Origin of the sequence: Psychrobacillus sp. FSL W7-1493, assembly GCF_038004905.1 — a bacterium.
In the GTDB taxonomy this organism is placed as follows: Bacteria; Bacillota; Bacilli; order Bacillales_A; family Planococcaceae; genus Psychrobacillus.
In genome coordinates this window covers 1230858-1288528 of record NZ_JBBOSB010000001.1, presented here as the reverse complement: position 1 = coordinate 1288528, position 57671 = coordinate 1230858, and the positions used below count along the sequence as shown (strand labels likewise).

Below are 57671 nucleotides of genomic sequence, written 5' to 3'. Positions count from 1 at the left end.
TGCTCGAACATATGAGACATCATATCCACAATTCCATATACCGTTTGATCTAACGGAACTGTAAACGTGTTAACAGGGTCTAATATTGAAAACTTAGGAAAAACTAATGGACTGCCCCAACCGTATTTTTCTAACGTGTCTTCATTTGTAATAACAGAACCGGAATTCATTTCAGAGCCAGTTGCTGCTAAAGTCAAAACAGTACCAAAAGGAAGCGCTTCTTTCGGAAATGCTTTACGTGTAACTAAGTCCCATGGATCTCCCTCATATTTGGCAGCAGCTACTATTAGTTTAGTGCAGTCTATTACAGAACCGCCCCCTACTGCTAGTACCACTTCAATTCCCTCAGACTTACAAAGGTCGGCACCTCGTTTTGCGGTAGACAGTCTAGGATTAGGCTCAACTCCTGCTAATTCAAATACTTCCATGCCAGCTTCATTTAAATGGCTCATTACCTCATCATATAAGCCATTTTTTTTGATACTCCCACCACCGTATACTAATAGAACTTTTTTTCCAAATACAGAAAGCTCCGTAGGTAGTTTCGATAATTGTCCTTTACCAAAAATTAATTTGACTGGATTATAAAAAGAAAATGCATTCATATTCTTTATCCCCTTTCTTTACAATACTTATCATATAAAAAACCGCTTGCAAAATACAAGCGGTTCAACCTATTGATTATACCCAGCCACGGAAGCGTGAAGCTTCTGCAGTTCTACGTACACCAACCATATATGCAGCTAAACGCATATCTATATTACGAGTAGAAGCTACTTCGTAGATATTTTCAAATGCATCCACCATTTTTTTCACTAACTTATCGTTAACTTCGTCCTCTGTCCAGTAGTAACCTTGGTTATTTTGTACCCATTCAAAGTAAGATACAGTAACTCCACCAGCACTAGCTAATACGTCAGGAACTAGTAAGATTCCACGTTCATATAGAATTCTAGTAGCCTCTGAAGTAGTTGGGCCATTTGCTGCCTCTACTACTATATTTGCCTTAATATTATGAGCATTGTCAGAAGTAATTTGGTTTTCAATAGCAGCTGGTACTAAAATATCACAATCTAATTCTAATAACTCTTCATTAGAAATAGTGTTTTCAAACAAAGTTGTTACTGTTCCAAAGCTATCACGACGATCTAATAAATAATCTATATCTAAGCCATTAGGGTCATGTAATGCACCGTAAGCATCGGAAATACCAATTACTTTTGCACCTTGATCGCTCAAGAACTTAGCAAGGAAGCTTCCTGCGTTTCCGAAACCTTGAATAACCACTCTAGCACCCATCATATCAATGCCGCGTTTCTTAGCTGCTTCATTAATAATAATTGTAACACCTTGTGCTGTTGCACGGTCACGACCTTGAGAGCCACCAAGAACTAAAGGTTTCCCAGTAATAAATCCTGGAGAGTTAAATTGGTCCATGCGACTATATTCATCCATCATCCATGCCATAATTTGCGCATTTGTAAAAACGTCTGGAGCAGGTATATCTTTTGTTGGTCCAACAATTTGGCTAATTGCACGTACATAGCCACGGCTTAGACGTTCAATTTCTCCCATTGACATTTCACGTGGATCACAAGCTACTCCACCTTTACCTCCACCATATGGAAGATCAACGATTCCAGCTTTTAAAGTCATCCACATAGAAAGTGCTTTCATTTCTTCAGGTGTTACGCCTGGGTGAAAACGGACTCCACCCTTTGTTGGTCCAACCGCATCGTTATGCTGTGAACGGTAACCAGTAAATACTTTTACAGTATTGTCATCCATTCTTACTGGGATTCTTACCTCTAACATACGAAGTGGTTCTTTTAACAAATCATACATTGCCTCGTCGTAGCCTAATTTTTGCAAAGCCTCTTTAATGACAGCCTGCGTTGATGTGAACAGGTTTAGATTTTCAGCCATTTATTATTTCGCCTCTTTAATTCATAATGATTTCATCGGAAATAATTGTAACACAATTCATTTCCGATGTGGGATACAAATATTAAATAGTAAATACTTTTTTAATTTTCTCAATCGCCCAGTCAAGTTCTTCTTTTGAAATTACTAAAGGTGGGGCAAAACGGATTACAGTATCATGTGTTTCTTTACATAGTAAACCAAGCTCTTTTAGTTCTTCACAGTATGGTCTTGCAGCTTCTGTCAATTCCATTCCTATGAATAATCCACGACCACGAATCTCTTTAATAGAAGGGTGTTTAATCTGTCTTAAAGCATCCATAAAGTAATTACCTAGTTCTAGTGAACGATCAGCAAGCTTTTCATCTATTAAAACATCAAGTGCTGCAAGAGAAACTGCGCAAGCCATAGGATTCCCACCAAAAGTAGAGCCGTGTGAACCTGGATTAAACACTTCTAGAACATCACGGTTAGCTACGATACATGAGATTGGGAAAACTCCCCCACCTAATGCCTTACCTAAAATATACATATCAGGTTCCATGTCTTCCCATTCACATGCGAACATTTTACCTGTGCGGCATAATCCAGCTTGAATTTCATCTGCGATAAATAATACGTTATTTTCACGACATAATTCACGTGCAGCTTTCATAAATCCTTCTGGTGGAATAATAATTCCTGCCTCACCTTGAATCGGTTCTATTAGGAATGCAGCTGTGTTTGGAGTAATTGCTTGCTTAAGCGCTTCCAAATCACCATAAGGAATTAGTTTAATACCCGGAAGCATTGGGCCAAATCCTCTTTTGTATTCTGGATCTGAAGATAAAGAAACAGCACCCATCGTTCTACCATGGAAGTTACCGTTACAAGCAATAATCTCTGCTTGATCTTCAGCAACACCTTTAACATCATAAGCCCATCTACGAGCTGCTTTAAATGCTGTTTCCACAGCTTCAGCTCCAGTATTCATCGGTAAAACCATTTCTTTGTTCGTTAACTGACTTACTTTTTCATACCATGGCCCTAACTGGTCGTTATGGAATGCGCGAGAAGTTAAAGTTACACGATCTGCTTGGTCTTTTAACGCTTGAATGATTTTTGGATGACGGTGTCCTTGGTTAACTGCTGAATATGCAGAAAGCATATCCATATATTTTGTACCCTCTGGATCCTTTACCCAAACACCTTCTGCTTCAGAAACAACGATTGGAAGCGGATTATAGTTATTTGCACCATACTTTTCTGTTTGTTCAATTACTTTACTTGATACTGACATTTGTTTTCCCCCTTCTTGATTGAAAAGGCAGACATGATCAAACTGCCTGCCATTTCAATAATTAATACATATATTTTACAACATTTCAGAAGTTGTTTTAGCTTGCATATGAAGTTGAATATAATCAGGACCGCCAGCTTTAGAATCTGTACCAGACATATTGAATCCACCAAATGGTTGGTATCCAACGATGGCACCAGTACATCCACGGTTGAAGTATAAGTTACCTACATGGAAATCTTCGCGTGCTTTTTCTAAGTTCATACGGTTATTTGTAATAACAGCACCTGTTAAACCATATTCAGTATTGTTAGCAATTTCAATTGCTTCGTCGAAATCTTTTGCTTTAGAAACACCAAGAATTGGTCCGAAGATTTCTTCTTGCATAATACGAGAATCTGGAGCTAAATCAGCAAATACAGTAGGTTGGATGAAGTAACCTTTTGAATCATCGCCTTCTCCGCCTGTGATTAAACGGCCTTCTTCTTTACCAACTGGAATATAGCTCATAATTTTTTTGAATGCAGAAGCATCAATTACTGGACCTACATAATGCTCATCTTCATCTGGAATACCTACAGATAACTCATCTGTTAATTCTTTAACGCGTGCAAGAACTTGATCGTACACGTCTTCAACGATAACTGCACGTGAACCAGCTGAACATTTTTGGCCACTAAATCCAAAAGCAGATCTTACGATAGATTGAGCAGCTAATTCTAAATCAGCTTCTTTATCCACTACGATTGTGTCTTTACCGCCCATTTCAAGAATTGTACGTTTAATCCAAATTTGTTTTTCAGCTAATTTAGCTGATTTTTCTACGATTCCTAAACCAACGTCACGAGAGCCTGTGAAGCTGATTAAACGAGTGCGTGGATGCTCAACTAAGAAGTCACCAATTTCAGCACCTGAACCAGGGATGAAGTTAACAACACCAGCTGGCATTCCAGCTTCTTCTAATACTTCTACAAATTTATACGCAACAACAGGAGTTGTAGATGCAGGTTTTAGTAACACAGTGTTACCAGCAACCATAGCAGCTACAGTTGTCCCAGCCATGATAGCAAATGGGAAGTTCCAAGGAGAGATAACAACAGATACTCCTAATGGAATATAGTCGTAACGGTTGTATTCACCTGGACGACTTTGAACTGGCTGACCTTCTTTAAGGCGTAGCATTTGACGACCATAATATTCTAAAAAGTCAATTCCTTCAGCAACCTCTACGTCTGCTTCAACCCAAGTTTTCCCTGCTTCTCTTGATAATAAAGCGGAGAACTCAAATTTACGACGACGAATGATAGCAGCTGCTTTGAACAATACATCAGCGCGTACTTCTGGTTTAACTTTTTTCCATGTATTAAATGTTTCATCAGCGATTTTAAGCGCTTTTTCTGCAATTTCTTGAGAAGCTTTTGATACTTTACCAATTACTTCTTCTTTTTTAGCTGGATTATAAGATACGATTTTACTGTCAGTAATGATTCTTTCTCCACCAACGATTAATGGAAAGTCTTGACCTAAATAAGCATCAACAATTTTATAACCTTCTTTTATTGCTTTTTTATTTTCCTCTTTTGAAAAATCAGTAAATGCTTCGTGTTTATAAGGTATCATTATAAATCCTCCTCTTAAGTTATAACGCAAAAAAAATTTGCACTATCAATACTTCTTCCCTTATAATAATGCAAAAGATTGTTGCGTTTTTCAAGTAAAATTAACTAAAATGTTAAATTTTTTTTGGGGGTGATATTTTTGTCTAGTAATTTCAGTAAGCTGCTTCCATTTTATAAGTTCGCTACAGAGCAAGTGGCTGTAGGTATCCACGCAATAGATCTAATGGGAAAAACCATTATATACAATGAAAAAATGAAAGAAATAGAAGGCTTAAACTCGATGGACATTGAAGACCGTTCCATTTTAGAGTTATTTCAGTTCGAACAGCACGAGAGCACACTACTAAAAGTACTACATAGCGAAAAGCCCGTCCTAAGAGCGAAACAGACCTACTGGAGCAGGAACGGCCAAGAAATCACCACTATAAATGACACATATCCTGTTTTTGAAGAAGGTACCTTAATAGGAGCTATCGAATTCTCGAGAGACATTACTGCATTAGAAAAACTTTTGTTTCAGCCCCTAAAACGATATAACGAATCGATCACCCTCTCTTCGATAACCGCCGAGTCCGAACTGATGAAAAATGTAAAGGAACGTTCCATTAAAGCAGCAAATGTCCGTATGCCTATCTTATTAATAGGCGAAGCTGGAACAGGAAAAGATTTAATCGCGGAAGGAATTCATCATGAGCTATCCCCACCAAACGAGCAATTTATAACGCTCTACTGCTATAGTGCTGACGATCAAATTATTAGTAAATTTGAACTGGAGATTAAAAGCCTTCGTAACTGCACTATATTTTGTGAAAGAATAGACTTATTATCCATCGATTTACAAAATAAATTAATTGAAGTATTAAAAGAAAATGGGTCAAACCAAAATTTATTTATAGCTAGTATTGGTGAAGATCCAATCGATATGATTTCTAATAACCAACTGGCAAAAGAGCTTTACTATTACTTCACTTCCATAACTATTAATATTCCTCCGCTCCGTGACCGACCAGAGGATATAATGCCATTCGTACATGATTACTTCCAACGTCATTTAAGTCGCTATTCTTCGACATTAGAGGAGATTGATCCTCAAGTGGTAAAAGTATTTAAAAGTTATGATTGGCCAGGCAATTTAAAGGAATTAGAGCTTCTTTTGGATGAAATCACTTCTATGATAACTACAGAAAACACACTAAGCTTTAATATGCTTCCTTTGCATTTCAAGCTAAAAATACAAGGATTAAATGAAACGATGAAAAACGCCGAAGACTTCGTTGTTTCTGCAGAAAAAGATTTACTTCCGCTAGATGAATACCTAAGACAGGCTGAAACCTATTATTTACAAAAGGCATTAGAAAAATATAATAATAATATTACCAAAGCAGCTGAAGCGCTAGGAATGAGCAGGCAAAATTTGCAATACAGATTACGAAAGATAAAGAACGCTTAAATCAAAGAACGCCATTTAAAACACTAAAAAGGTGAAGAAGGGATTAGCCCTTCCTCACCTTTTTCTCTTACCGAATGGATTGTTGAATCCATCCTGCTAATTTTTCTTTCAGAGTATTAAAGCCTTCTTCGTCATGCTCATCTACTCGTGCTTGAAGTGATTTACGTGGTTTATCGTCCCGCTTTGGAGAAGTAGGCTTTTCTTGAAGCTCTCTAATGGAAAGACTGATTTTCCCCGCTTCCCCATCTACCTCTAAAATTTTAACCTCTACTTCTTGACCTACCGTCAAAAACTCTCCTACTTCTTTTACATAACCATATGTTATTTCTGATATGTGTACTAGACCCTGTGTTTGTTCATCTAGACTTACGAACGCACCGTATGGTTGAATACCTGTCACTTTACCAGTAACCACATCTCCTACCTTAAATGTTTTTGTCATATGCCGTCCTACTTTCTTATATACGATATTGTCATGTTAAATTATAACATATCAGAAAGTATATGACCAAAAAACACGGGAGCGCCATGGAAAGAACGTCTAGCAATTTGTCCAAGGAAATTTATATCCTCGGCATTCTCAAAGCACTTTTTAGCTGTTCTGATACACGATCTGAAGAGCCTTGTATTAAATGCACTCCTATTCAACAAACTGCTCCAAATCCCCGTTACCTTCTAAGTGAAGAGCATCCTCAATATCTCCATGATCTAATGCGTCCCAGGTTTCTGATTGTGTCCAACCGCTGCTTTCAAATTCATTCACTATTGGCTTTAATAAAAACTGTATGATATTAGAGCTACTAGATTCATTAACGACATCACTCCAAATATCTTGATATTCTTTTTTAACAACGCCCTTATCAAACACAGTGCTATCGGTAGTCCCCTTTATCACTGCATAAAATAATTCGGTGTAGTACATTTTCAACAAATCCTTATGCATATATAAATCTGAACTGCTTACTAGGAATTCGTCTAAGTACATCAATATTGCTACTGAATCATTCAAACTATAAATTAATTCGCCTGCATATGTAAAAGGCGCTTTTTCTAAAGTATGAATATATTTAAAAAATGTTGAAGCTAAAATATTTTTCAATTCATCGACCTGTTCTTCGGTCAACTTATATTGAATGGTCATATCTGATGCTGGGTATAGATTTTCCTTATTTAATGCTGCTAGCTGCTCTTCAGAAATATCACCCTTTTCATCAAAGTACTCACTCAATTCTTTGATCCTACTAGAATAAGTATTAAAAAACTCAGCTGTATCCTCTTCTGATAACTCTTGACCATTATCTATTACTTCCTGGATCATTTCTGATGGAAGATAAAGAGAATGAATTAGTTCGTTATATCTCATATTTAGTGAGTCTTCAGTCGAAATGGAGAGGATGTTTTCATACATTGAAGAATTGCTCTCTCCTGTATAATATTTATAAAGTGTATCTGCTCCTTGAACGAATGAAATTTTTGAAAATTCTTCCTCCGTCAGATGTAACATTTCTCTACGTTTTTCTCGTTCTTGTTCGTAATTGTTTTTTAGTCTTTCAATAAATTCTATAGAGGCATCCGCTAAAGGAACGTTACCCTCTCCATCAATATTCGCTAACTGATTGGCATTAGAAGGCGGTTTTTCTTCCTGAAAGCTTGCTCCTATTATTCCAAAGACAAGTACTGCTGCAGCACTAACTAACCATACCGCAACTCGTTGCCAATTCATTTTCTTTTGTTTGACCTGAGTTAGTTCATTTGATTTGTCTCTATCTATTTTTTTTAATATGTCATCGGAATCGATAGTTGAAGGTAGTCGATCATAGGATGATTTTAAAAGAGCTAATCGGTCTTCTAGTTTTTTATCGTCCATGGTTTTCACCTCCACTAATTTGTAAGGCATTCTTCAAATGTCCCTTCGCCCTTAATAATCGAATTTTAATGGTGGACATCGGTACATTAAGTACCTCTGACATTTGTTCGTAAGACATGTCATGGAAATAGAAAAGGATAATAGGGTGTCGATATTTTTCATTTAATAACTGTATTGCCTCATGAAGCTCTCGATCTTCTTCAAACACCAAGACCTTTTCTTCGGCAGATTTCATTATGTAACTTTCTTGTGAATTACCCTGAAGCTTCACTTCTTTTTGAGCTTCCCTTGTTTCCTTGCGATAATAGTCTCTCGTTGCATTTAATGTAATTTTATATAACCAAGTTGTAAATCGTTCTTTTTTGAATTGGTGTAGGAAACGGTAAAGCTTTACAAACACTTCCTGTGTGACATCAGGTATGTCTTGCACTCGCACGCCGCATTGAAAAGCAAATTTTTCTACGGTTCGGTGATGTAAGCGAATGAGCTCCCCATATGCTAGTTGATCGCCCTGCTGTGCACGTTCGATCAATTCGTTCTCAACCATTGCTCCCCCTCACTCTCTCTTTTGCTATAGGTGTAACGTAAGATTACCTCTAATTGTTACACTTATCTTTTAATTTTTAAATACCTTGTATATAGTAACGAGTTTCAGTTTAATATAAGTTACCATTTATTTTTTGGAGGTAAAATAGTATACTATCACTTTAAATCGTTAAAGTACTAAAGGAGGAATACATATGAAAACTCGAGATCGTTTCGGGTCAAAAATCGGCTTCATATTGGCTGCGGCCGGAAGTGCTATTGGTTTAGGTGCGATATGGAAATTTCCATACATGGCAGGAACGAACGGCGGAGGCGTCTTTGTTTTGCTTTTTATCCTGTGTACTCTTCTAATAGGGTTACCGATTTTACTAGCTGAATTTATCATTGGGAGAAAGGGACAGGCGGACGCAGTAACGGGTTTTAAAAAACTGGCTCCTAACAAGCCATGGTTTTTAATCGGATGGTCTGGTTTCTTCTTCTCATTCATCATACTGTCATTTTATAGTGTAGTCGGTGGTTGGATTTTATCTTACTTATTCCGTTCTATTACACTTAGCCTAAACGGAAGTACAGATAACTTTTATGAGGACTTATTTAATACCGTCATTTCAAATCCATGGGAAGTACTAATTGGACAGGGAGCATTCATTTTGTTAACCGTTTGGATTGTCCAAGGTGGGATTAAGGGAGGAATTGAAAAAGCTAGTAAATGGATGATGCCCTTACTACTTATCTTTTTCGTAGTACTAGCCATACGCTCGGTGACTCTGGACGGAGCAATGGAAGGTATTAAGTTTTTACTCGTACCAGACTGGTCTTATTTTACTTGGGAAACTGCCCTGCTAGCATTGGGACAGGCATTCTTTTCATTAAGCGTCGGTGTTTCTGGAATGATTACTTACGCATCATACTTACCAAAGGAAACTAAATTAGGAAACTCGGCTTTAAGTGTTTCTATGCTGAATATTGGAATATCCATTATGGCAGGCTTAGTTATTTTCCCTGCAGTATTCGCCTTAGGTTTCTCACCAGATGCTGGCCCTGGCCTAGTATTCATCATACTTCCAGCAGTATTTGAACAAATTATTTTTGGACAGTTTTTCTTAATCATATTCTTTATACTATTACTTTTTGCTACTCTAACATCATCCATCAGCATGTTAGAAATCGTTGTTTCCATCGGCATCAAGTCAAAATACGATCGAAGAAAACGTTTTGCTTGGATCTTAGGTTTCTTAATTTTCCTTGTCGGAATTCCTAGTGCCCTTTCCTTTGGTGTGCTACAGGATATCAAAATCTTAGACTTATCTATATTTGATTTTGCTGACTTCTTTACTAGTAGTGTTGGTTTACCTTTAGGAGCACTTTTCATCTCCATTTTTGCTGGTTACCACTTTACCAAAGCAGATATTTCGAATGAGCTTGACTCAAAAGGCTTTTTATTAAATGCATGGAGAATCATTGTAAGATATGCAGCACCAATTGCCATTTTAATCGTATTTATTCAAGGCATTTTGAATGTACTCAAATAAGTTGATACTTTCTTGATTGTTTTTATATAAAAATACGAATTATGAAATTGAAAATAATGAGCTGTAATATAAACAAATCAAAAATTGTACTTTTTCTGACAATTGTTTGAAACTAGTTCTCAAAAAAAATATGCTATAATATGATGTAAGATGTGAAGAATTTTTAAAGAGGTGGATGGAATCATGAAAAAAGAATTACATGAGCAATTGCGACAACTAAGAGAAGAACGCAATATTTCTTTAGAAACACTTTCCTTAAAAACAAGAATCGGCGCTGGAAAACTGGAAGCGTACGAATCAGGTAGTGAAGTCCCATCAACACAAACTATATTAAAGCTATCGAATGCATTAGAAGTACCTGCCTCTAATTTGATGGATGGTCTTCAAGAAGTATAAAAATAGTAATAGAAAAAAGCTTTCGATTCAAGGAATCGAAAGCTTTTTCTTTTGTTGACCTATATTTGAAAGAGTGTAATAGCTCGTTAAATAATGCATTTCATTTCATATTTTATTGCAATTAGCTTATAAGAAATTTCGACACACTTTTCTAGTGGAATCCACTGTTCAAAGGAATGTTCATAGATTTCTTGTATTTTTCTAGCAAGCTCGGATGGGTGATCGATATCGTGAAGAGCAGTAACTACATCAGCAATCTCAGTTTCGTATGCATCGATACCAAATTGGAAAGGATCCCATTCCTGTAGTATCCAAACTGCTTTTCTATTCATCTGTATTGTATCCATTATTTTTTCACCTTACTACTTTTATTAGTTAGGGTTATAATAACACAATAAGTTAAAATTGAAAGGGGAATTTACTTTGTCAGATTTTTCAACTATTTTCAATCGTCGTAACACTTTTTCCGCAAAATGGGATATGTTAAAACAGGTATATGCAATTGAGGATGACACAGATGTACTACCAATGTGGGTAGCAGACATGGATTTCGGCCTTGCGCCAGTTATACAGGAAGCTATACATAAGCGTTTAGAACATCCAGTTTTTGGTTATTCTATCGCACCAGAAGCAGTAAAAGATGCATTATCTACCTGGGTATCTACTAAACACCAACTAGAAATACAGAATGAATGGATTCTTCTTCGTCATGGTGTAATACCTGCAATGGCGGAGGCAGTTGATGCTTTTTCCCAAAAAGGAGATAAAATACTCGTCCATACACCAATCTATCCACCCTTTAAAGGAATACCAAATAATTTAGAGCGAGAAGTCGTTACCTGTCGCCTTAAAGAGAACGGTAATTCTTTCGAAATAGATTGGACAGCCTTTGAAGAATGCTTAAAGCAAGATATCAAGATATTTATTCTTTGTAATCCTCATAATCCTGGCGGGAAGGTTTGGGGTAGAGAGGATTTAACTAAAATGGCAGCCTTGTGCAAGCAGCATGATGTATTGATCCTTTCAGATGAAATACATTCAGACCTTGTTTTTAAGCCGAATAAGCATGTACCTCTTCTCGTGGCAGCTGAAGAAACAGATAACATTATTACTTTCTTTGCTCCTACTAAAACGTTCAATCTTGCTGGTATTCAAGGTGCAGCAACGATTGTACCAAATGAAAAATTACGAAAAGTTTTAGAGAATGGTGCAACTAGACGTGGTGAGATGGGATTGAACGTGTTCTCACTTACAGCTATGCAGGCGGCATACGAACACGGAGAACAATGGCTTGAAGGTCTTTTAGAAGTTGTAGAAGGCAACATGAAATACGTAGTGGAACATTTATCCGCAATTGAAGGTGTTAAGGTTTCTATGCCTGAGGGCACATATTTAATGTGGATTGATTATCGAGGAACTGGCTTGAACGAAAAAGATATGATGGACCTTTTATTAACGAAAGGGAAACTCGCTTTAGAGCCTGGCACGAAGTATGGAGAAGGCGGAGATGGCTTCCTTCGTATGAACGTGGCGTGTCCAAGAGCAACAGTCGAGGACGGAGTGGCAAGATTCAAACTAGCATTATCCTAATATATAAGATTTTTAAGCTTCCTATCCAGGGACAATCCTTGGGAAGCTGTAGTACAGGCTGGTCATGACTAACTTCATGATCAGCTTTTTTTATTGCCAATAAGCTTCGATCTAAAAACTTGAAATAAAGTTATGTGATGCCTATTTATTACCAGTGCATCAAAAGTAAAATATGTCTTAAAAAACGAAAGAAAGGGTAAAGAGAATAATGAGCGAAATAACAGGAGGTAATTTTTTAATGAAGAATAATGTTATTGGAGTATATGAAAATGAACAGCAAGTGAAAGAAGTTATTGAAGGCTTAAAAGAAAAAGGCTATACAGATGAGGAAATTTCAGTTATTGCTAAAAATACAAACGGAGTTTCCGAAGTAACACAGGAAGTAAAACCTTCTACTAAGGATGGAGCTATTGCTGGAGCTGTAACAGGAGGAGCAATTGGCTTAGCCGGAGTGCTAGTAGGACTATCGACTGTATTAATACCGGGATTTGGCGCTGTGTTGGCTGCCGGACCTATAATAACAACAATTGGAGGAGCAGTAGTTGGAGCTAACTCTTCTGCAGGTGGGTTAAAGCATGCACTTATGGAACTGGGAGTAACAGATGATGAAGCTGAACGCTATTCTACAGACGTAGAAGACGGTAAAATCTTAATCTTTTTACATCCGAATAAATGAAAATAATTACACCAATCTTTCCCCTTGGAAGGATGAAAGCGATAAATTCATATGAGCCCCTATATTAGTTTCTTAAACAGCCATAGGGGCTTATTTACGTATTGCGTTTTTGTTTAATCTGCTTAGAAAAGTGGAGATGTGTTACTAAATAATTAATAAATGTCCAGCCCTAGTTTGTCTAATAGGAGCTTGGATGAGTGAGCTGTAGGGGATTGTCGTAATCTATGGGTGGATTGTCGTAAATTTTCGTGGGATTGTTGTAAACTACTGTCCCATTGTCGTATATCTCTTTAAGCCTGTTCGTCCTTGTGTAATTTAAAATAGCGAGTAAGCAAACGATTACCCGTCCACTTACCCGCTAATTTAAGACGTTACTCAGAAGGTACGTTTTTCTCCGCTTCTTCTTTTCTTGCCTGTAATACACGATCTTCTATTTCCTTCGCTTTTGCTGCATCTTTAGCAGATTTCTTTTTAAACCATCGGAATAATAACACACAAAGAATAAATACCATGATAAACTCTAAAACTACTGGTATATACTCTGTTTTATCCTCAGGAAAATATAAATATAAAAAGCCTAATGAAAGAAAGTTTAACAAAGCAAACACTTCCCTACTTTATTTTTGAATAACCTCTATGGACTGAATAAGGATATCCTCTACAGGCTTATCATTTTGACCAGTTTCCACTTTAGCTATTTCATTTACTACATCCATGCCCTCAATAACTTGCCCGAAGACTGTATGCTTTTGATCCAAATTTGGTGTCCCACCTTTTTCCTCGTAAGCCTTAGCTACTTCCTCAGGCCATCCACCTTTAATAAGCTGTTCAGCTGTTACACCTTCTTGTGGTGGAGCTTGTACGATAAAAAATTGGCTGCCATTTGTATTTGGTCCCGCGTTAGCCATTGATAGTGCTCCATTGAAGTTAAAAAGATTCATCGTGAATTCATCCTCAAATGCTTCACCATAAATACTTTCTCCACCTGCTCCAGTTCCAGTAGGGTCTCCTCCCTGAATCATAAAGTCTTCAATGACCCGATGGAAGATAACTCCTTCGTAGTAGCCTTCTTCTGCTTTAGTTATAAAGTTTTCCACTGTTTTCGGTGCTTCTTCTGGAAACAATTTAATTTTAATTGCTCCTAAGGAAGTATTCATTTGGACTAAAGCTTCATTTTCAGCAACTTCTGTTGAAAGTTGCGGATATGTGATTAATTCGTCCTCTTGTTGGGTATCAGTAGTAACAGCAGATTCTTCTTTTGTAGTCTCTTTTTTATTGTCTTTTTCAGTTTCAGTTGAATTACTTCCACATGCTGATATAAACAGTACAGTAAATAAACATAAAATAATTATTTTTTTCAATATAATCACCCCAAAACAGTTTAACATAATGAAAGATACTTTTCAGTGACAAAGTTTTTAACATTCAACTTCCTTAGTCACTCGAAATGTTTTATAATTTAATGCAGTACGTGTCAAGAGAAAGAAGGGATTTCAATGAGCGTACAAAAACGGAATTTTATTATTATGTGGTTTTCCATTTTCCTAGTTTCTAGCACCATGACTATGATCATGCCTTTTCTTTCTTTATATATTAATACGATGGGCGACTTTACAGATGCCTACGTACAAAAATGGTCTGGTCTAGTATTTGGAGCTACGTTTGTTTCCGCGCTTATTATGTCTCCTATATGGGGGAGAATAGCTGATAAATATGGTTATAAGCCTATTTTAATCATCAATGGATTCGGAATTGCACTCAGTGTGCTTTTAATGGGATTCATAAATTCGGTAGAAGCATTCTTTGTTCTTCGATTGTTTATGGGTGTTGTAACAGGATTTATCCCAACCTCACTAGCTTTTATCAGCTCTCAGACAGCGAGGGATGTTGCAGGCAAGACCATGGGCACGTTACAAATGGGTAGCGTATCTGGTACATTATTTGGTCCTGTAATAGGCGGATTTATGGCTGATACGTTTGGTTTTCAATACACATTTATCATTACAGCTACAGCAGTATCTATAGCTGCACTCCTAGTTATTATAGGGATTAGAGAACAACGTCGGGTTAAAGCGAAGGATGAGCATGAATATTCTAGAAAGACGGTCGTGTCTGGTATTTTTCATCATCGTCTAATACTTAATGTCCTAATGATTACGTCTTTAATACAAATTGGGCTTTTTAGTATTCAACCTCTTCTCTCCCTATATGTTTCCCACTTAACTGACTCCAGTGAAGTCGCTCTCTTAGCAGGCATAACCTTTAGTGCTACAGGTGTAGGTAGTCTTCTTTTCGCGAGAACTTGGGGGAAGCTTGGAGATTCGATTGGCTATGAAAAGGTTCTATCCATGCTGCTACTCATTGCATTTGTATTCATCGTTCCACAGGCCTTTGTTACGGAGCTATGGCAACTGATGGCTCTTCGCTTCCTATTTGGAATTGCTTCTGGTGGTCTAATACCAGTGACCACTGCCTTGATCCGACGAGAAGCACCGATTGAAGTTCAAGGAGAGCTTATGGGCTACAACACAAGCTTCCGCTTCTTAGGTAATATAATTGGTCCGATGTTTGGTGGATTTATCAGTGGATTTATCGGTATATCCTCTGTTTTCTTCGTTACGGGTGCCCTATTCCTGATAGCTTTCTTCATACTCTATTTCGCCGGTAAGAAACCCGTCCAAGACTTTGAAGAAGTGCTTCATGAGGAAGAACTACACGCTAATACGTAATAATGTAAGGCTTTCGACGCTAAATGGTCGAAAGCCTTTTTGTTTTATATAGAAATCCCGATTATCATTCAAACGGCAAAGGTTGAGTTCCATCGACATCAGTAAATCCATATTTTTTTGCTAGCTCCGCAACCATTAGTGCTTCTCCAGAAAGCTTAGATACTGTGCTGTCTGTTGCTAAAGCCAAAACAGCACGACCTACATACGCTGTTGTTTCCGTAGCTCCATCCTTGGGTCCAAAACCTGAATCTATAACTCTTTCCGTCCTCATCCAACCTGGGCAAACAGCAACGGCTGAAATATGGAATTCTTCTAATTCCTTTGCCATTCCTCGTGTCATTCGATTAATAGCATTCATAGCTAAGTCGTAATATAAATTACTAGAGATTTTTTCTTTTATAAAAAATGTGAGATTTACAATTAATCCTTTTTGGTGCTTTGCCATTAAAGGCACAGCGTATCGAGTAGTTAGTAAATAGGCTTGTGGCCCAGCAACCATCATAGCATCCCAGTGTTCCAATGGACGTTCCCAAAAATGCGGTCCATCCCCTGATGGTAGCGAGCTTTCGGACCCGCCAAATACACTATTAACTAAAATATCAATCCGACCCTGTTCCCTTTCAATTCTCTCAAATAGCTTTCTTACGTCACTATTATGTGTATGGTCACATTGTATCGCGATACCTTTACCCCCTCTTAAAGTAACACCAGCGGCAGTTTCCTCAATGGTTTCCGGACGGTTATCGGTTGTACTCCCCTTTACACTACGCCCTGTCACGTATACTGTTGCACCTGCACTGCCTAGTTGATAAGTAATTCCCCGACCCGCACCACGGGATGCTCCTGTAACAACAGCAATTTTCCCTTGTAATGGTTTCATATTTTACCGGCTCCTCTAGCTGTACCTTTTAAATTTTTTTACGATTCTCCCTCATACAACTTTAACATAAATATCCATTTCAGAAAGAAGTCAATTTTCAAATGTAAGATGGATTACACAGTTTACAGTCAATCAACCTTTTCTTTTAAATAGCCTCCATTTTTACTTCACACCTCATATTATTTGGTCGATAGAATAAGCATGGAATATGCTATTCTTTAAATAGATTACAAGAACTGGAGTGTAAAATGATGCGACAAGGTATAGGATTTTTAGTCATCTTGTTATGTTTTCCCATACTGTGGATTTTATATTCCTTTATCCATACAGAGGTGCTATCTGCAGCCTCCTTTAATTCGGATTTAGAACGTTCCATTCAACTATCAAATCCTACCATAACCTCCCCTGTAGTGCTCTTAGATAACAAAGGAAAACTATTCTCAGAGGATTATATCGAATGGAGAGAGCCTCTTTCTTTAGAAGAGATTCCCTTATTTGCTCAGGAACTCTTTCTTCAAAGTGAAGATGAAGAATTTTATCAGCATATCGGCTTCAATTTCACCGCTATTTTTAGGGCTGTCTTTGCAAATGCATCTGCCCAGCAAATGGAACAAGGAGGAAGTACTATTACTCAACAGCTTGTCCGCCTCCGCTATTTGTCTACTGAGAAAACGTATGAAAGAAAGCTAACGGAGTTACTATATGCGCATGAAATGGAAAAACAAACGAGCAAAGAAGATATTTTCACAAATTATTTAAACGAAATTTATTTCAGCAATCAAGTATATGGAATAGGAGCAGCCTCCACATTCTATTTTGGACGCTCAATCGATCAATTGAGTGAGGCAGAACTAGCTTTTATAAGTGCAATACCAAATAATCCAACCATTTATAATCCACTCACCAATTTTGATGCGACAAAAAAACGCCAGGAGCTTCTAATTGATGTCCTCGTAAAAAACGGTAGACTTACTGTCGAACGAGCAAATGAAATAAAACAAGCACCAATTAAATTAGTGACGAAAACTAAAAAGCAATTATATCCTGCATATAGCACGTTTGTGTTACATGAAATAGAAAGCCTTATTGCTCATAAAGAAGGCTTTAAGGACAAAATAGCAAATGCACAAAATGAACAGCAAAGGCAATTTATTGAAAATGAGCTAAAGACTCGTGTTGATGAAGTTATTTCCAAAGGAGTAACCGTGCATACTGCACTAGATCCTCTGAAGCAAGAAGATGATGAGCGGTATATTAATAGTCTATTAAGTAAAAAGTCGAATTTACAAGCTGCTTCTGTAGTTATTAACAATGAAACGAGGGAGATTGTAAGTATTTATGGTGGGAAGGATTACAAGAAACTAGACTTCCATAGAGCCTATCAGGCAATTCGTCAGCCCGGCTCTGCCTTTAAGCCGCTGTTAGTATACGCACCATTGTTTGAAACAACTACGTATACTCCCAATAGCTCTATAAACGCTGGAAAACTATGCATAGGCTCCTATTGCCCACAAAATTATGGTGGTGCAGTGTATGGTTATGTAACCATTCAGGAGGCATTTCGTTTAAGCCACAATACCCCAGCTGTTAGATTATTAGATATAGTCGGCATTGAAAATGCTTTTGCGAGACTCTCTCCTTTTCAGTTTGAAAATATAGAGGAAAAAGATCATACGTATTCTGCTGCGCTAGGTGGCTTAACAAAAGGGGTCACCGTGTTAGAAATGGCAGATGCCTATACTAGCTTTATCAATGGGACTTATAAGCCTGCACATGCAATTCAGAAGGTCGTAGATAAAGAAGGAAATGTTTTATATGCTTGGGAGGAGGATTTCCAAGAAGTATGGTCTTATAAAACAGCCCAAACAATGAGGGGATTGCTTGACCAGGTAGTAACAAACGGAACTGGAAAAGGTATTTCGGTCAACTCCTCTTACGTCGGTGCTAAAACAGGAACCACAAATGAGTATTATGACTACTGGCTAGCTGGCCTAACCGATACTTATACTTCAGCAGTATGGATTGGTTATGATTTACCTAAAAATATGAAAAGCATAGAGTCCAACAAAATACACCACCGAATTTTTAATCGAATTATGGATAAAAAAAATTGAGAAGCCAATGTTGAGCTTCTCTTTTCTTTATACACTTTTTATGAAGTTCAATATTTTCAAGTATAATACAGCTACCTCTTCTGGCGTTTCTCGATGTGTATGTGAAAGCCATTGCTCTATAAGACCTAATATGGCCGAAGCTGCAAATGCAGACAAATAATCTGTGGGAATCGTTGGATCAATAGATGACATCTCGGTTGCTTGATAATTTTCCTCGAATTGCTCTACAAAGAATTTTTTTAGCCTTAAATGAAACCCAGAAGTATTGTTTTTGGACAGTAAAACGATAAATTGGTCCACATGCATTTCGATATATCGGAATACTTCCATGGAAAAGCCTGCAACTTGTAATTGTTTCACCATTTCCACTTTATACTCGGAATCTATAGATTCAATATGTAATCGGAGACCTTCCAAAAGCTCTTCTTCTACTTTTTCGAGCAAGTCGTATTTATCAAGATAATGTAAATAAAAAGTTCCTCTGTTTATACAAGCACTATCTGTTATATCTTTTATCGATATCTTTGTAAATTCTTTTTCCTTTAATATGGAAAGGAACGATTGTTGTATTTTTTTCTTTGTTTGCATATTCATTTTATCAAACACAGTATCCAAACCTTTGCCCCCTCACGATACAAATATTTAAGATATTACTATATGAATACTTCAATATTTCCTAGGCAATATTTGTCGATTATAAAAATGGCAGACTTGCAATAATCCCATTGTAAAGCTTAATAATTACATAAATAACTAACGCAAGAAACAAACTCCACACGATTATTTCAAACATAACTAGCCCCAACGTTCCAATGAGTGTCATCGAGTTGCTTAGCTTAAATACAACATATATAAAATAAATAAAAGCTGTAACTAAAAAGACAAGCATAAGAATTTGTATGGATTGAAATCCGACAGCTGAAATAATTGCTCCACATAGAAAAATGACATAGCCACCTCGGGCCTGCGCCATCGTTTTCCCCTCATAATCTTTTGAAAAGAATAGCATTCCGATCTCATGAATTGTCTCTGCAATTAATTTTAGGGCAGAAAAAAGCATGAAATAAATAAGGGCAAAGACAATTAGAACGAACAGCTTTATCTCAAAATCAGTAAGAAATTCTTTCATTCCATTGTACACACCAATAACCTTAAACAATTCAATTGCTTTAAACATAGTGTAGGTAGAAAAGGTTAAACTAAACAAAATGATTGTAATTAACGGAAGAAAGCCAAACACATAAGGGTTTTTCATTGTTGCTCCTCTAATCTATAGGAAATTCTGATACTTAGTATGATATCGGATGGTATCTCACTTTCGCAAGAGCCTACCAAAATATTCTCCATAATTTAGAATAAGCGAATAATAATTTTTCATAAAAAACTGCAATACCCTCCCGCCTTCTATTTTTAAGAAAACTACTCTCTATTTGCTGTTGCTTATATATAGGAAGGAAGTAATATGCCATGCAAACGCTTCATATTTGGAGTATAATTTTATTTATATACTTAAATATAATGTTGGAAGGAGGATTCCTATGTCCATGATTTTTGCAATATTCTTGCCTATTATTTTGGCTATTTTTATACCTTTATTGTATAAAAGAGCAAAAAGAATCCATACTGGCTGGTTTGTTCTAATCGCACCTTTACTTTTAGTAGTTTTATATGCAATGTATATTCCTTCAGTAATGGATGGAAAAACTTTTTCAGAAGAAATGCCTTGGATCCCATCACTCGATATTTCATTTGTCTCGTACATAGATGGCCTTAGCTTACTATTTTCTTTATTAATAACCGCGATAGGATCCCTCGTGGTTCTCTACTCTATCTTCTATTTAGATAAGGATAAAGAGAATCTAGGAAATTTTTACGTATACTTATTAATGTTTATGACGGCTATGCTTGGCGTTGTCCAATCTGACCACTTAATTGGGCTCTATTTTTTCTGGGAGCTAACTTCAATTTCATCATTCTTACTCATTGGCTACTGGTATACTCGCGATCGTTCTCGCTTCGGTGCATTGAAATCAATGATGATTACTGTATTTGGTGGATTGATGATGCTAGGTGGCTTCTTACTGCTAGGTATTATGGGAGAAACTTTCTCTATTAGGGAACTCATTTCACAAGCAGCTACTATGGCTGAGCATGATTTATTCGTCTGGGCATTAGTGTTAATATTACTTGGTGCATTTACAAAATCTGCGCAATTCCCTTTCTATATTTGGCTTCCAGACGCTATGGAAGCACCAACACCCGTCAGTGCATATCTACACTCGGCAACTATGGTAAAAGCAGGATTATATTTAGTTGCACGACTTACTCCTATTTTCGCACTTTCTGAGGTTTGGGTATGGTTAGTTACTGGTGTCGGTATCCTCACACTATTCTGGGGATCATTCTTTGCAGTTAAACAAACTGATTTAAAAGCAATTTTGGCTTTTTCTACAGTAAGTCAGCTTGGATTAATCATGTCGTTACTAGGAATTGGCTCTATTGCGTATCACGTTACAGGAGATTTAGTAACGACCTACACATTTGCTACATTTGCTGCCATCTTCCATCTACTAAATCATGCAACTTTTAAAGGAAGTCTCTTTATGATTGCTGGAATTGTAGATCATGAAACCGGCACACGTGATATTCGTAAGCTTGGAGGGCTAATGAGTCTAATGCCAATTAGCTTTACAATTGCCATGATTGGTAGTCTTTCTATGGCAGGCATTCCCCTTTTCAATGGATTTTTGAGTAAGGAAATGTTTTTAGATGCGACCCTGTCGCTCCAGCATTTCGGTCTATATTCAATGGATACTTGGTGGATATTGATTCCAGTTGTTGCTTGGATTGCGAGTGTCTTTACATTCGTTTATAGCTTGTACTTTGTCCTACACACGTTCCGCGGAAAACATACACCTGAGTTGCTGCCGAAAAAAGCGCATGAGGCTCCTATCGGTATGCTTATTTCCCCTGGAATATTAGCAACACTTGTAATCGTGATATTTTTCATCCCAAATTTCTTTGGAAATACATTTATTAAGCCTGCGGTAGCAGCTATTCAACCGAGCGCATATGCTCTACCATCTGACGTAGGATTCAAAATAAAAGCTTGGCATGGATTTGACTCGCCCGCGTTATATATGACGTTAGGAATATTCCTTGTCGGCTATCTTTTATACAGAACACTCCCTAAGTGGAGCGTTGCCTACTCGAAGATGCCAACCAAAGTTTCATTGAACGGCATTTATGATTGGTTAATGATGCTTTCAGAGAGTGGTGCCAATCAAGTGTCCTCTTTATACATGAAAGGTTCCATCCGCTCCTACTTAATTTACATTTTTGGAGCAATTATCATTTTACTTGCAAGTACTATGTGGATAAAGGATGCATTTGTCATTAGCTTTGATAACTTGGCACCTATTAAGTTTTTTGAAGTATTGTTATCTTTATTAATTATTATTGGAACACTTACAATATTAATTACTAAGTCTAGACTTACAGCGATTATTGCATTGGGAGCTGTCGGATATACTGTTGCATTGTTTTTCATCATATTCAAGGCACCTGACCTAGCTCTTACTCAGCTAGTAATAGAAACAGTTTCTGTGGCACTATTCCTTGGTGCATTCTATCACCTACCTAAATTAAACAAGCATGAAAAAGGTAAGGAAGATCGTAAATTCCGTTTAACTAATTTTCTAATAGCCCTTGGTGTTGGAATTATGGTTACCTTAATAGCTATTTCTGCACATTCTCAAAAACTCGTTCCTTCTATATCGGAGTACTACAAAGAAACCGTATATAGCGAGGCGGGAGGCGGGAATATAGTAAACGTAATTTTGGTAGATTATCGTGGTTTTGATACATTATTTGAAATTAGCGTACTTACTATTGCATCTCTAGGAATAATAGCAATGATTACACTGAGATTGGCAAAAAAGAAAGGAGAAAGAAAAGTTGAAAACAAATGATTTAATCATCCAAACAACAACAAAAGTAGTCTTTTTTATCATTTTTCTTTTCTCCATCCATATCTTTTTTGCAGGTCATTATACACCTGGTGGAGGCTTTGTCGGAGGTCTGTTAATGTCTAGCGCAATAGTCCTCCTTTTGCTGGCATTCGACTTAAAAACAGTCCAGGATATGCTTCCTTTAAACTATACCGTTGTCACTGCAGTTGGACTTGTTATAGCCCTGGCTACCGCTGCAGGTTCTATTTTCTTTAATGTTCCGTTCTTCACTCATGTATATGATTATTTCAACCTTCCTTTACTAGGGAAAACATCCATCCATACTGCTATGTTTTTTGACACAGGAGTATATTTAGTTGTTGTGGGTGTTACAATGACAATTATTCAAATGATAGGAGGAGATGAATAATGGAAATTATGATGTCCATTTTAATCGGCTTTCTATTTATGGCTGCAGTGTATTTAATCCTCTCACGAAGTTTAATTCGGATTATTATTGGTACAGGTTTACTGAGCCATGGAACCCATTTGCTTCTTTTAACAATGGGTGGCCTTGGAGGAAAGTCTGCTCCGGTCTTAGCTGATGGAGTAACCGACTATGCTGATCCACTTCCGCAAGCCTTAATATTAACGGCTATTGTAATAGCTTTCGGTGTTACAGCATTCTCACTAGTTTTAGCCTATAGAACGTATAAAGAAGTGGGAACAGACAATATGGAACTTATGAAAGGATCTGAAGACAATGATTAATCTATTATTATTCCCAGTCCTCATCCCTTTCTTGTTTGCGGCAATTCTTTTATTTTTCCCTAAAAGAATAAAAGCGCAGCGAATGGTCACTATTATTGGATTGCTGATGGCACTAGTATCGGCCTTTACATTACTCTTTAAAGTAAAGACAGATGGTGTACAAACCCTTACCCTAGGTAGCTGGGCTCCACCATTTGGGATTACAATGGTTTCAGATATGTTTTCAGCTCTTTTAGTAACCTCTTCTCTTATCATCACCTTATTTGTTGTATGGTATAGCTTTACTTACATGGATGAAGCTAGAGAAAAGTCGTTTTACTATCCAGCTATCTTATTTATGTTAACAGGTGTTAACGGAGCATTTACAACAGGTGATATTTTTAATCTTTTTGTATTTTTTGAAGTATTGTTAATGGCTTCATATGTACTAATTGTGTTGGGTGGAGAAAAAGTACAATTAAAAGAATCTATTAAATACATAATAGTTAATATTGTCTCTTCGTCCTTATTCGTTATTACAGTGGGATACTTATATTCCGTAGTCGGGACATTAAACATGGCTGATATTTCCGTTAAATTGGCCGAGATTGGCGAGGTAGGAATTGTAACACTAATCGCTGTATTATTCTTGATAGTATTCGGGATAAAGGGCGGTATTTTCCCTCTTTTCTTCTGGCTACCAGGCTCTTATGCAGCACCGCCAGTTCCTATACTTGCTTTGTTTGGCGCATTGCTTACTAAAGTCGGCGTATATGCTATCATGCGTACCTATACTTTGTTCTTTACAACCGACGTTGGATTCACTCATGAACTGCTCATGATACTCTCGATTATTACGATCATCGTTGGATGTATAGGTGCACTTGCTTACTTTGATTTAAAGCAAATTATTATTTATAATATCGTCATTGCAGTAGGAGTCATCTTATTCGGTGCTTCTATTATGAACGAAAACGGAATGATTGGTTCTGTATTTTATTTAATCCATGATATATTGATAAAAGGTGCTCTGTTCCTACTGATTGGAATCGTTATTAAAATTACAGGCACGTCCAATTTACGAAAAATGGGTGGATTGATGAAGAAATATCCACTTCTTGCTTGGAGTTATTTAATCGCAGCATTTGGTTTAGCTGGAATTCCTCCATTAAGCGGCTTTATTGGTAAGATGTTAATCGTTCAAGGTGGTTTCGAAGGGGAATTATTATGGCAAAGTATTTTTATCCTACTTTCCAGTCTCATCGTTTTACTTTCCGCGATACGTATTTTCATTTATGCATTCTGGGGTGAGCCAAAAGGCGAATCCTCTTACTTGGATGCCATATCCTATAAGCGTTTATTAGTTCCAACAATTGCACTAGTTGCTGTTACCGTTTTGTATGGCGTTGGAGCCGAATTCTTAGTGCCACTTATGACTGATGCATCCAATGTGTTATTAGATCCTTCCTTATATGTTGATGCTGTCTTTGAAGGGGTGAAATAATGGCTTTTCAAATTTTATTAAATGTATTTATAGCCCTTACGTGGATGTTTCTATCCATATCATTTAAACCTACTACTTTTATAGTAGGATATCTGCTCGGTTTGGTAATGCTTTTCATGCTTCGAAAATCCTTTAAGTCACGATTCTATATGGATCGTGTATTGGCTGTGATAAAATTAGCATTCTTATTTTTAAAGGAGCTAATACTTTCTAACTTCTCTGTTTTAAAAGTAATCGTGAAGCCAGAAATGCCTATCCGTCCAGCTATTTTCGCAATGGAAACTGTATTGACTGAAGACTGGGAGATAACCTTGCTTTCCAGTCTCATAACCTTAACACCTGGTACAGTAGTTATTGATGTTTCGGATGACAATAAAACATTATATATCCATTCTATCGATTTTACCGATATTGACGAAGCAGTAAACTCCATACGCGATACTTTTGAGAAAGCAATTTTGGAGGTGAGTAGATCATGATAACTTTTTTATGGGTAATCGTCGTGCTTATCAGCGCTGCTTTACTAGGCTTCATTTATCGTCTTGTAAAGGGGCCTACTACTCCAGACAGGGTTATTGCCTTAGATGCCATTGGGGTGGGCCTAATTTCATTAATAGGTCTAATTTCAATATTATTTGACACTCCATTCTTTTTAGAGGTCATCCTCTTATTGGCTGTACTTTCCTTCATTGGGACTGTAGCGTTTTCTAAGTTCACGGAGAAGGGAGAGATCATTCAACGTGACCGTAATAGCTAATATATTAATCCTAGGTACTATATCCTTTGGAACTATTTTCATCTTAGTGACTGCAATAGGCTTGTTTCGTTTACCAGACGTTTACACAAGAGCCCATGCTGCTTCCAAAAGTGCAACGCTCGGAGTGATGAGCATCTTAATAGGAGTGTTCCTTCACTTTTTGTTAATCGAAGGTACATTTAATTCTCGAATTTTACTTGGTATCTTATTTCTCTTCATTACTGGTCCAGTCGGAGGTCATATGATGGGAAGAGCCGCTTATTATTCTGGTGTAGAATGCTGTGACCTCACAGTACGAGATGATTTAGAAGAAGTTGTGGAAGAGAAAAGAAAGAATATGAAGGTAAAAACAGATACGAATTAGCTTCGAATTCATGCTTAACAAAAAAGTGCAAGCAAAGTTGGTTAACGCTTTGCCTGCACTTTTTATATTTTGTACAACTTAGCTCCATTGCTCATCTTTTATATTCGAGGTGAAATACCTTCCATAAAAAAAGCATTTGCAAAACGTGATCCTCCACGAATTGCAAAAGCTTTTTTATACTAGTTAATAGTACGGGGAGTATGGTGAACCGTAGTAAGGATAAGGCTGGTATGGATAAGGTTGATATGGATATGGATATGGTTGTCTTGCACCAAATCCAATGATGGAAGAACCTAAAAGCCCTCCCACAAAGCCTCCTAATAGCGGAGCTCCAAATCCACCAAATCCACCACCAAAACCTCCGTAACCTCCATATCCTCCTGGACCCCGAGGACCTCCTGGACCTCTTCCCCCATAACCACCGCGTTGATATCTAACCATAATGTCCCTCCTTTCAACACAGTGTATGCTATGTGGGATAAGTGTCCTGTGCGTTTATCCTACTCTTCGTCTGCCATTCTTTCAATAAGTGTTGCTAAAGTACGAACCATTACACCAGTACCGCCTTTTGGTCCAAAATCATATGCTGCTTTTGCATCGGATGTACCCGCGATATCTAAGTGAATCCATGGTGTATCTTCTACAAATTCTCCAACAAAACCACCACCGAAAATCATATGACCATCTCCTCCTGGGGAGTTGTTCAGGTCTGCAACGTCACTTTTACGAATGCGTTTCTTATCATTTTCAGTTAACGGAAGTCTCCATACAAATTCTCCTGTTTCCAAAGAGGATTCCATAAAGGTTTCAAAGAATTCTTCATTGTTTGTTAGTGCTCCTGTTTTGTCGAATCCTAATGCGGTGATTACTCCACCTGTTAAAGTAGCTACATCGACAATGTAATTAGCTCCTTGCTGTTTTGCATATGTTACCGCATCTGCAAGAACTAAACGTCCCTCTGCATCTGTATTAAGAATTTCAATCGTTTTACCGCTCATAGAAGTTATAACATCATCTGGCTTAAATGCATTACCAGAAATCATATTGTCCGTTGAAGCAATTACAGCTATAACGTTTTTATTTGGACGAAGCTCACCAATAATTTGCATAGCACCTAGAACTGCTGCTGCTCCACCCATATCGCCCTTCATACCAACGATACCAGTTTTTGTTTTAATAGAGTAACCTCCTGTATCGAAAGTAATCCCTTTCCCTACAAGTGCTACCACATCATCCCAGTTATCTGTGGCTTGATATTTCAAAGCGATTAAACGTGGTTCTTCAACTGATCCTTGGTTCACAGCCAATAAAGCTCCCATACCCAGCTCTTCTATTTCTTTCTTACCTAATATTTCTGTTTCAAAGCCATATGTCTCACCAAGCTCTCTTGCATACTCTCCTAGTTGTGTAGAAGTCAGCACGTTCCCTGGTGTATTTACTAAAATTCTAGCTTCATTAACCGCATCCGCATAAATACTTCCTACTTCAAAGTAAGTTGCAGCTTCTTCTAAATCAGTATCTGTTAAAAGCTCGATAGCTGGTAAATAATAATCCGGCACATTAGAGGTTGTTTTATAGCCTTCATAAACAAAAGCTCCCATACCAATACCCTCACCAGCTAAATAAGCTACATCAGCTTCTGTAGCGCTTTCAGAGGTAAATGATGGAACCCAGACTGCAAGGGATTCAGGCTTGCTAGAAAGTAGCTCTTTCCCTACTAAACCAAATGCTTCTCGAATATTTTCTTGTGTTAACTTTTTACGATCTCCAAGCCCTACAAATAATATTCTTTTTACAGTTTCTTGACCTGCTATTGGGACTTTAACTATTTTTTTCGAGTCTGATGATATGTCACCACTTTTTACCCAATCAAGAATGTGATTTCCATACATATTTAATAATGCATCCCATTTCTCTGTATTTTCAGGATGCTTAGGAATTCCTACCACTAGTGTTTCGGATTGTACTTCTTCGAATGTTACATTGTTAGTGCTAATAATCATCATTTTTCCCCCTACATAATTTGGATACATTCTTATTATATAGCAACGAGAATGATTTTTCGAATAGTGAGAATATGTTATACTAAAAGTAACAAAGTTTTACAAGGAAGGCGGTGTCTGCTGTGGCAATTCTCCAAAATACTCCACTATTAGCTGCTCTTTTCTCCATCTTCTTTGCCCAGTTCGTGAAAATACCAATACATTTTCTGGTCACTAAAAAGATAGATTGGAAATTATTCACTTCTACAGGTGGAATGCCAAGCTCTCACTCGGCTGCTGTAACGTCATTGTGTACAGCTATTGCTTTTGAAACGGGATTAGACTCTACCCTTTTCGCAGTTGCTACAGTGTTCGCAGTAATAGTGATGTTTGATGCAACAGGTGTTAGATTTCAAGCCGGTCAGCAAGCCATCATTATCAATCAGATGCGTGTAGATTTTCAAACTTTTGTTAATCAGACAAAGGATTGGGGACACAAGAAGAGCGAGGAAAAGCTAGAAGAACTAAAAACTTTACTTGGACATAAGCCTATTGAAGTTTTTATGGGGGCATTAACCGGTATTTTAATATCCATAGTTATTTATACGGTTATTTTATAAGGCTATAAAGCTAAAAGTTGAATAAATAAAAATGAGCTGGGATATTTTCTCCAGCTCATTTTTATTTGGTCTTCTTTTTTACTAAAATACCTCTTAGTGTTTTAATTACTTATTAGGGGTAAGTATAGGTGTATTTTTCTCCCAGTCTCCGCCGCCAATTTGTTCCCAGTAATCGCCCGTTTGTTTATCAAAAATCCTAAAATAGTCAGAGACTATCACTATATGCTCATAACGATTTTCGTTTTGTACCTTCTCATTTTCACTTTTAAAAACTTCACTATTATTAGTCCTTAAACCCTCTGAAATGAACCAAGCACTAATAACCATACACACGCCTAAAAAGATTATCGAAAATGGCTGTAAATACTTATTCATTCAAATTTCCCCCTTTGTTTTAACCCTATATATTACCATACATCAACATAGTTACTTACTATCAAAGTTATCCCATTTATCATTTAACTGAACTCATTTTTTTACTTATGAACCAAAATAATATAGTAAGAACAAGTAGGATGACAGGAGTTAAACCAACATATTTCCAAGCATTATTTGCCCCTAAAAAGTAATATGCTATCGGTATGAATGTAAACGTACTAATTAATAAGAATACCCAAGACTTTTTAACAAAACCAACCAATAAGGTTAAAATTGAAACAAACAATGAAAGTTGCCATAATAATAACATTTTCCCACTCCCATTTAACTTATTTGTTCTTCAGCAATATAATATTCATAAGAGGAAACACACAATTGATAAGAGAATAATGATCTTTGTAGCTTTCCATAGGAATAATAGAGTGGATATCGCTTAAGCTGAAACCTCTGCATACAACTAGAAAACTGTTTGTGTATATTTATAAAAATCTTTTTTAAGCAGAGTTAGGTAGAGTGGCTCTATAACAAAAAAAGACAGCCTTGATAGGCCATCTTTCTAAAACATCTGATATCCACTTTTACGTAGCATTTTAATTACAATTCCTGCTAGAATTGCACCGACAAAACCACTTGATAAAATAACGATATCTGCCATATGTAGTGACATTAGTTTTTCTCCTAGAGCAGAGAAGGAAGAACCCGGTTTTGTAAAGTAATCAAAAATCCCGACCTCATCAATAATAAATATCACTATAAGTGGATAAAGAATAGCTACAAACCAAGACATTCTAAGCAACATATTTAATAGGAAGGCGATTCCAAAAAACATTACTAGAAATATTAGAACTGAAAGAATCATCTGTGTAATTGTAAAATTCATAGTCATTAACCTCCGTTACATCTTTAAATAGTTTACCTTAACGGAGGCAGGTATTCAATCCAGTTATCTCTTTTCACATTTTTGTCAAAAAGCCTTATTATTATTTCTTGCCAGTGCCCTGACAACAGCCACATGTTTCGGATCCTCCAAGCCTTAATTGAAAGTACCCTTCCCCTTTACAATACGGACATGATTTTGAAGTTACTTCTTGTAATTTAGTCATTCTTAGCGCCTCCTCATTCATTTATTTATAATATTCAGATAATATATCATGTATTAATATATTTGTAAATGAACATCCTCTACTTTTTTATATAAATGTGTCTAAATAATGAAATTATTCTAATTATTTAATTTATTAGTAATTAAAACGTTTACCTTTTTGTTTGAAAAAAAACCGAACAATTGAAAATGAATATTAGGGTTTATATGCTTTTATTAATACAGTAAATTATTTTTGGCTTATTTAGCGGATGCTTTTTATGGAGGTGAGCGTTAATACGTAAACTATTATATATGAAATTAACACATAATATTAATACGGCATAAAAAGCTATGCTAGCCCCTTATGCCGTATTAGTTTCAGCTTTTATTTTATGAATAATTTATAACTCGTATAACCAAATATATCCCCTGGATCTACACCATCTATAGTTGGAAAACCAACCTCTAAGGAAGCTGCTGCTAGCTCATGTAACATAACGGATGCGGTCTCATCGACCAATAAGTCTGTAGGATGAATCCATTTCGCCTCGTAAAGCTCTGACAGCTGGACCTGGACAATTGGCTCATCTGTTGTTGGTTCGAGAAGAAAAATAGCCATATTATCACTTATTTTCCCTTGCAATACACCACTTCTAAACCCAATCATATTGATGACCCTACAAATTACCGCTGTCTCCTCTAATACCTCTCTGAGCACAGCCTCGTCAACTGTTTCATTGCCATTTACAAAGCCAGCGGGAAGCGACCATTTACCTTCCAACCCACCGTATCGCTTGTTAACAACCAACCATTCACCTTTACTATTTAAAACTAACCCCGCTACTCCTAGCCATACGCTACCTCTTTTATCTCTAGACATTAAACCAACTCCCTTAAGATAAGTGTAAGCGCCAATTTCCTTCAAGACAAGAAAATGGGGAGAATTAAAGGGAAAGTTCTTGTTACGGTTATTTTTTAATGGGTCTCAATTATCTTGTTTTTTACTTGTTCTATTAAAACTAAAAACCGCAGAAGAAAAAACAAATATAGCTGTGCATAACCACATAGTAATTCCATTCCACTGCCCCTCAAAAAGAACGATATTAGTTAAAATTATTAATTGCATCAAGCAAATTGAAATATATAAAACTAGTTTAGTTTGCATTGACTTCTCTCCCTTTACCTTTTTACAGTGCATTAAAAGTTAAGTTTAAACTTAGCATACCTTTTATTATCCACCAATATAATTATAATTGGATATGATTAAGCTGAAAGAGCTTCTCTAAGTTTTTTTGTATTTTCCTCCACAAAAAAATCTCCTACTGAATATTTCAGTAGGAGGTTTGGTTATATTAATATTATAGTTTGAATTTACCTTTTTTGATCATTAATGGAACTCCACCGATCATGTAAAGAGCACGGTTATCAATAACCTTTTTCATAATAGAAGCTTTTGTACCAGTTAGCTTTCTACCCATTACGTCACCAATTGCATCATGCTCACCTAGAGAACATACAGTTCCTTTAAGCTCAGGAACGAATTCAGAAGTATTTTCACCCTTCATAAGAGCTACAATATTTTTAGCCACTGTTACAGCTTGTTGCATAGCAATTTGAGCTGTTGGTGGGTATGGACGATTAACGGCTTCATTAATCATTAACGCACAGTCCCCAACTATGAATACATCTGGGAAACCAGGAGCACGCATATCTTTTTCTACTTTAACGCGAGCACGCATATTTTCGATACCAGAAGTTTCGATTAAACGGTTTCCACGTACACCTGCTGCCCAAACAACTGTTCCAGCTTTGATGAATTCAAATTCCTCTTCACCTTTTTTAATCTTAACGCCTTCAGGAGTTGCTTCTACTACTGGTGTTCCTATAGAGAATTCAATTCCTTTTGCTTCTAGTTGGCGAACAGCATATTCAACTAGCTCAGGATCGAATCCTGGTAAAACCATAGGTGCTGCTTCAACACAAACAACGCGTACTTTTTCTTTTGGCACATCGTATTCTTCACAAAGCTCAGGAATACGATTCCCTAACTCTCCTAAGAATTCGATACCAGAGAATCCAGCCCCACCTACAACGATTGTTAAACGAGCATCATCTCTTGTTTCTTCTGTAGACCATGTAGCAAATTGGTACTCGATATGGTCACGGATTTGACGAGCTGCATTTACGTTTGCGATAGATAAAGCATATTTATCTAATCCAGTAATTCCAAATGTTTCGCCTTCAAAGCCTAATCCAATTACAAGGTAATCATATGTGTATTCCCCAGCACTTGTTGCTACTTTTTTAGAGTTTACATCAATACCTTCAACTGTAGCTTTTACGAATTGAACTTTTCCTTTATTGATAACGTCTTTAATATCGTAACGTACTTGATCTGGACTTAACGTACCAGCCGAAGCCTCATGTAACCAAGTTGATTCGTAATGATAATCGTTTTTATTTATTAAAATTATATCTGCTTCATCTGTACCTACTAATTTTTGAAGGTTTACTACAGTAGATAATCCACCGTAACCTGCTCCTAATACTAGAACTGTTGGTCTTTTCACGAAGATCGCAACCACCTTTTTTTATTTTTTATAACAACCGAATGATTCATAATTCTCGTTCATTCGTTTTTAGCTTGTCATTTTTCCGACAAATTTCACACTATACCTATTTTAGACCTTTTAGAATAGGATTTCAACACTATTTAACAACATTCTAAAGGTAGGAATAAACAGATAATTGCTAGTATTTATTAAAAAGTTCAAATGCAAGTTTAACTAGCATGAAAACAAGGAAACTATTCAGTCCTTTTAGCTTTCTCCTTTTAAGAGCGTATATGCTTTTTTATTTATAAAAAAGAACATTTTCTAATGCAAGAAAATGTTCTTTCATTTATTTAACAGCTTTCAGGTGTGCCTTCTTTTTTAGCAGTTCTAAACGATGAACCACAGCCACAGGAAGCAATTGCATTCGGGTTATCGATCGTAAAGCCTCCACCCATCAACGATTCTTTATAATCGATGACCGTTCCAGTAAGTATAGATGCGTCTTCCTTGGAAACAATGATGTCTAGTCCATGCTGATGCAAAACTAAATCATCTTGGTTTTTCTCTTTTTCAAATCCCATACCATAGGAAAGTCCGCTACATCCACCACCGTTAACGGAAACACGTAGAAGTGAACCTTCCTCCTCATTGTGGACCATCATCTCTTTAACGCGGTAAGCTGCCGCTTCAGACAAATTAACTACTTCTGTCATCTAGATCACATTCCTTCCTTATGTATATATAATATCAATGTTTTCACTATCTATACAAGGAAAACTACTCGAAACTGACATCGCTTTCTACATATTTTTACAGTATAATAAAAGAAATAATAGGCTTCAAAGGGGAAAAAGTAATGGAAATACTTCCGTATTATCAAAAAGAGGTAGTATGCTTACATTGTAAGAATAAATTTAAGTCAACTAAGATTCGTTCGAAATTTATAAAGCTAGAAACCCATGATACAGACTTTCAACCAATCTACCAGAATAAAGAAATCAATCCATTACTTTATAATGTATTTGTATGTGAGCACTGTGGCTTTTCGTTTACAGATGATTTCACAAAATATTTTGCTCCAAGTGTAAAAGACGCGATCAAGGAGAACATAACTAAACAATGGACATCACGTTCGTACGGTGGTGAAAGAACGATTCAAGAAGGGATCACTGCTTATAAGTTAGGAATATTATGTGCATCTTTAAAGAAAGAAAAATTTGTATCCATAGCCGGCTTAGCATTGCGAGTAGCTTGGCTCTACCGTATATTAGGACAACAAGATGAGGAAAAAAGATTTCTAGAAATAGCGAGAGATCGCTATATCGATTCATATTCTAGGGAGGATTATAGCGGAACCCAAATGTCTGAGATACGAGTTCTCTACATGATTGCAGAGCTGTCTAGACGAGTTGGAGCAAGAGATTTAGCCACACGTTATTTTTCGATGATCCTAGAAAAACAAAGCTCATCTGTTGAACCTTCACTTATTGAGATGGCCAAAGAACGCTGGCAGGAAATGCGTACATAAAGAAAAAGAAGCCAGTTAGGCTTCTTTTTTCATATTTATTTGGATTAAAATACTTGTTCTACTTCTACGATACCAGGTACTTCCTCTAGTAAAGCGCGTTCTATACCAGCTTTTAAAGTGATCGTAGAACTTGGGCAGCTTCCGCATGCTCCTAAAAGTCGTAGTTTTACAATGCCGTCTTCAACGTCAACAAGCTCGCAGTCCCCACCATCTCGTAGTAAGAATGGGCGCAATTTATCTAAAACTTCTTGAACTTGTTCATTAATTGTATCAGTCATATAGATCGACTCCTTTCACTACAATCATTATAGAATAATTGCTGATTAAATGGAAGTGTTTACTTCCCGTAAAACATCTACGGTAAATAGTCTCCCCTAAGATTCATGAAATATTAGATTTCCTGTTTTGTTAGCTAAATTTCTGAATTTTTTTACACATATTTTTTCTTTGTGTTAATTGAGACTGTTGCATAATTACTACTGTTTTAAACCGTGACATTTATTTACTTTCTAAAAAAGGGCTTTGTTAAAGACAAGGGTGTAAACCATTAGTTGCCCCTTAGAAAATACGTTTATTTTGTTTATAATCACTTAAATATTTATTGAGCACAACACGAAGATAGGCATTTTTAGAATTAAAAGGCTGTCCCTAAAATGACTGAGCACTCTAATTGTTTTCGTACCACGCACTAATATTATTGCCTTTTACGGTAGCATTTCTTCTTGGGGAACGCCATTTGAAATAAAGTTTTGTTCGTTACTATTGATTCTTGGAATAATCTCGAACTTGCGTATGAAGTAGTGTAGTGCTTAAAACTAAAATCTTATAATTGAATACAGAGAAATGTCCCTGCTTTTAAAATAAAAGTAGGGATTTTTGGCGTTTTAATAGAATTGGGAATGAAAACCAGGCACTTATTGAGGTAAAGAACCTATTAGTTTAATATGAAAATAAGTCATTTAATAAGAATTTCCCTAATCAATCATATGGGATGCTCAACCTGTTATTACTTAGCTACTTTGTCTTTTTTAGAAGTGTGTATTTTTATGTAAGGGCAAGGAAAACAGAAAGAGAAGAGATATAATCACACAAAATTATCAACCAAGAATAAAGGAAATTGATTTTCGCCACCTTTTGACAGCTTTTCAGTAACCCCTTTATAATGTAATGTGTAGGGGATAAGGATTAAACAGATAAAGGGGACAAGTAATTTATGGCACAAGAAAAGCTCACTGTAGAAGTTTACGGTGCTGATATAGTATGCGCAAGCTGTGTGAATGCACCTTCTTCAAAGGACACGTACGAATGGTTAGAAGCCGCTATCAGCAGAAAATTTCCAGAACATCAAATAACATTTTCATATATTGATATAGAGCAGCCTCTAGAAGACGAAAAACAACAATCGATTGCCAATCAAATTGCCAATGATGAGTTTTTCTATCCACTAATAATGATTAACGAGGAAGTAATAGGTGAAGGTTATATTCAATTAAAGCCAGTATTCTCGGCTCTTGAAAAGTACGGATATATAGCAAACTAAATAATCGCAAAAAGCTTAGAAACATATTCTTTTACGTTCCTAAGCTTTTTATTTTAACCATTATGTCGTTTATACATCCATAGTAAGCCAGACTTCATTAATCTCGCAATGCGACCAGTAACTGAGATATCTGCCAAATAGGCAAATCCTTGTTTTTTCCCTAATGATCCCATGAAGCCTTTTAGTTTAATCTCTGGCATTTTCTCTGGAAGCGGTTGACCCTTCCAGCGTGCTTGTAGAACCTTAACTATTTGTTCTGCCTGTTCTTCTGCAAGCTGAGCACTTGGCGCAAAAGGTAAAGAAGCGCAATCTCCCACTACAAATACATTCTCATAGCTTGGCAAATCATGGTATTGAGTCAGAATAATGCGTCCTGTCTTATCCTTTTCACCTGGTAAAGCTCGTACTGGTGCTGCAGGCTGAATACCAGCAGTCCACACTACTACATCCACAGGGATTATTTCATCATGATTGTATAGTTTATTTGGCTCGACCTTCGTTATATTCGAGTTGCTAATAACGTCAACATCATTTGTATCAAACCATTTTTGTACAAAATTACTTAAGCGCTCTGGAAAGTCTCTTAACACACGAGGACTACGATCAAATAATTTAATCTTAAGGTCCGGTCTACTTTCGCGAAGTTCACTTGCAAGCTCGATCCCACTTAAGCCTGCTCCAACAATACCTACTATGGATCCAGCTGGAAGTCCACCGATCTTATTATAAGTGTCTCTTGAACGTCCTATTGTTTGAATACTATAAGTGTATTCCTCTGCACCCGGAACGTTATGATATTTATCCTCACAGCCTAACCCGATGACTAAATCATTGTAGGGAACAGTTTGTTCGCCTTGTAGAATCACTTGCTTGTTTTCTACATCGATTTTCTCAACTTCCCCATAAACAATATTTAGTTTGTTACTGTCTGGAAAAGCAACTCTTATATTTTGATCAGATGAAGTTCCTGCAGCTAAAGCATAGAATTCTGTTTTTAAGCTATGAAATGGCGTACGATCTATTAATGTTATTTCTACATCATCCGGTAAATTATTTGGCAATAGGCGTAATAATACGCGCATATTACCGTATCCACCACCTAATAAGACTAATTTTCGCATAAATATTCTCCCTTTTCTTTCAATGTCTCCTCAAATTATAAATGATTGTGACAGTTTTCACAATACAACTTCTCAATTGACCTTTTAAAAAAAATAGAGTAGCATGACGATGTAGTGAGGTGACAGCTATGAATCCAATGGTTGAATTTTGTATAAGCAACCTTGCAAATGGTTCACAAGAGGCTTTTGATATATTAGAACAAGATCCAGATTTAGACGTACTAGAATATGGCTGCCTCAGCTATTGTTCTCTATGCTCTGAAACGCTATTCGCCATCGTAAATGGGGATGTAGTAGAAGGTAATTCCTCTGAAGATTTAGTGTCTAATATATACAAATATATTGAAGAAAATCCTTTGTTTTAAGAGCAACCGCAAGAAAATCTGATTTTAAAATAATCTTTTAAACTAATAGAAAAAAAGGCACTCTTCTGTTCAAACGAACAGGAAGTGCCTTTTTTTCATTTTTTAATGCTATTTATTTTATCCAATCATGTAAGGTTTCTAAGAAATGAGTCGGTTTTTTCAGTAACATCTGTAGCTCTTCAGTACGATTGACTCCTGTATTGACGTGAGCTGTATCAATTCCCATATGGATCCCCGTAAGGATATCTGTTTGATAGTTGTCTCCGATCATAACCATCTCTGCTTTTTTAAAACCATATTTTTTTTGAATAAACTCCAGCATAAACGGCTGTGGCTTTCCAGTAAAAATTGGCTCAACACCAGTAGAATGTTCTACTAATTTTGTGAATGCACCATTGCCAGGAAGATACCCTCTCTCGCTTGGAAACGCATGGTCACTATTTGTAGAGATAAATGCCGCTCCTGCTCGCACTGATAAACAAGCCTGCGCAAGCTTCTCATAATTCACTTGATGGTCTATTCCCATTACGACAACTTCCGCTAGCTCATCAGTCGTCTCAATCCCAACAGAGGCAAGAGCATCGCTGAGTCCCTCTTCCCCGATCATGAAAACACTTTTTGCAGGATAATGCTCTACAATATAGTTAGCTGCAGCAATACTAGAAGAAATGATTTGCTCCTCAGATGTTTGAATTTCCATCTTTGCGAGCTTCTGCTGTAATTGCTTTTGAGTCATCGATGAATTATTTGTCACAAAGAAAGGCTCGATTCCTTTATTTTGCAAGTAATGAACAAAATCGACAGCTTCACGAATTGGTGTTTGTCCCTTATAAACAGTTCCATCTAAATCTAAAAAGTACCCTTTATAGGCGGACATCGGAGTCCTCCGGTAAAAATGCCGAAACTGGTCCAAGTTCGTTAATTAAATAATTTTCTACTCTTTCAGGGAACTGTTTTAAATAAGGAAGGTTTTCCACCAATACACTTTCTAATTGCTTATGGTCAACGGAAAAGAAATGTCTTACAAGCTCTTTTCTCATTTCAATCACAGCTTTTAAAGGGGCATCCATTTCAGGTGTAATAACTTTTTCATCGGTTAAAATATCAATTATATCGTCATAGCCACCTGGATCTCTCATGATGAAGCCATCAATCATAGAATTACCTACATCTATAACAGACTCAATCATATTTTGTCCAACTCGCTCCAGGGCTAACTTGGTAATTTCATTTTCATTCCAGTCTTTATTGCCATCAATTAACACTAACAATTCTCTCATATGCTTTAGTGTCATTGCGATACTTTTACGGTCCACAAAATACATGGTACAGCCTCCTAATTTCTTGTTTTCGTTGATATCTACTTCTATTCTATAGTACCATAATTGTTAGGTAAGGAAGGAGTGTCAAGGGTGGAGCGATTCTTTTTATATGACGATGTCGAAGATACAAAAACAAGGTTTGTTGGATTTACAGGCGAGTCTCAGCGTTACGACTTAGCGATCGTACAGAGCTCTCGATTTTTTGGAAAAGTTCTTGTAATGGATATACAATACAATCGGTCAGCCATCATAGGTTCAGATGACGTAGAAGAACCGGGCTACCTAGAGCATATTTTTAATAGATCCGAAGAGGAAGCATTAGAGCTTAGAGAATATTTAAGAGAATTACTGAGTTAATGATGTTTCTGACATGATCAGAAAAGTTCTCTGTACACGCTTGGGAGAAAGCATTTCTTAAATGGTTAAGTTATAATGCACATTTTCAAAAGTTTTACCTATAAACTTGAAACAGCCTTATTGAATTAATAAGGCTGTTTCTGTTTTTCTTCTAAATTACCGTTTTTAAAACAAGGATGCAAACACTTAAAAACTAAACTTTAACTGCAAAAAATGAAGCCAATAAGTTCCAAATGCTATGTGCTATGATTGGTATCCAAATATTATTGAAACGGATTCCTAATATCCCTAATCCTAATGAAAGCCATATAATTTTATAAGGGTCATCATGAATTAAAGCAAAAATGACAGAAGACACGATTAGCATTAAATATTTTATTTTATTATATGGTATTAATAAAAGTAATCCTCGGTATACAAATTCCTCTTCAATGGGAACTATAATTACAACACGAATTAAAAGTAAAATAAAATAGGGCAATTCTAGCGGGGATGAATAAAATGTTAAACCAGAAACATTTGTAAATAAGACCATCATTATATAAATTAATAGTATAGTTCCGAAAACCCAAATATAGGTTATACCTTTTTTTAGTGGTTCAAATTTAAATAAATAAGTATATTTCTTTCCAATTGTTAATAATAATATTGATAAAAAAAGTATCGTTAATAAGCTGTTTTCAATGTTTAAAACAACGAATTCAGGATAAATTCCTTTGAAAAAAGGAAGTTGAGGTATTTCTACATTGGATATATAAAAAGTTAATAAAAACACAAAGAAAAATAAGAATGTTTTCCTAGTAATACCTCTTTTATTCGGACTATTATTTTGTTTACTTACTAGAAGTTCTCTATTCATTTCATTTCTCTCCCAAAAGAAATTCTGATTTTCATACCATTTCAATTATATGTATGTTATTTCCCCTTCATTTTACTTATTTACTACATCTCGTACCGTTTATTCAAGTCCCCTGTATTCTGTTCTGTAATTAAATTTATCCTTATCAACCTGTAAATATTTTTCTTCAATCTTTAAAGTGTCATCCCCTACCCACATAATGTCTAATGATTTATCTACATAGTTATAATAAATCATTTCTTTCTTTTTCGTTTCATTGTTAATTATGTCTACTCTCACATTTTTATAATCTATAAATCCAGACATATGATATACCTGCGCTTTAAAATCGCCATTTGGAGAGTGTACGGTTTGACCAGGATGTCCTTGAGGTAAGAAATTAGGATTAACCATCCAACTACTCCAAAAAACAGCCGATATTATGCCTAAAAAATACTCATAGAAACAAATACTTTTTGAGGAAAGCCTTTTGATTTCTTGCGAATGTATTTAATTGAAATGAGTGCGATTAAAAGCACAATAGTAAAAAGGGTTGTACCCAGTCCTATAAAAACGAATAGGTTAAAAAGCGTATTGTTCAATATTGAGCACCAACCTCATTAATAATGAGTCGTATATTTCCACCTAAGCACGGTTACATATAGTTAATTCTAATCTTCTTTTGACTCAAAAGTATTTTAATAGCCATTACTATCTCTCTAATAACATTTTAACACACTAAATATTTCCAAACATAGACGTTTTAAAGGTTAATTGGCGGCACAACATATTGTGTTGGATCGTTAGCATTCTCATAAGAGCGGAAATCATTTTTTTCATTCAATTAGGTTATTGAAAGAGGTATAACCAAGAGAATAGAGAATTAATATTTATTACTGCTATATAGGGGGAAATAATTAAATGAGAGGGCTTTTGCTAGTAATCGCTTGCTTTATAGGTATACTTGTCGGTTGTACTGACCAGTCAGACTCAGATCAGACTCAAGAGATTAATGAGCTAAAAAAACAACTGGAACAACTTTCAATAGAAAAGGACAATCTAGAGGAGGAAAAAAATGCACTGGAGTTAGCGATGAATGAGGAAATGAATAGAGATCATGCAACGATTCTTACAAAAGACATTGATAAGTATCCATATGCGCTTTATAAAACGGCTACAATCGACATCGATGAAGATGGAGAAGATGAAATAATCGAATTGCATGTGGATGCAGGAAAAATGGAAAATGGAGATTATGCATGGGACGATGGGCAGAGGTGGTTATTAGTAGTAAAAGATGGTGAGAAAACCTATCCTCTTTTTGATGAATATGTTCAATTGGGCTATATAGATTTTAGTACAATAATTTTTGAAAAAAAACCATTAATCGTCATGATTAAAGCGCAGCACTCGGATAGAACAGTACAGCGTTTTATATTTGATAAAGACGAACAATTATATTTTAAAGAAACCTTTTATAAGAAAGAAAATAGTAATAATCATTATAATCAGACGGCATCCTATGCTTTTTTTCAGGAAGCATTTCAATTGATAGACATGGCTTTTACTACTAAATCAGCCTTTATTCAAGAAGAAAACGAGAATAATCTTCTAGATGATGAAAAAAGACGGCTGGCCATTGGTCCGATGCTAGCCGATATTAGTAATGCTCAGAGATTATTGGAGATGACCACTAATCTGAATCCAGAGCTAAGTGTCTCTTTAGCAGACATAATCGACTTACTTTACCAAATTAACAACGATCCACCAACAGCTGATCAGATGAATCTATTAAAATCAATACAAGTTATATTCAAGGAAATAGATACCACTAATGTAATCTTAAAAGAAGAGAATCAAATACATCCAGACATTGTAGAAAAAGTTGACAAAGTTGATCTTATTCTTAAAGATAGCGTTGAAACTGAGTCTTGATGGCTTACTCTATTACTGTCTCTAGTAGCTTGTCAGCAGAAAGTCAGAACACTTCTTTCTTGTAATTTGATGTTTATTAGAAAAAAACCTTGAGCTAGATCATAACTGATCCTGCTCAAGGTTTTCTTTTTTATCTTTTACAAGCTCTAGAGTAACTGGTTTTGGAGCTACACCTGTTTTTTTAACGAGGAAATAAGCACAGCCAAAATTGCAATACTCGTACAAATAATCCTTCATCGTACTAATTTTCGTATCGAATGTTGCCTTTTGGTTACGATCCTCGAAAAATCCTTTTAGGCGAAGCTGACCATATCCCCAGTCTCCCATAATATAATCGTACTTTGTTAAAATCTCACTGTAACGCTCCAAAAAAGCTTCCTCTTTAAACGCATCTCGGTAATCTTCTATTACTTCATAAGTGAAGCCTTCTGCTATTATCATACATTCACCATCCATTAGCTATTACTCTTGAACAGCTAGTAATTCCTCACCTTGTTGCTGTCTTTGCTTCGCAGCAGCATTTACTTGCTCATCTGCATGATAGCTACTTCTAACAAGTGGGCCTGCCTCACAATGTGAAAAGCCCTTACTCATTGCTATCTTACGCAATTCTCCAAACTCAGCTGGAGAATAATATTTTTGTACCTTTAAATGTTTTTTCGTAGGCTGCAAATATTGACCAATTGTCATAATATCAACGTTGTTTGCACGTAAATCATCCATAACCTCAATGATTTCTTCAAATGTTTCCCCTAAACCTAGCATTAACGATGACTTCGTAGGAATGCTTGGCTGCATTTCCTTCGCACGCTTTAATAATTCTAAAGAACGGTCATATTGTGCACGTGCTCTAACTCTTGGAGTTAATCGGCGTACCGTTTCAATATTATGGTTTAAGATATCTGGCTTCGCATCCATAATGTTACGGATGTTTTGCTCAATCCCCCCCATATCCGATGGAAGAACTTCAATTGTAGTAAAAGGATTTTTTCTTCGAATTGCACGGATTGTTTCTGCAAAAACCTCTGAGCCGCCATCTTTTAAGTCATCCCTTGCTACAGCCGTTACTACAGCATGCTTAAGATTCATAATAACAACTGAATCTGCCACACGTTCTGGCTCCGCTAAATCTAGTTCATTTGGAAGGCCAGTTTTTACTGCACAGAAACGACATGCTCTTGTACAAACTGCCCCTAAAATCATAAATGTTGCAGTTCGACGAGATCCCCAGCACTCATGAATATTAGGACATTTTGCCTCTTCACACACAGTATTTAAATTATTTTCGCGCATTAGTTTTTTTAAGCCTTTATAATCATCATTCGTATTTAGCTTTATTTTGAGCCATTCAGGCTTACGCTCATGTTGTTCTTTTGGTGGCTTACATGATGTCACGATTCCATCCCCCATTTCAAATAATCTGACTTCACTGTTGTCAATGTACCATATTATTTGAATTCAAACAACCTTCTAAAAAAGCTAAATAGAATGCTTGTTCCCGCTTTTATTACTAAGGGTCCAAAACCCAAATAGTAGAATGAGGATTCCTACTACTGTTATTAATCCTATCATGACAGAGCCTGTCAATCCTAATACTAAGTATCCGATTGCAGCTATTATTGCACTAATAATTGCGTAAGGCAGCTGTGTCATTACATGATCAATAACATTAACTCCAGCTCCTGTAGCTGACATAATAGTAGTGTCCGAAATTGGAGAACAGTGGTCTCCAAATACTGCACCTGCTAATACAGCAGCTAATACTGGTAACAGTAACTGCGGATCAATCGCCATGATAATACTTGCACCAATAGGAAGCAAGATACCAAACGATCCCCATGAAGAACCTGTAGCGAAAGCCATGAAGGCAGTCAGCACAAACAGTAGTACTGGTATGATTCCAACGGGAACATTGTTTTCTGTAACAATCGTTGCAAGAAATGCACCTGTTTCTAAAGCTGTAATGAGGTAAGACAATGCCCAAGCGAATACAAGAATCATAATGGCAGGGAGCATAGATTGAACACCTGTACGTAACGCCTTCCACACGTAGCGCATATTAGCATCTGGGTTCACCTTGAATTGGCGCGCGTACAACAGGAAGGATAAAATACTTGCTACCAATCCACCTATAAATAAGGATAAAGGAACATCTGTGTTTTCAAAGATTACAAAAATATCTAAAATTCCTCCAGACAACTGATAACCTGTCCAGAACATCAATCCCAACGTTACCACTACTAAAGAGATTATTGGAAGCAATAAATCGAAAACTTTTCCATACTGATTGTCTGGAAAATCTCCTTCCATATCTCCCGGGTTTGTTTTATTTGGATCAAATAATACTCCTGTTTCCTTCGCACGTTTTTCATGCTTTTTCATTTCAAACAGATCAAAATCTGTCCATGCGGCAAAGAACACCATCGCTATAGTAGCTATAACATAGAAATTCATTGGTGCCATTGTAATAAAAGCTTCTAACGGAGTATATTCTGTCACAGCATGTGTTGTAAAGATAACACCTAGCTGGCTAATTAAGAATGCTCCCCAGCTAGAAACTGGTGAGATCACACATATAGGTGCCGATGTAGAATCTATGAAATAAGCTAGCTTTGCACGAGAAACCTTATGCGAGTCCGTAATTGGCCTTGCGATTTGCCCTACTGCTAATGCATTGAAATAATCATCCACAAAAATAATAATTCCTAAAAAGGCTGTTAATAGTCTAGATCCTCTTTTCGTTTTAATCCGCTTAATCGCCCAATTAGCGAAAGCCGTGCTTCCTCCCGACAGGCTGACAAAAGCTGTTACTACACCTAACAAGAGAATGAACAATAAAATATAAATATTATATACATTTAATCCCCCGTCCCAGAAGGAGCTTTTAAAGGAATTCCATAACATTAACAAAGATCCAACAGGGCTAAATCCCTCTACTAGTAAGGCTGCAGAGAGAATACCTGCTCCTAAGGATAACAAAACCCTTTTAGTCACTAAAACCATGATGATTGCCAATAACGGTGGCACTAACGAAAAAATTGTATTCTCCAAAACTGTTCCTCCTTAAAAATAGAAAAGCCAACCTATAGTATTTTATAGGTTGGCTTATACATGAAATTTTAGTTATAACACTTTGTTTCACTTTTGTAGCTCCCCATCTATATGTCCCCATATAAATGACAGTGTTATTCTTGTTCAAAATAACCCCAACTAAGCAGCCATTGACTAGACATACTTAGTTTCGGCACAACTTCCTTTCTATTACGATCGTTGGAGTCACCCTTCCGTAACATACTATTAAGTAATGCGGCCTCTACCTATTTATTATTCATTTTTATCTATTCTAACAGTAATTTAAGAAAAATGAAGTTTTTTTAATCTTCCGGTAACGGTATAGGTACCTCCACCGATGGAGCAGCCGACCCATCCCCACCTGTATAAATGTGTGGAACCTGCCCTTGTACTAGACCCATGGCTACCGGTATATTCTGTTCCACTACACTCATTTTACTAGCAAGCGGGACGATGATTTGTACATTCACCTTAATATGGATACTAATTTCAACATACGCATTATTAATACCGAACTCGGTAATAGTGGGCACCACATTTGACTGAACGTTTCCGATCACATGGAATCGAATAGGTATTTTCGGACCAAGGTTTCCTATTAAAGGAATATTCGTAGCCTGCCCCATCGGAACAAAGAATACAACCCCGCCTTGATCCTCCATTGTTTGCTTATCATACTCAATATCATCCAAGTATGGAAGACTAGAAAGATTCCCCTGCTCCGCTTGCTCTAGATGAGATTGAACCAAACTATTTGTATCAGATAGCACTCGGTTAATAATTTCTGTATTGAATTTGGTTGTGACCATATTTTTGCTATCTGAAGGAACCTCTTCAATAATATCGTTTACATCTAGAACATTTGCCGTACGCGAGTTAATCGCCTTACTTATTACCATAGAGGCAATCTTGTTAGTTTGCACCTCAGCATATTGTAAATAAGTGGGAGTAAGTTGCGCATTTATATAATAAAATACCCAAGCCACTGACAATAAAAAGCATGTTAAAAAGATGGCTAATTTGCGTTGAGTGCTAAAAAATATGAAACGCTTCTTCTTTTTGCGATAAAACAACGAAAAAACCTCCTCATTACTTTTATGTAACGAGGAGGTCTATTATGCCCTACACTTATCTTGTTGTTCCTTTATTCCATACCATTTTACAACATCTCGTATAGTTTCCGGCATAATATATTGTTTCTTCGCGGTCTTAAAAGAAGGAAAGAAAAATCCAAATGTAAACATGTCTAGCGTCGCCAGCCGGTACGTTTCGTTTAACATTAACGGCTCCCCTTTAATGAGTGGTTTTCCATCTACATCTTCTTCAATCCGTTCATACAAAATGGCGCCCAAATATTTTCCTCGGAAACCGAGACCCTTTACTTCTAAATTTGGCCATTTGTCATTTTTGGCAAGCTCAATTACCTCAAGTAGCTCTGCCCCACTTAGTGTTACAATACATGGATTGATGGGATGTGGCAGACATTGATGTAAATTCCAAGCAGTTACTGGCCCTTTAGGCAAATCCGTCAGGAAAATCCCTGCTGGGAACATGGCACAATCCGCATTTGTATAGGAAAGCAATGCCTTGCCAAAGAAATTCGCTAAACCCGAATGGTTGAACCATTCTTTCTCTAAGATTGAATTACTCGTAAAAACAGCATAAGATAGCTGTTCTTTTCCAATTTTCTCCCACTCTTTCCTTGTGTGCCCTGCATTTTTAGGGGCAGGCAGCTCAGATGTAGGAAATACAACTGCTTTTTTAGAAACAACACGTTTCAAGGAATGATCGTACTCTAGATTCACATATCCCACATACATCCCAAATTTCCCTGTAGCGGCCTGCAATGTATTCCCAAACATTTTCCCGTCCTCGAACAAATGATGCGTGTGAGCGCCTAAAATTAGGTCCAGAGAGGGTATCAGCTCACATAGCTCTTCATCCTTAGACTTTCCTAAATGAGACATACAAATAAGGACATCGACATGAGGTGAAATCTGATCTGCAACGGCCTGCAGTCTAGGAAGAGGATCCTGCAATCTCCACCCCAGCTTTTCATAATAAACACTATAATCCGCAGTAGCAGCTATAATCCCAATTCGAATTCCAGAGGCCGTCTGATGAATTTTATAAGGCTTCACCCACCTAGGGATATTCCCTTCCAAATCCGTAAAATTGGAAACTATGACCTCGAACTTGGCCTGTTCATATAACGAATCCAATTCTTCGTGACTCAATGTGATTCCTTCATTGTTTCCAATCGTGGCATAATCATATTGGGCATCATTTAAGAGCTTCACGTTTCCCTTCCCAAGCGTTCCCTCCGTGTATATATTCGAACGATCCACGTGATCGCCGATATCTAAAGTAAGAGAGGCATCGCTTGCGTGCTCTTTACGTCTTTCAGAGAGAAAGTGATGAATAGACGGCCAATTTTCTAAATGACTATGCAAATCATTTGTATGATAAATATGAATAGTCTCTCTCAGCTTTCTCACCTCTTTTTTATTCGGGCTATCGCTCGCCTTTATTAAAATAGCCCATCTATAATAGATCTTATTCCTAGCAATAGCAGTACTATTCGAAGTGCTGTAACAAGCGTTTCTGAGTTTAGCTTTTTATTCAGCTTAGCACCAATCTTTGCTCCAATATATGCAGCAGGGATGACAGGTATCGTATATAGCCATGGTACGTTTCCTAAAGATATATGCGTTGCAGAGTTGACAATGGACGATAAAAATACCATAAACATTGAAGTTCCCACCGCCACATGAGGAGGAAACAGAAACAATAGAATCATGGCAGGCACAATCATCGAACCTCCACCGATTCCAAATAATCCAGAGGCAAAACCTATAAAAAAGGTTAAAGCTAGTGCAAACCAGACTGGATATCCATATACATATGTATTTTCCCCATCCTCAAAGGTACGCTTCTTGCCATGCTTTACAAACCATTGCACTGGCTTCAAATATTTACGAACTAGTAAAAGAACGGATAAAATGACAAGCAATATACCAAAGTATAGGTTAAACGAAGGGAGATCTAATCCTTTGTTTACCCAAGCACCTAAAATGGTTCCCGGTATACTTCCTATAAAAAATATAAATCCACTTTTAAAATCCACCGTCTTAGACTTCATATAAGAAAGAGTAGAAGACAGACCAATAAAAATCATCATAACAACAGATAAACCTACGACACTTTGCGGCGTAATATTCGGGATTAAATCAAGTGTAGTACCAAGGAAAAGTACAGCAGGCACTAAAATTACCCCACCGCCCAGTCCTACTAAGGCACCGATAGTCCCTGAAAAAAGACCGCTAAGCACTAATAAAAACCACTCCATTTAAAAATCTCCTTCAAAAAGATTTAATTGCTTAGGCGCAAGTCCATCAAACTCTATGTTAAGCATTTGCTGAAAGGCTTTAGCATTTTTAGCAGCATGACCACCAGAGTTATTATTGAATACAACAAGCACTTCGGAAGCTTGCTTAGATAAAACCTCACAAACTGACTGAATATAAGCAAGCTCCTGCTCATTATAATCATATAAATAGCGGACTTCTCTCCACTTTTCGTTGTTTCCTGGATTCTTCCACCCATAAAAGTTTCTCCCATGAAGACGGACCAACACTTTATCAGAAGTAGCAACCGGCACTACAGGTATGCTACCTTCTCCATTTTGTGGCTCATCGCAGACACTATGATGAAAATTATTATCCTTTAAAAATTGAAGAGTCGAATCTTTATACTCCGGAAGATACCAGGACTGGTGGCGAAACTCAATGACCACCTCAAAATCCTTTAGCTCCTCTCGAATTCTTCTCATATACTGCACATTATCCTTCTCACACTCAAACCAAGGTGGAAACTGAACAAGCACCATCGCAAGCTTCCCCGCATCCTTAAGCGGCCCAAGCATCTGACGATAGCTTTCAAACATTTCCTCTGGAGACTTAAACGGATTCTCCCCTCTCAAATGCCCTGTCATCCCTTGATAGGCTTTCACGATAAACTGAAAATTATCAGGCGTCTCACGAATCCACTTTTCTATATTTCGCTGCGGTTGAATCGCATAAAACGATGCATCCAACTCGACAATCGGAAAATGCGCACTATAATCCTGCAGCTTCTCCCTAGGCGAAGAAACATAAAGATCTGGATGATCCCCCCAACCAGTTAACCCAATTTTTATCATCAAACCACCTCTTTGCTATTACTATTTATCATATCATTTCCCTCATCAAACAGACAAAAAAACGAGTTGATGGAAAGTGTTTATGTGTTGCGGGAAAATAAAGTGTTGCAGATAATCTAAAAGTGTTGCATTTTTCTCTGTAAGTGTTGCGATTATTACTCCAACTGTTGCGCTATTCTGAGTAAGTGTTGCAGTTTCGAGCTGAAGAGTTGCGCGTATTGCTTGAACTGTTTGATAAAGTGGAGAAAAAGATAAATAAAATATCTCATTCTTCACCTATAATAGAATGTGGTATGTCATTACCAATTATTTCTTTTACAAAATCGATATAAGGTCTTGAAACAACCCTCGGATTTATATTAGTTTTTTAAAATCTTCCTCATAAAAAACCGCTTGAGTTGTCATATCCATGGCAAATTGTTGCGCGTACCTAATAGTATTCTGGTCATCGTTGGTCCCATTCCCAACTAAATATATCAAGTTAACATTTTTATCTAGTTCTAAATCTTTATATGGGATTAAGTAGCCTAAAACTTCTCTAGCTCTTTGATCAACATAGATGCTAAAGTCAGCAGAGTTATTAATTCCTAGAATGAAGAAAAACTCGAAATTTGTATTACGTATTAGTCTAGTGAAAGAATAACTTTCAAAGTTTTTCATATTAATTTCTCCAATACTACTTATTTTATAGTTACTATACCTATATTAATAAAGATAACACAAGTTAAATTACACCAAATTAAAATGAGCTTGGTGATACATTTCCCAGTTCATATGCATTTTAAATTTTCACGGTTAATATAGCCCAAAAAAAGAAGACGAACTATAAAGTTCGCCTTCTCTAAGATAATCAAGTCGCACAAAATTGGAACGACTTGATTATTGAATTTATTAACCGATAGAACCTTCCATCTCAAACTTGATAAGACGGTTCATTTCTACTGCATATTCCATTGGAAGTTCTTTTGTGAATGGCTCGATGAAGCCCATTACGATCATTTCAGTTGCTTCTTCTTCGCTAAGTCCACGACTCATCAAGTAGAATAATTGTTCCTCTGACACTTTAGAAACTTTCGCTTCATGCTCTAGAGAAATATTATCGTTCAAGATTTCGTTGTATGGAATTGTATCAGAAGTAGACTGATTATCCATGATTAAAGTATCACATTCAATGTTAGCACGTGCTCCCGTTGCTTTACGTCCAAAGTGAACGATTCCGCGGTATGTTACTTTACCACCTTGTTTAGAAATAGATTTCGAAACAATAGTAGAAGAAGTATTTGGAGCTAAATGCATCATTTTAGCACCAGCATCTTGGTGTTGTCCTTTACCAGCGATAGCGATAGAAAGTGTCATTCCACGTGCGCCTTCACCTTTAAGGATAACTGCTGGATATTTCATTGTAAGCTTAGAACCAATGTTACCATCAATCCATTCCATCGTTGCGTTAGCATCACAAACAGCACGTTTTGTAACTAAGTTATATACGTTGTTTGCCCAGTTTTGGATAGTAGTGTAACGGCAATAAGCATCTTTTTTGATGATAATTTCAACTACTGCACTGTGAAGTGAGTTAGTTGTGTAAACAGGAGCTGTACATCCTTCAACATAATGTACAGAAGCACCCTCATCTACAATGATCAGTGTACGTTCGAATTGACCCATGTTTTCTGAGTTAATACGGAAGTATGCTTGAAGTGGAGTATCCACTTTTATGCCAGGTGGTACATAGATAAATGATCCGCCTGACCATACTGCTGAGTTAAGTGCAGAAAATTTGTTGTCAGAAGAAGGGATTACTGTACCAAAGTGTTTTTTGAAAAGGTCTTCGTTTTCACGAAGAGCAGAGTCAGTATCTTTAAATACGATTCCCAAGTCTTCAAGCTCTTGTTTCATGTTATGGTAAACAACCTCTGATTCATACTGTGCAGAAACACCGGCAAGGTATTTTTGTTCTGCTTCAGGAATACCTAATTTATCAAAAGTAGCTTTTATTTCTTCTGGTACTTCATCCCAAGATTTTTCTGTTTGTTCAGATGGTTTTACATAATATGTGATTTCATCAAAATTTAATGGTTCTAAATCTCCGCCCCATTGTGGCATTGGCTTAGAGTAGAAAATTTCTAATGCTTTTAAGCGATAGTCTAACATCCATTGTGGTTCATTCTTCATACGGGAAATTTCTTCAACGATATCTTTCGTTAAACCACGTTTTGAACGGAAAATGGATACGTCTTTATCGTGGAAGCCATATTTGTAATCACCAATTTCAGGCATTTTTTTTGCCATCGTATTTCCTCCGTTCTGATTTTATTTCTTTTCTTCTGAAACGCCTTTTTCCATTGCTTTCCATGCAAGAGTTGCACATTTGATACGTGCTGGAAATTTAGATACGCCGTTTAAAGCCTCGATATCTCCGAGGTCAATAGAATCGTCATATTCCTTTCCAAGCATCATGTCAGAAAAGATTTGGGAAAGCTTTAGCGCTTCATCTATATTTTTACCTTTGATCGCTTGCGTCATCATAGATGCAGAAGACATAGAAATAGAACATCCTTCACCATCGAATTTTGCGTTTTGTACAACGCCATCCTCCACTTGAATAGTCAAGTGGATACGATCTCCACAGGTAGGGTTATTCATGTCTATTGTCAATGCGCCATCCTCAATACTACCTTTATTGCGAGGATTTTTGTAATGATCCATAATTACTTGTCGATATAATTGATCTAAATTAGAAGACATCTCCAAAATACTCCTTAGCAGTGCGTAAGCCGGCAACGAGAAGATCTACATCCTCTTCAGAGTTATAAATGTAGAAGCTTGCTCTAGCAGTTGCAGTAGCTTTTAACCACTTCATAAGTGGCTGCGCACAGTGATGTCCTGCACGAATAGCAATACCATTCATATCAAGGACTGTTGCGACATCGTGAGGATGTACTTCATCTAAATTAAAGGTAACAATTCCAGCTCGCTTCAAAGGATCTTGAGGTCCGTAGATTGTTAAGCCTTCGATTGTATACATTTTTTCCATAGCATAGGCAGCTAGCTCATGCTCATGTTTTTCGATTTCAGATAAACCGATTTCTTCAAGAAAATCTATAGCAGCAGCTAAACCGATTGCTCCGGCAATGATTGGTGTCCCACCTTCAAATTTCCAAGGTAGCTCCTTCCATGTAGACTCTTGTAAGCCTACAAAGTCAATCATTTCTCCACCAAATTCAATTGGCTCCATTGCATCAAGTAAAGCCTCTTTCCCGTAAAGAACACCGATACCGGTTGGACCACACATTTTGTGCCCAGAAAAGGCTAGAAAATCACAATCTAACGCTTGTACATCGAGCTTCAAGTGAGGAGCAGCCTGTGCACCGTCCACTACCATTACAGCTCCATGGTCATGGGCGATTTGAGTAATTTCTTTAATAGGATTCATCGTGCCTAATACATTAGAAACGTATACGACAGATACAATCTTAGTCTTTTCTGTAATTGTTTCACGAACTTTTTCCAAAGATAATGTACCATCTTCTTCTAAGTCGATATATTTAAGCGTCGCTCCCGTTATCTTCGCCAATTGCTGCCAAGGAATAATGTTAGAGTGATGCTCCATATACGTGATAACAATTTCGTCGCCTTCTTTTACGTTTGCAAGACCGTAGCTTTGTGCCACTGTATTAATTGCCGTAGTAGTACCACGAGTGAAGATTACTTCCTTCGTTGATTTAGCATTGATAAAGTTACGAACCTTTTCACGGGCACCTTCATAACTTTCCGTAGCTCGGTTACCAAGTGTATGCACACCACGGTGAACGTTGGAGTTATCAAACTCGTAGTACTTTCTAATAGCCTCAATGACTTGAGTGGGCTTTTGAGAAGTAGCTCCGCTATCTAAATATACAAGTGGATGACCATTAACTTCTTGATTAAGAATTGGAAAATAGCTTCGAATCTCTTTTATATTGAGCATTAGCGAACTTTCCTTTCAATTACCTCCGTCAGCTGTTTCTTCACGCCTTCGATTGGTAGTTCATTTACTACTGGTGCAAGGAATCCATGAATTACTAGACGCTCTGCATTTTGTTTAGAAATACCACGACTCATCAAGTAGTACAGCTGAAGTGGGTCAACGCGACCAACAGATGCAGCATGACCTGCTGTTACATCGTCCTCGTCGATTAATAAAATTGGGTTAGCATCTCCGCGAGCTTTTTCGCTTAACATTAGAACACGAGATTCTTGTTCAGCGTTAGCTTTTGTAGCACCAAATTCAATTTTACCAACACCGTTGAAGATAGAAGATGCAGCATCCTTCATAACACCATGTTTAAGGATTTGTCCTTCCGTATGTTTACCCCAGTGAATAACTTTTGTTGTAAAGTTTTGTTTTTGAGTTCCACGACCTACAACAACCATTTTTACATGACCTTCTGAATTGTCCCCAACTAAATGAGTAACATTTTCAGAAATAGTATCACTATCGTTCATCATTCCAAGAGCCCATTCAATTACAGCATCACGGCTAGTTACTCCACGACGGTTAACATAAGTAGTAAATCCTTCTGCAAGAACGTCTACTGTACCGAAAGTAACTTTTGCATTATCCTTCACAATTACTTCAGAAATAATGTTAGCTAAACCGTTTGAATGTTCAACTGTAGACAAATAGTTTTCCACATAAGTCACTGAACTGTTTTCATCCGCCACAAGCAATGTGTGGTTGAATAAAGAAGCAGTTTCGTTGTCATGTAGATAAATAACTTGAACAGGTTCTTCAATTACAACATTTTTCGGTACGTATACAAATACTCCACCGTTTAATAATGCAGCATGAAGTGCAGTTAATTTGTGTTCATTAACTTTAACGCCATCTGTCATGAAATATTTTTGTAATAGCTCGCCATGTTCGCGTGCAGCAGTATAAATATCAGTAATGATCACACCTTGTGCTTTTAAATTATCTGTTACAGATAGATAAGCGGGTGTATTGTTGTGTTGAATATAAATATTTTTTTGCTCATCTGAATGAACAAGCGCCTTCACTTCTTCAGGAAGTTCATCCAATGAAGAGAATGTAGTGCTTTCTACAGTATGAGCAGGAAATTCAGTGAAATTCCAATTTGTAATTTTAGTTTTGTCTGGTGTTGGCATTGGAAGTGTTTCCACTTGACCTAAAGCAGCAAGACGAAGTTCCGTCATCCAGCTTGGTTCTTGGTGACCTTCTGAAAAGGAGCGAATATCCTGTTCGGTTAATGCCAATTTCGTTTCAACCGTCATGTCATGCGTCCCCTTTCTTATGCTTCTTGTCCAACTGTCTCGTCTTCAATTCCTAATTCTTCTTTAATCCAGTCATAACCTTGAGCTTCTAATTTTTGAGCTAGCTCAGGACCGCCAGATTTAACAACGCGCCCTTGCATCATTACATGCACATGGTCTGGAGTGATGTAGTTAAGTAAACGTTGGTAGTGAGTGATGATTAAGCTACCAAAGCCTTCTCCACGCATTTCATTGATCCCTTTAGATACAACTTTAAGTGCATCGATATCTAGACCAGAGTCAATTTCATCTAAAATAGCAAATTTAGGCTTAAGCATCATTAATTGAAGAATCTCGTTACGTTTTTTCTCTCCACCTGAGAATCCTTCATTTAAATAACGTTGTGCCATATCAAGATCCATTTCTAGGAATTCCATCTTGCTGTCTAATTCGCGGATGAATTTCATAAGAGAAATTTCATCGCCTTCTTCACGACGAGAATTAATAGCTGAACGCAAGAAGTCTGCATTAGTTACTCCAGTGATTTCACTTGGATATTGCATTGCAAGGAACAAACCAGCTTGAGCACGCTCGTCCACTTCCATTTCTAATACGTCTTCACCATCTAATTCAACTGAACCAGAAGTAACTTCATATTTAGGATGACCCATGATAGCTGAAGCCAAAGTAGACTTACCAGTACCGTTTGGACCCATGATAGCGTGAATTTCATTTGTGTTAAGGGATAAATTAACACCTTTTAAGATCTCTTTACCGTCGATAGCGACGTGTAAATCCTTAATAACTAAAGTCGACATTTAATAACCTCCATTAAGTAACTAGAAATGTATAACCATTCTAATTTATTATCATTCTAATCTTAACTCAAACTGAAGTCCCTTGCAAATCTTTTGAAACACTTTCTTATTGATAATATATAACAATTATAAGAGAAAAATTAGGTTCATCCGCATGGTACTTTATGACACTATCATTTTCAATAAGATAACTCTAATTGAGAATGCATATCACTACGGTGATAGTGTTAACTAAAAAATCCACGCAGCCTAGACTGCATGGATTTTTGTCTTCTATTTAAATTAACCTCGGAAAGCACGAGCATCGAGCTTAGCTGCAAGCTGCATACTTTTTTCGTGATCTGCCTGACGACGTTTCTCAACTTTTGCTCTCAATGTTTGACTATTTCTTAATTCATCGTAACCGAAACCATGTACTCCTCTGAATGCGTGGTCCATCTGTTCTGTATAGGGTAACTCTCCCGAACTGATAATGAATCATTCCTTTCCTTTTTAATGTTTTCTATACTACACTACATACCACCTCATGTTAAGTTCAAACATCCTTTTTATTCTGAAAATTCCTTTCGCAAATATTGAATTGATACATATGTCACACGAATCATGTTTTTCATTTCACGTAACATCTCGGCGTAAAATCAAAGCCAGTCTCCTATTTTAAATCCCACCCTCATGCGCCTGAGAGGGATTAGCTTCCAGCTGATCGTTTTCGATAATTGTAAGCTTATTTAATTGGTAATAATTTAGGTGAAATGAAAAAGGGGAGAAATGAATCATTTTAAAAAAGTTTTGTGCTCGTAAGTTAATTCTTCCTTTTATACTGTGTAGTTTTATATTTTCCTAATTTTAAGAGGTTTGCTTTCCTTAATAGCCTCTTCACCTCATAGCGACTGTCTAAGAGTAAAAATTTTCTACAAGCTTTATTTGTAAGAATGTCATCATATAGCCAAAAATAATGCTGAAGTGATTTTAGCGAAGCATATTTGTCAGCATACTGACAGCTTGTACAATACCAAATATTTTTAATTTTATTCATACCTACCTGTCCACAGCCTTCACAAGCTACGCCTGAGATTAAATCACTTACTTCTATTGAATAATGTTTCGTTAAGGGAAAGAATTCATATGGGGAATTATGTTTTAAAATCAGATTTTTTACCTGATTAAGTTTAGAAACGGGTACGGGTACTATCGTAGATTTATTTTGGAGATTTCGAAGGAACGAATAGACCTCATTCTTATAAAGAATGGTCGTATCATTGTTTGTAGTTTTAACATAGCTATTTTTAGAGGCAAAAACTATAGCTCCGAAGACTGGTATAGAAAGATTATGATGTGAAAAGAAATTAGACAATAAATAGGAATACTCATTTAACTGATTAACGGGGCAAGGGTACTTTTTAATCTCCCCATTATCTTTAGTTTGTATTAATTGTGAAGGATTCACTTTAAATTCGAGCGACCCTATAATGTTTTTTATTTCAAGAATAACTGCACCAAACGGGGTTAGTAATAGAAAATCAATTTCAAATAATTTTTCCGTACGCAGCATTACCTTATGTAATAAAAAATAATTATAAGGTAAACGCATCCTTTCTAACTCCCTATAAACCACTTCCTCTCCATAATCACCTGCCATAGTTGTCTGTATTTCTGTGGCTAGCTTGGGATAAAACGGGTGCCTCAAAGGTAGTCTATTCAATAATAATCTCATTGCTTTCAGTTGTTCCGATTCCGCATATTTTTTGATAATCAATAGTCATCACCTCAATTTTAGATTAGCAAAATTAAGTTAAGAAAGATACCATTAATTTGGTAATTAAACCTGTAAATCTTTTTATTTGTGATGAAACATTTAAGAGGGTATATGTAGCTTTTTTAAGGGTTCGATTGAGTGATCAGTTCCAACTAGTTTATGGGCGCTTTTAAACACTTTATGGGACACTTTCCACTAGTTTACGGGCGATACTCACGTTTACGGTCGCTTTTCTTTCATTTATGGGTCAGTTTCTACCGGTTTATGGGCGCTTTTAAACACTTTATGGAACAGTTTCCGCTAGTTTATGGGCGATACTCACGTTTATGGGCGCTTTTCTTTCATTTATGGGTCAGTTTCAACTGGTTTATGGGCTCTTTTAAACACTTTATGGGACACTTTCCACTAGTTAACGGGCGCTTCTCACGTTTATGGGCGCTTTTCTTTCATTTATGGGTCAGTTTCAATTGGTTTATGGGCGCTTTTAAACACTTTATGGGACATTTCCGCTAGTTTATGGGCGATACTCACGTTTACGGGCGCTTTTCTTTCATTTATGGGTCAGTTTCAACTGGTTTATGGGCTCTTTTAAACACTTTATGGGACACTTTCCACTAGTTAACGGGCGATCCTCACGTTACGGGCACTTCCCCCCTCCTTAACTGACACTTCTATCACCCCACAAAAAAAGCAAGCACACCAGGTGCTTGCTTCAATAACTCATCCAACAAGAATTATTTCACTGGAACTACTGCTCCGCCCCATTCATTTAAGATGAACTCTTGAATTTCTTGGGATTGTAGTGCTTCTACTAGTGCTTTGATGCGCTCGTCTTTTTCGTCACCTGCGTTTACCGCTACTAGGTTTACGTATGGAGATTCTGAGTCTTCAATTGCGATTGCATCCTCTAGTGGGTTTAAGCCAGCGTCGATTGCGTAGTTGGAGTTGATTAGCAATGCGTCGCCTTCATTGTTTTCATATAGCTGAACCATTAAAGCAGCTTCGTAGTTTGGATCGAAT

General features: G+C 36.8%; 63 protein-coding genes and 1 riboswitch (2 of these 64 cut by a window edge). Of the genes, 20 read left to right on the top strand and 43 right to left on the bottom strand.

Annotation, left to right across the window (positions count from 1 at the left end; all coding sequences use genetic code 11):
* From MKX96_RS06495 to pruA, 4 genes are all read right to left on the bottom strand, one after another.
* Positions 1-605, bottom strand: the 5' portion of a protein-coding gene (locus MKX96_RS06495) for an iron-containing alcohol dehydrogenase (RefSeq protein WP_340882897.1). 559 nt of this gene lie to the left of the window's left edge; 605 of the gene's 1164 nt are visible here — the first part of the coding sequence; its start codon is at positions 603-605; the stop codon falls past the left edge of the window.
* Between the two features lie 76 nt (positions 606-681).
* Positions 682-1926: a Glu/Leu/Phe/Val family dehydrogenase gene (locus tag MKX96_RS06490; RefSeq protein ID WP_169359682.1), complete on the bottom strand. Its 1245-nt coding sequence runs from the start codon at positions 1924-1926 to the stop codon at positions 682-684.
* Between the two features lie 82 nt (positions 1927-2008).
* A complete protein-coding gene (locus MKX96_RS06485; RefSeq protein WP_340882893.1) occupies positions 2009-3202 on the bottom strand; it encodes an ornithine--oxo-acid transaminase in 1194 nt (397 codons plus the stop codon).
* Positions 3203-3277: 75 nt separating this feature from the next.
* Positions 3278-4825 (bottom strand): L-glutamate gamma-semialdehyde dehydrogenase, encoded by a 1548-nt coding sequence (gene pruA, locus MKX96_RS06480; protein ID WP_340885899.1) that lies wholly within the window; start codon positions 4823-4825, stop codon positions 3278-3280.
* A 135-nt stretch (positions 4826-4960) separates the two neighbouring features.
* Between pruA and MKX96_RS06475 the strand changes: the two genes are divergently transcribed.
* Entirely contained in the window at positions 4961-6271 is a 1311-nt protein-coding gene (locus tag MKX96_RS06475) for a sigma 54-interacting transcriptional regulator (RefSeq protein WP_340882891.1), read from the top strand.
* 67 nt (positions 6272-6338) lie between these two features.
* On the opposite strand, the gene yugI is transcribed toward MKX96_RS06475, so the two are convergent.
* The 3 genes from yugI to MKX96_RS06460 all read right to left on the bottom strand — a co-directional run bounded on the left by yugI (position 6339) and on the right by MKX96_RS06460 (position 8685).
* Complete coding sequence (gene yugI / locus MKX96_RS06470; RefSeq protein WP_340882889.1) at positions 6339-6713, bottom strand: S1 domain-containing post-transcriptional regulator GSP13; 375 nt, start codon at positions 6711-6713, stop codon at positions 6339-6341.
* 198 nt (positions 6714-6911) lie between these two features.
* Positions 6912-8138 (bottom strand): hypothetical protein, encoded by a 1227-nt coding sequence (locus MKX96_RS06465; protein WP_340882887.1) that lies wholly within the window; start codon positions 8136-8138, stop codon positions 6912-6914.
* Positions 8128-8685 carry an RNA polymerase sigma factor gene (locus MKX96_RS06460; RefSeq protein WP_340882886.1) on the bottom strand — a complete coding sequence of 186 codons (558 nt, stop codon included), beginning with the start codon at positions 8683-8685 and terminating at the stop codon, positions 8128-8130. The genes MKX96_RS06465 and MKX96_RS06460 overlap by 11 nt, the downstream gene beginning before the upstream one ends.
* A 193-nt stretch (positions 8686-8878) precedes the next feature.
* Between MKX96_RS06460 and MKX96_RS06455 the strand changes: the two genes are divergently transcribed.
* The gene (locus MKX96_RS06455; protein ID WP_340882885.1) at positions 8879-10216 is read left to right on the top strand and encodes a sodium-dependent transporter; all 1338 of its coding nucleotides are present in this window, start codon (positions 8879-8881) and stop codon (positions 10214-10216) included.
* A gap of 183 nt (positions 10217-10399) precedes the next feature.
* On the top strand, positions 10400-10612 hold the full coding sequence (locus tag MKX96_RS06450) for a helix-turn-helix domain-containing protein (RefSeq protein ID WP_169359675.1): 213 nt from the start codon (positions 10400-10402) through the stop codon (positions 10610-10612).
* Positions 10613-10698: 86 nt separating this feature from the next.
* On the opposite strand, the gene MKX96_RS06445 is transcribed toward MKX96_RS06450, so the two are convergent.
* On the bottom strand, positions 10699-10959 hold the full coding sequence (locus MKX96_RS06445) for a DUF1871 family protein (RefSeq protein ID WP_169359674.1): 261 nt from the start codon (positions 10957-10959) through the stop codon (positions 10699-10701).
* A 76-nt stretch (positions 10960-11035) separates the two neighbouring features.
* On the opposite strand from MKX96_RS06445, the gene MKX96_RS06440 reads away from it, so the two are divergent.
* Both MKX96_RS06440 and MKX96_RS06435 read left to right on the top strand, forming a co-directional pair.
* Positions 11036-12202 (top strand): MalY/PatB family protein, encoded by a 1167-nt coding sequence (locus MKX96_RS06440; RefSeq protein ID WP_340882884.1) that lies wholly within the window; start codon positions 11036-11038, stop codon positions 12200-12202.
* Positions 12203-12440: 238 nt separating this feature from the next.
* Positions 12441-12878 (top strand): general stress protein, encoded by a 438-nt coding sequence (locus tag MKX96_RS06435; protein ID WP_340882883.1) that lies wholly within the window; start codon positions 12441-12443, stop codon positions 12876-12878.
* 371 nt (positions 12879-13249) lie between these two features.
* Here the strand turns inward: MKX96_RS06435 and MKX96_RS06430 are convergent, their stop codons facing one another.
* Together MKX96_RS06430 and MKX96_RS06425 are read right to left on the bottom strand one after the other, a co-directional pair.
* Positions 13250-13477 (bottom strand): hypothetical protein, encoded by a 228-nt coding sequence (locus MKX96_RS06430; RefSeq protein WP_340882882.1) that lies wholly within the window; start codon positions 13475-13477, stop codon positions 13250-13252.
* 18 nt (positions 13478-13495) lie between these two features.
* Entirely contained in the window at positions 13496-14239 is a 744-nt protein-coding gene (locus tag MKX96_RS06425) for a peptidylprolyl isomerase (RefSeq protein ID WP_340882880.1), read from the bottom strand.
* A gap of 135 nt (positions 14240-14374) precedes the next feature.
* Between MKX96_RS06425 and MKX96_RS06420 the strand changes: the two genes are divergently transcribed.
* Positions 14375-15607: an MFS transporter gene (locus tag MKX96_RS06420; protein ID WP_340882878.1), complete on the top strand. Its 1233-nt coding sequence runs from the start codon at positions 14375-14377 to the stop codon at positions 15605-15607.
* A 64-nt stretch (positions 15608-15671) separates the two neighbouring features.
* Here MKX96_RS06420 and MKX96_RS06415 read toward each other — a convergent pair whose 3' ends face one another.
* Positions 15672-16487, bottom strand: a complete 816-nt coding sequence (locus MKX96_RS06415; RefSeq protein WP_340882876.1) for an SDR family NAD(P)-dependent oxidoreductase — start codon at positions 16485-16487, stop codon at positions 15672-15674.
* Positions 16488-16738: 251 nt separating this feature from the next.
* Here MKX96_RS06415 and MKX96_RS06410 point away from each other — a divergent pair, with 251 nt between their 5' ends.
* Positions 16739-18601, top strand: coding sequence for a transglycosylase domain-containing protein (locus tag MKX96_RS06410; RefSeq protein ID WP_340882874.1), 1863 nt, complete (start codon positions 16739-16741; stop codon positions 18599-18601).
* 27 nt (positions 18602-18628) lie between these two features.
* On the opposite strand, the gene MKX96_RS06405 is transcribed toward MKX96_RS06410, so the two are convergent.
* A complete protein-coding gene (locus MKX96_RS06405; RefSeq protein WP_340885897.1) occupies positions 18629-19207 on the bottom strand; it encodes a TetR/AcrR family transcriptional regulator in 579 nt (192 codons plus the stop codon).
* 88 nt (positions 19208-19295) lie between these two features.
* Entirely contained in the window at positions 19296-19856 is a 561-nt protein-coding gene (locus MKX96_RS06400; RefSeq protein ID WP_340882873.1) for a DUF5366 family protein, read from the bottom strand.
* 283 nt (positions 19857-20139) lie between these two features.
* On the opposite strand from MKX96_RS06400, the gene MKX96_RS06395 reads away from it, so the two are divergent.
* The 7 genes from MKX96_RS06395 to mnhG are packed head-to-tail and all read left to right on the top strand — an operon-like array spanning position 20140 to position 25926.
* A complete protein-coding gene (locus tag MKX96_RS06395; RefSeq protein ID WP_340882872.1) occupies positions 20140-22572 on the top strand; it encodes a Na+/H+ antiporter subunit A in 2433 nt (810 codons plus the stop codon).
* Positions 22559-22981: a Na(+)/H(+) antiporter subunit B gene (locus tag MKX96_RS06390; protein ID WP_298473797.1), complete on the top strand. Its 423-nt coding sequence runs from the start codon at positions 22559-22561 to the stop codon at positions 22979-22981. The genes MKX96_RS06395 and MKX96_RS06390 overlap by 14 nt, the downstream gene beginning before the upstream one ends.
* Positions 22981-23322, top strand: coding sequence for a Na(+)/H(+) antiporter subunit C (locus MKX96_RS06385; RefSeq protein WP_169359664.1), 342 nt, complete (start codon positions 22981-22983; stop codon positions 23320-23322). The genes MKX96_RS06390 and MKX96_RS06385 overlap by 1 nt, the downstream gene beginning before the upstream one ends.
* 31 nt (positions 23323-23353) lie before the next feature.
* The gene (locus MKX96_RS06380; RefSeq protein ID WP_445678214.1) at positions 23354-24805 is read left to right on the top strand and encodes a Na+/H+ antiporter subunit D; all 1452 of its coding nucleotides are present in this window, start codon (positions 23354-23356) and stop codon (positions 24803-24805) included.
* Positions 24805-25284 (top strand): Na+/H+ antiporter subunit E, encoded by a 480-nt coding sequence (locus MKX96_RS06375; RefSeq protein ID WP_340882869.1) that lies wholly within the window; start codon positions 24805-24807, stop codon positions 25282-25284. The genes MKX96_RS06380 and MKX96_RS06375 overlap by 1 nt, the downstream gene beginning before the upstream one ends.
* Entirely contained in the window at positions 25281-25562 is a 282-nt protein-coding gene (locus MKX96_RS06370) for a Na(+)/H(+) antiporter subunit F1 (RefSeq protein ID WP_298473808.1), read from the top strand. Before MKX96_RS06375 ends, MKX96_RS06370 begins: the two co-directional genes overlap by 4 nt.
* The gene (gene mnhG, locus MKX96_RS06365; protein WP_340882866.1) at positions 25546-25926 is read left to right on the top strand and encodes a monovalent cation/H(+) antiporter subunit G; all 381 of its coding nucleotides are present in this window, start codon (positions 25546-25548) and stop codon (positions 25924-25926) included. Before MKX96_RS06370 ends, mnhG begins: the two co-directional genes overlap by 17 nt.
* A gap of 183 nt (positions 25927-26109) precedes the next feature.
* Here mnhG and MKX96_RS06360 read toward each other — a convergent pair whose 3' ends face one another.
* Both MKX96_RS06360 and MKX96_RS06355 read right to left on the bottom strand, forming a co-directional pair.
* Complete coding sequence (locus MKX96_RS06360; protein WP_340882864.1) at positions 26110-26367, bottom strand: hypothetical protein; 258 nt, start codon at positions 26365-26367, stop codon at positions 26110-26112.
* Positions 26368-26426: 59 nt separating this feature from the next.
* Positions 26427-27929, bottom strand: coding sequence for a leucyl aminopeptidase (locus tag MKX96_RS06355; protein WP_340882862.1), 1503 nt, complete (start codon positions 27927-27929; stop codon positions 26427-26429).
* 122 nt (positions 27930-28051) lie between these two features.
* Between MKX96_RS06355 and MKX96_RS06350 the strand changes: the two genes are divergently transcribed.
* A complete protein-coding gene (locus MKX96_RS06350) occupies positions 28052-28528 on the top strand; it encodes a divergent PAP2 family protein (RefSeq protein ID WP_169359658.1) in 477 nt (158 codons plus the stop codon).
* Positions 28529-28633: 105 nt separating this feature from the next.
* Here the strand turns inward: MKX96_RS06350 and MKX96_RS06345 are convergent, their stop codons facing one another.
* The 7 genes from MKX96_RS06345 to MKX96_RS06315 form a co-directional block, all read right to left on the bottom strand.
* Positions 28634-28903: a hypothetical protein gene (locus tag MKX96_RS06345; protein ID WP_340882860.1), complete on the bottom strand. Its 270-nt coding sequence runs from the start codon at positions 28901-28903 to the stop codon at positions 28634-28636.
* A 559-nt stretch (positions 28904-29462) separates the two neighbouring features.
* Complete coding sequence (locus MKX96_RS06340; RefSeq protein WP_340882859.1) at positions 29463-29792, bottom strand: YuiB family protein; 330 nt, start codon at positions 29790-29792, stop codon at positions 29463-29465.
* Between the two features lie 94 nt (positions 29793-29886).
* On the bottom strand, positions 29887-30009 hold the full coding sequence (locus MKX96_RS06335; RefSeq protein WP_169359656.1) for a YuiA family protein: 123 nt from the start codon (positions 30007-30009) through the stop codon (positions 29887-29889).
* Positions 30010-30375: 366 nt separating this feature from the next.
* Positions 30376-30870 (bottom strand): NUDIX domain-containing protein, encoded by a 495-nt coding sequence (locus MKX96_RS06330; protein WP_340882858.1) that lies wholly within the window; start codon positions 30868-30870, stop codon positions 30376-30378.
* A gap of 105 nt (positions 30871-30975) precedes the next feature.
* Positions 30976-31155, bottom strand: a complete 180-nt coding sequence (locus MKX96_RS06325; protein ID WP_340882857.1) for a hypothetical protein — start codon at positions 31153-31155, stop codon at positions 30976-30978.
* A gap of 193 nt (positions 31156-31348) precedes the next feature.
* Positions 31349-32560, bottom strand: coding sequence for an NAD(P)/FAD-dependent oxidoreductase (locus MKX96_RS06320; RefSeq protein WP_340882856.1), 1212 nt, complete (start codon positions 32558-32560; stop codon positions 31349-31351).
* A 335-nt stretch (positions 32561-32895) separates the two neighbouring features.
* Positions 32896-33258: a HesB/IscA family protein gene (locus MKX96_RS06315; RefSeq protein ID WP_169359652.1), complete on the bottom strand. Its 363-nt coding sequence runs from the start codon at positions 33256-33258 to the stop codon at positions 32896-32898.
* Positions 33259-33401: 143 nt separating this feature from the next.
* On the opposite strand from MKX96_RS06315, the gene MKX96_RS06310 reads away from it, so the two are divergent.
* Positions 33402-34073 carry a DUF2225 domain-containing protein gene (locus MKX96_RS06310; protein WP_340882854.1) on the top strand — a complete coding sequence of 224 codons (672 nt, stop codon included), beginning with the start codon at positions 33402-33404 and terminating at the stop codon, positions 34071-34073.
* A gap of 44 nt (positions 34074-34117) precedes the next feature.
* Here the strand turns inward: MKX96_RS06310 and MKX96_RS06305 are convergent, their stop codons facing one another.
* Entirely contained in the window at positions 34118-34351 is a 234-nt protein-coding gene (locus MKX96_RS06305) for a NifU family protein (RefSeq protein WP_144538629.1), read from the bottom strand.
* Positions 34352-35286: 935 nt separating this feature from the next.
* Here MKX96_RS06305 and MKX96_RS06300 point away from each other — a divergent pair.
* Complete coding sequence (locus MKX96_RS06300; RefSeq protein WP_169359649.1) at positions 35287-35613, top strand: YuzD family protein; 327 nt, start codon at positions 35287-35289, stop codon at positions 35611-35613.
* Positions 35614-35666: 53 nt separating this feature from the next.
* Here the strand turns inward: MKX96_RS06300 and MKX96_RS06295 are convergent, their stop codons facing one another.
* Entirely contained in the window at positions 35667-36734 is a 1068-nt protein-coding gene (locus MKX96_RS06295; protein WP_298468796.1) for an NAD(P)/FAD-dependent oxidoreductase, read from the bottom strand.
* Positions 36735-36862: 128 nt separating this feature from the next.
* On the opposite strand from MKX96_RS06295, the gene MKX96_RS06290 reads away from it, so the two are divergent.
* On the top strand, positions 36863-37099 hold the full coding sequence (locus MKX96_RS06290; protein WP_169359647.1) for a YuzB family protein: 237 nt from the start codon (positions 36863-36865) through the stop codon (positions 37097-37099).
* A 112-nt stretch (positions 37100-37211) separates the two neighbouring features.
* Here the strand turns inward: MKX96_RS06290 and MKX96_RS06285 are convergent, their stop codons facing one another.
* Both MKX96_RS06285 and MKX96_RS06280 read right to left on the bottom strand, forming a co-directional pair.
* Positions 37212-37976: a TIGR01457 family HAD-type hydrolase gene (locus tag MKX96_RS06285; RefSeq protein WP_340882853.1), complete on the bottom strand. Its 765-nt coding sequence runs from the start codon at positions 37974-37976 to the stop codon at positions 37212-37214.
* Positions 37963-38424 carry a DUF86 domain-containing protein gene (locus tag MKX96_RS06280; RefSeq protein WP_251556621.1) on the bottom strand — a complete coding sequence of 154 codons (462 nt, stop codon included), beginning with the start codon at positions 38422-38424 and terminating at the stop codon, positions 37963-37965. The genes MKX96_RS06285 and MKX96_RS06280 overlap by 14 nt, the downstream gene beginning before the upstream one ends.
* 87 nt (positions 38425-38511) lie before the next feature.
* Here MKX96_RS06280 and MKX96_RS06275 point away from each other — a divergent pair, with 87 nt between their 5' ends.
* Positions 38512-38778 (top strand): DUF3055 domain-containing protein, encoded by a 267-nt coding sequence (locus MKX96_RS06275; protein ID WP_169359644.1) that lies wholly within the window; start codon positions 38512-38514, stop codon positions 38776-38778.
* 193 nt (positions 38779-38971) lie between these two features.
* Here MKX96_RS06275 and MKX96_RS06270 read toward each other — a convergent pair whose 3' ends face one another.
* Together MKX96_RS06270 and MKX96_RS06265 are read right to left on the bottom strand one after the other, a co-directional pair.
* Entirely contained in the window at positions 38972-39637 is a 666-nt protein-coding gene (locus MKX96_RS06270; protein ID WP_340882850.1) for a CPBP family intramembrane glutamic endopeptidase, read from the bottom strand.
* A gap of 99 nt (positions 39638-39736) precedes the next feature.
* On the bottom strand, positions 39737-40060 hold the full coding sequence (locus tag MKX96_RS06265; protein ID WP_340885894.1) for a DUF5412 family protein: 324 nt from the start codon (positions 40058-40060) through the stop codon (positions 39737-39739).
* A gap of 477 nt (positions 40061-40537) precedes the next feature.
* Between MKX96_RS06265 and MKX96_RS06260 the strand changes: the two genes are divergently transcribed.
* Positions 40538-41551, top strand: coding sequence for a hypothetical protein (locus MKX96_RS06260; RefSeq protein ID WP_340882847.1), 1014 nt, complete (start codon positions 40538-40540; stop codon positions 41549-41551).
* Between the two features lie 99 nt (positions 41552-41650).
* On the opposite strand, the gene MKX96_RS06255 is transcribed toward MKX96_RS06260, so the two are convergent.
* The 15 genes from MKX96_RS06255 to MKX96_RS06185 form a co-directional block, all read right to left on the bottom strand.
* A complete protein-coding gene (locus tag MKX96_RS06255; protein WP_340885892.1) occupies positions 41651-41992 on the bottom strand; it encodes a YutD family protein in 342 nt (113 codons plus the stop codon).
* A gap of 21 nt (positions 41993-42013) precedes the next feature.
* A complete protein-coding gene (gene lipA, locus MKX96_RS06250; protein ID WP_340882846.1) occupies positions 42014-42961 on the bottom strand; it encodes a lipoyl synthase in 948 nt (315 codons plus the stop codon).
* Positions 42962-43030: 69 nt separating this feature from the next.
* Positions 43031-44602: a Na+/H+ antiporter NhaC family protein gene (locus MKX96_RS06245; RefSeq protein WP_340882844.1), complete on the bottom strand. Its 1572-nt coding sequence runs from the start codon at positions 44600-44602 to the stop codon at positions 43031-43033.
* 88 nt (positions 44603-44690) lie between these two features.
* Positions 44691-44875, bottom strand: a riboswitch (Lysine riboswitch).
* 50 nt (positions 44876-44925) lie between these two features.
* On the bottom strand, positions 44926-45696 hold the full coding sequence (yunB, locus tag MKX96_RS06240; protein ID WP_285841733.1) for a sporulation protein YunB: 771 nt from the start codon (positions 45694-45696) through the stop codon (positions 44926-44928).
* Between the two features lie 42 nt (positions 45697-45738).
* Complete coding sequence (locus MKX96_RS06235; RefSeq protein ID WP_340882840.1) at positions 45739-47121, bottom strand: bifunctional metallophosphatase/5'-nucleotidase; 1383 nt, start codon at positions 47119-47121, stop codon at positions 45739-45741.
* A 32-nt stretch (positions 47122-47153) separates the two neighbouring features.
* The gene (locus MKX96_RS06230) at positions 47154-47972 is read right to left on the bottom strand and encodes a sulfite exporter TauE/SafE family protein (protein ID WP_169359636.1); all 819 of its coding nucleotides are present in this window, start codon (positions 47970-47972) and stop codon (positions 47154-47156) included.
* Positions 47973-48824: a DUF72 domain-containing protein gene (locus MKX96_RS06225; RefSeq protein WP_340882837.1), complete on the bottom strand. Its 852-nt coding sequence runs from the start codon at positions 48822-48824 to the stop codon at positions 47973-47975.
* 354 nt (positions 48825-49178) lie between these two features.
* Positions 49179-49484: a hypothetical protein gene (locus MKX96_RS06220; RefSeq protein ID WP_340882835.1), complete on the bottom strand. Its 306-nt coding sequence runs from the start codon at positions 49482-49484 to the stop codon at positions 49179-49181.
* 231 nt (positions 49485-49715) lie between these two features.
* Complete coding sequence (sufB, locus tag MKX96_RS06215; protein ID WP_340882833.1) at positions 49716-51113, bottom strand: Fe-S cluster assembly protein SufB; 1398 nt, start codon at positions 51111-51113, stop codon at positions 49716-49718.
* Between the two features lie 21 nt (positions 51114-51134).
* Positions 51135-51569, bottom strand: coding sequence for a Fe-S cluster assembly sulfur transfer protein SufU (gene sufU / locus MKX96_RS06210; protein WP_169359632.1), 435 nt, complete (start codon positions 51567-51569; stop codon positions 51135-51137).
* On the bottom strand, positions 51559-52791 hold the full coding sequence (locus tag MKX96_RS06205; protein ID WP_340882829.1) for a cysteine desulfurase: 1233 nt from the start codon (positions 52789-52791) through the stop codon (positions 51559-51561). The genes sufU and MKX96_RS06205 overlap by 11 nt, the downstream gene beginning before the upstream one ends.
* The gene (gene sufD, locus MKX96_RS06200; RefSeq protein WP_340882828.1) at positions 52791-54098 is read right to left on the bottom strand and encodes a Fe-S cluster assembly protein SufD; all 1308 of its coding nucleotides are present in this window, start codon (positions 54096-54098) and stop codon (positions 52791-52793) included. The genes MKX96_RS06205 and sufD overlap by 1 nt, the downstream gene beginning before the upstream one ends.
* A gap of 17 nt (positions 54099-54115) precedes the next feature.
* Positions 54116-54895, bottom strand: coding sequence for a Fe-S cluster assembly ATPase SufC (gene sufC, locus MKX96_RS06195; protein WP_169359629.1), 780 nt, complete (start codon positions 54893-54895; stop codon positions 54116-54118).
* Positions 54896-55697: 802 nt separating this feature from the next.
* Positions 55698-56651 carry a nuclease-related domain-containing protein gene (locus tag MKX96_RS06190; protein ID WP_340882826.1) on the bottom strand — a complete coding sequence of 318 codons (954 nt, stop codon included), beginning with the start codon at positions 56649-56651 and terminating at the stop codon, positions 55698-55700.
* A 734-nt stretch (positions 56652-57385) separates the two neighbouring features.
* On the bottom strand, positions 57386-57671 hold the 3' end of the coding sequence (locus MKX96_RS06185) for a MetQ/NlpA family ABC transporter substrate-binding protein (RefSeq protein ID WP_340882824.1). 518 nt of this gene lie beyond the right edge of the window; only the last 286 of its 804 coding nucleotides appear in the window; the start codon falls outside the window, past its right edge — the gene reads right to left on this strand; its stop codon occupies positions 57386-57388.

Coding starts and splice junctions, on each gene's coding strand:
- MKX96_RS06305 (WP_144538629.1), bottom strand. CDS start 34,351: ATGACTGATACAATTAATGAACAAGTTCAAGAAGTTTTAGATAAATTG.
- MKX96_RS06315 (WP_169359652.1), bottom strand. CDS start 33,258: ATGACAGAAGTAGTTAATTTGTCTGAAGCGGCAGCTTACCGCGTTAAA.
- sufU (WP_169359632.1), bottom strand. CDS start 51,569: ATGTCTTCTAATTTAGATCAATTATATCGACAAGTAATTATGGATCAT.
- MKX96_RS06325 (WP_340882857.1), bottom strand. CDS start 31,155: ATGCAAACTAAACTAGTTTTATATATTTCAATTTGCTTGATGCAATTA.
- MKX96_RS06255 (WP_340885892.1), bottom strand. CDS start 41,992: ATGATAATAGCAGAAGGCTTCACTTATGAAGTAATAGAAGATTACCGA.
- MKX96_RS06225 (WP_340882837.1), bottom strand. CDS start 48,824: ATGATAAAAATTGGGTTAACTGGTTGGGGGGATCATCCAGATCTTTAT.
- MKX96_RS06490 (WP_169359682.1), bottom strand. CDS start 1,926: ATGGCTGAAAATCTAAACCTGTTCACATCAACGCAGGCTGTCATTAAA.
- MKX96_RS06485 (WP_340882893.1), bottom strand. CDS start 3,202: ATGTCAGTATCAAGTAAAGTAATTGAACAAACAGAAAAGTATGGTGCA.
- sufC (WP_169359629.1), bottom strand. CDS start 54,895: ATGTCGACTTTAGTTATTAAGGATTTACACGTCGCTATCGACGGTAAA.
- sufB (WP_340882833.1), bottom strand. CDS start 51,113: ATGGCAAAAAAAATGCCTGAAATTGGTGATTACAAATATGGCTTCCAC.
- MKX96_RS06230 (WP_169359636.1), bottom strand. CDS start 47,972: ATGGAGTGGTTTTTATTAGTGCTTAGCGGTCTTTTTTCAGGGACTATC.
- MKX96_RS06400 (WP_340882873.1), bottom strand. CDS start 19,856: ATGAAAAACCCTTATGTGTTTGGCTTTCTTCCGTTAATTACAATCATT.
- MKX96_RS06445 (WP_169359674.1), bottom strand. CDS start 10,959: ATGGATACAATACAGATGAATAGAAAAGCAGTTTGGATACTACAGGAA.
- MKX96_RS06205 (WP_340882829.1), bottom strand. CDS start 52,791: ATGCTCAATATAAAAGAGATTCGAAGCTATTTTCCAATTCTTAATCAA.
- MKX96_RS06330 (WP_340882858.1), bottom strand. CDS start 30,870: ATGTCTAGAGATAAAAGAGGTAGCGTATGGCTAGGAGTAGCGGGGTTA.
- MKX96_RS06360 (WP_340882864.1), bottom strand. CDS start 26,367: ATGGTTAGATATCAACGCGGTGGTTATGGGGGAAGAGGTCCAGGAGGT.
- MKX96_RS06290 (WP_169359647.1), top strand. CDS start 36,863: ATGAATCCAATGGTTGAATTTTGTATAAGCAACCTTGCAAATGGTTCA.
- MKX96_RS06415 (WP_340882876.1), bottom strand. CDS start 16,487: ATGAAACCATTACAAGGGAAAATTGCTGTTGTTACAGGAGCATCCCGT.
- MKX96_RS06345 (WP_340882860.1), bottom strand. CDS start 28,903: ATGAATAAGTATTTACAGCCATTTTCGATAATCTTTTTAGGCGTGTGT.
- MKX96_RS06285 (WP_340882853.1), bottom strand. CDS start 37,976: ATGTCCGCCTATAAAGGGTACTTTTTAGATTTAGATGGAACTGTTTAT.
- MKX96_RS06270 (WP_340882850.1), bottom strand. CDS start 39,637: ATGAATAGAGAACTTCTAGTAAGTAAACAAAATAATAGTCCGAATAAA.
- MKX96_RS06355 (WP_340882862.1), bottom strand. CDS start 27,929: ATGATTATTAGCACTAACAATGTAACATTCGAAGAAGTACAATCCGAA.
- MKX96_RS06450 (WP_169359675.1), top strand. CDS start 10,400: ATGAAAAAAGAATTACATGAGCAATTGCGACAACTAAGAGAAGAACGC.
- MKX96_RS06460 (WP_340882886.1), bottom strand. CDS start 8,685: ATGGTTGAGAACGAATTGATCGAACGTGCACAGCAGGGCGATCAACTA.
- MKX96_RS06455 (WP_340882885.1), top strand. CDS start 8,879: ATGAAAACTCGAGATCGTTTCGGGTCAAAAATCGGCTTCATATTGGCT.
- MKX96_RS06300 (WP_169359649.1), top strand. CDS start 35,287: ATGGCACAAGAAAAGCTCACTGTAGAAGTTTACGGTGCTGATATAGTA.
- yugI (WP_340882889.1), bottom strand. CDS start 6,713: ATGACAAAAACATTTAAGGTAGGAGATGTGGTTACTGGTAAAGTGACA.
- MKX96_RS06335 (WP_169359656.1), bottom strand. CDS start 30,009: ATGACTAAATTACAAGAAGTAACTTCAAAATCATGTCCGTATTGTAAA.
- MKX96_RS06370 (WP_298473808.1), top strand. CDS start 25,281: ATGATAACTTTTTTATGGGTAATCGTCGTGCTTATCAGCGCTGCTTTA.
- MKX96_RS06385 (WP_169359664.1), top strand. CDS start 22,981: ATGGAAATTATGATGTCCATTTTAATCGGCTTTCTATTTATGGCTGCA.
- MKX96_RS06420 (WP_340882878.1), top strand. CDS start 14,375: ATGAGCGTACAAAAACGGAATTTTATTATTATGTGGTTTTCCATTTTC.
- MKX96_RS06340 (WP_340882859.1), bottom strand. CDS start 29,792: ATGACTATGAATTTTACAATTACACAGATGATTCTTTCAGTTCTAATA.
- MKX96_RS06260 (WP_340882847.1), top strand. CDS start 40,538: ATGAGAGGGCTTTTGCTAGTAATCGCTTGCTTTATAGGTATACTTGTC.
- MKX96_RS06280 (WP_251556621.1), bottom strand. CDS start 38,424: ATGTATTTTGTGGACCGTAAAAGTATCGCAATGACACTAAAGCATATG.
- MKX96_RS06295 (WP_298468796.1), bottom strand. CDS start 36,734: ATGCGAAAATTAGTCTTATTAGGTGGTGGATACGGTAATATGCGCGTA.
- MKX96_RS06465 (WP_340882887.1), bottom strand. CDS start 8,138: ATGGACGATAAAAAACTAGAAGACCGATTAGCTCTTTTAAAATCATCC.
- MKX96_RS06410 (WP_340882874.1), top strand. CDS start 16,739: ATGCGACAAGGTATAGGATTTTTAGTCATCTTGTTATGTTTTCCCATA.
- MKX96_RS06395 (WP_340882872.1), top strand. CDS start 20,140: ATGTCCATGATTTTTGCAATATTCTTGCCTATTATTTTGGCTATTTTT.
- MKX96_RS06310 (WP_340882854.1), top strand. CDS start 33,402: ATGGAAATACTTCCGTATTATCAAAAAGAGGTAGTATGCTTACATTGT.
- sufD (WP_340882828.1), bottom strand. CDS start 54,098: ATGACGGTTGAAACGAAATTGGCATTAACCGAACAGGATATTCGCTCC.
- MKX96_RS06435 (WP_340882883.1), top strand. CDS start 12,441: ATGAAGAATAATGTTATTGGAGTATATGAAAATGAACAGCAAGTGAAA.
- lipA (WP_340882846.1), bottom strand. CDS start 42,961: ATGGGGGATGGAATCGTGACATCATGTAAGCCACCAAAAGAACAACAT.
- MKX96_RS06220 (WP_340882835.1), bottom strand. CDS start 49,484: ATGAAAAACTTTGAAAGTTATTCTTTCACTAGACTAATACGTAATACA.
- MKX96_RS06375 (WP_340882869.1), top strand. CDS start 24,805: ATGGCTTTTCAAATTTTATTAAATGTATTTATAGCCCTTACGTGGATG.